Origin of the sequence: Pseudarthrobacter phenanthrenivorans (assembly GCF_036455295.1) — a bacterium.
Lineage (GTDB): Bacteria > Actinomycetota > Actinomycetes > Actinomycetales > Micrococcaceae > Arthrobacter > Arthrobacter phenanthrenivorans_C.
Genome location: NZ_JAYXNX010000001.1, coordinates 450,296 through 506,318, shown reverse-complemented (window position 1 = coordinate 506,318; position 56,023 = coordinate 450,296). Strand labels below are relative to the sequence as shown.

Annotated in this window: 53 protein-coding genes, 1 tRNA gene and 3 pseudogenes (1 of these 57 only partly in view); 26 read left to right on the top strand and 31 right to left on the bottom strand. The window is 66.0% G+C overall.

The window, feature by feature from the left end; genetic code table 11:
• Positions 1–31: 31 nt before the first annotated feature.
• Both rpoB and VXJ37_RS02395 read right to left on the bottom strand, forming a co-directional pair.
• Positions 32–3,541, bottom strand: a complete 3,510-nt coding sequence (gene rpoB / locus VXJ37_RS02400) for a DNA-directed RNA polymerase subunit beta (protein ID WP_236799115.1) — start codon at positions 3,539–3,541, stop codon at positions 32–34.
• A gap of 305 nt (positions 3,542–3,846) precedes the next feature.
• Positions 3,847–4,356: a hypothetical protein gene (locus VXJ37_RS02395; RefSeq protein ID WP_331321456.1), complete on the bottom strand. Its 510-nt coding sequence runs from the start codon at positions 4,354–4,356 to the stop codon at positions 3,847–3,849.
• A 216-nt stretch (positions 4,357–4,572) separates the two neighbouring features.
• On the opposite strand from VXJ37_RS02395, the gene VXJ37_RS02390 reads away from it, so the two are divergent.
• Both VXJ37_RS02390 and VXJ37_RS02385 read left to right on the top strand, forming a co-directional pair.
• Entirely contained in the window at positions 4,573–5,772 is a 1,200-nt protein-coding gene (locus tag VXJ37_RS02390; RefSeq protein ID WP_331321480.1) for an acetyl-CoA C-acetyltransferase, read from the top strand.
• A complete protein-coding gene (locus tag VXJ37_RS02385; protein WP_331321455.1) occupies positions 5,772–6,269 on the top strand; it encodes an aminoacyl-tRNA deacylase in 498 nt (165 codons plus the stop codon). The genes VXJ37_RS02390 and VXJ37_RS02385 overlap by 1 nt, the downstream gene beginning before the upstream one ends.
• Positions 6,270–6,342: 73 nt before the next feature.
• Here the strand turns inward: VXJ37_RS02385 and rplL are convergent, their stop codons facing one another.
• The 9 genes and pseudogenes from rplL to VXJ37_RS02340 all read right to left on the bottom strand — a co-directional run bounded on the left by rplL (position 6,343) and on the right by VXJ37_RS02340 (position 11,834).
• Positions 6,343–6,720 (bottom strand): 50S ribosomal protein L7/L12, encoded by a 378-nt coding sequence (gene rplL / locus VXJ37_RS02380; RefSeq protein ID WP_141942694.1) that lies wholly within the window; start codon positions 6,718–6,720, stop codon positions 6,343–6,345.
• A 78-nt stretch (positions 6,721–6,798) separates the two neighbouring features.
• On the bottom strand, positions 6,799–7,380 hold the full coding sequence (rplJ, locus tag VXJ37_RS02375) for a 50S ribosomal protein L10 (RefSeq protein WP_141942696.1): 582 nt from the start codon (positions 7,378–7,380) through the stop codon (positions 6,799–6,801).
• Between the two features lie 296 nt (positions 7,381–7,676).
• Positions 7,677–8,795, bottom strand: a complete 1,119-nt coding sequence (locus tag VXJ37_RS02370) for a GNAT family N-acetyltransferase (RefSeq protein ID WP_331321454.1) — start codon at positions 8,793–8,795, stop codon at positions 7,677–7,679.
• A 7-nt stretch (positions 8,796–8,802) separates the two neighbouring features.
• Positions 8,803–8,916: pseudogene (locus VXJ37_RS02365) on the bottom strand (GNAT family N-acetyltransferase); the annotation flags it as partial.
• A 105-nt stretch (positions 8,917–9,021) separates the two neighbouring features.
• Positions 9,022–9,729 (bottom strand): 50S ribosomal protein L1, encoded by a 708-nt coding sequence (gene rplA / locus VXJ37_RS02360; protein ID WP_043456064.1) that lies wholly within the window; start codon positions 9,727–9,729, stop codon positions 9,022–9,024.
• 179 nt (positions 9,730–9,908) lie between these two features.
• Positions 9,909–10,340: a 50S ribosomal protein L11 gene (rplK, locus tag VXJ37_RS02355; RefSeq protein ID WP_018760472.1), complete on the bottom strand. Its 432-nt coding sequence runs from the start codon at positions 10,338–10,340 to the stop codon at positions 9,909–9,911.
• A 128-nt stretch (positions 10,341–10,468) separates the two neighbouring features.
• Positions 10,469–11,281, bottom strand: coding sequence for a transcription termination/antitermination protein NusG (nusG, locus tag VXJ37_RS02350; RefSeq protein WP_141942700.1), 813 nt, complete (start codon positions 11,279–11,281; stop codon positions 10,469–10,471).
• Between the two features lie 113 nt (positions 11,282–11,394).
• The gene (gene secE / locus VXJ37_RS02345; RefSeq protein WP_141942702.1) at positions 11,395–11,679 is read right to left on the bottom strand and encodes a preprotein translocase subunit SecE; all 285 of its coding nucleotides are present in this window, start codon (positions 11,677–11,679) and stop codon (positions 11,395–11,397) included.
• Between the two features lie 82 nt (positions 11,680–11,761).
• Positions 11,762–11,834 (bottom strand) — tRNA-Trp (locus tag VXJ37_RS02340).
• Positions 11,835–12,111: 277 nt separating this feature from the next.
• Between VXJ37_RS02340 and VXJ37_RS02335 the strand changes: the two genes are divergently transcribed.
• Positions 12,112–13,329, top strand: a complete 1,218-nt coding sequence (locus VXJ37_RS02335; protein ID WP_331321453.1) for a pyridoxal phosphate-dependent aminotransferase — start codon at positions 12,112–12,114, stop codon at positions 13,327–13,329.
• Between the two features lie 81 nt (positions 13,330–13,410).
• Here VXJ37_RS02335 and VXJ37_RS02330 read toward each other — a convergent pair whose 3' ends face one another.
• Both VXJ37_RS02330 and VXJ37_RS02325 read right to left on the bottom strand, forming a co-directional pair.
• Positions 13,411–14,100, bottom strand: a complete 690-nt coding sequence (locus tag VXJ37_RS02330) for a response regulator transcription factor (protein ID WP_331321452.1) — start codon at positions 14,098–14,100, stop codon at positions 13,411–13,413.
• On the bottom strand, positions 14,097–15,482 hold the full coding sequence (locus VXJ37_RS02325; protein ID WP_331321451.1) for an ATP-binding protein: 1,386 nt from the start codon (positions 15,480–15,482) through the stop codon (positions 14,097–14,099). Before VXJ37_RS02325 ends, VXJ37_RS02330 begins: the two co-directional genes overlap by 4 nt.
• Positions 15,483–15,607: 125 nt before the next feature.
• On the opposite strand from VXJ37_RS02325, the gene VXJ37_RS02320 reads away from it, so the two are divergent.
• The 5 genes from VXJ37_RS02320 to VXJ37_RS02300 all read left to right on the top strand — a co-directional run bounded on the left by VXJ37_RS02320 (position 15,608) and on the right by VXJ37_RS02300 (position 19,640).
• Positions 15,608–17,149, top strand: a complete 1,542-nt coding sequence (locus VXJ37_RS02320; protein WP_331321450.1) for a PspC domain-containing protein — start codon at positions 15,608–15,610, stop codon at positions 17,147–17,149.
• Between the two features lies 1 nt (position 17,150).
• A complete protein-coding gene (locus VXJ37_RS02315) occupies positions 17,151–17,408 on the top strand; it encodes a hypothetical protein (RefSeq protein WP_331321449.1) in 258 nt (85 codons plus the stop codon).
• Positions 17,409–17,411: 3 nt separating this feature from the next.
• Positions 17,412–17,666: a PspC domain-containing protein gene (locus VXJ37_RS02310; RefSeq protein WP_307304398.1), complete on the top strand. Its 255-nt coding sequence runs from the start codon at positions 17,412–17,414 to the stop codon at positions 17,664–17,666.
• Between the two features lie 204 nt (positions 17,667–17,870).
• A complete protein-coding gene (locus VXJ37_RS02305) occupies positions 17,871–18,896 on the top strand; it encodes an ATP-dependent 6-phosphofructokinase (protein WP_141942714.1) in 1,026 nt (341 codons plus the stop codon).
• A gap of 27 nt (positions 18,897–18,923) precedes the next feature.
• Positions 18,924–19,640, top strand: coding sequence for a GNAT family N-acetyltransferase (locus VXJ37_RS02300; protein ID WP_331321448.1), 717 nt, complete (start codon positions 18,924–18,926; stop codon positions 19,638–19,640).
• On the opposite strand, the gene VXJ37_RS02295 is transcribed toward VXJ37_RS02300, so the two are convergent.
• From VXJ37_RS02295 to VXJ37_RS02270, 6 genes are all read right to left on the bottom strand, one after another.
• Positions 19,602–21,125 carry a DHA2 family efflux MFS transporter permease subunit gene (locus VXJ37_RS02295; protein ID WP_331321447.1) on the bottom strand — a complete coding sequence of 508 codons (1,524 nt, stop codon included), beginning with the start codon at positions 21,123–21,125 and terminating at the stop codon, positions 19,602–19,604. The two genes, VXJ37_RS02300 and VXJ37_RS02295, sit on opposite strands and share 39 nt — an antisense overlap.
• Before the next feature lie 51 nt (positions 21,126–21,176).
• On the bottom strand, positions 21,177–21,602 hold the full coding sequence (locus tag VXJ37_RS02290; protein ID WP_331321446.1) for an ankyrin repeat domain-containing protein: 426 nt from the start codon (positions 21,600–21,602) through the stop codon (positions 21,177–21,179).
• Positions 21,602–22,684, bottom strand: coding sequence for a CAF17-like 4Fe-4S cluster assembly/insertion protein YgfZ (gene ygfZ, locus VXJ37_RS02285; RefSeq protein ID WP_331321445.1), 1,083 nt, complete (start codon positions 22,682–22,684; stop codon positions 21,602–21,604). The genes VXJ37_RS02290 and ygfZ overlap by 1 nt, the downstream gene beginning before the upstream one ends.
• A gap of 22 nt (positions 22,685–22,706) precedes the next feature.
• On the bottom strand, positions 22,707–23,444 hold the full coding sequence (locus VXJ37_RS02280) for a flavodoxin family protein (RefSeq protein WP_331321444.1): 738 nt from the start codon (positions 23,442–23,444) through the stop codon (positions 22,707–22,709).
• A 44-nt stretch (positions 23,445–23,488) separates the two neighbouring features.
• On the bottom strand, positions 23,489–24,097 hold the full coding sequence (locus VXJ37_RS02275) for an FABP family protein (protein WP_141942722.1): 609 nt from the start codon (positions 24,095–24,097) through the stop codon (positions 23,489–23,491).
• Positions 24,098–24,270: 173 nt separating this feature from the next.
• Complete coding sequence (locus VXJ37_RS02270) at positions 24,271–25,038, bottom strand: permease (protein WP_331321443.1); 768 nt, start codon at positions 25,036–25,038, stop codon at positions 24,271–24,273.
• Between the two features lie 339 nt (positions 25,039–25,377).
• Here VXJ37_RS02270 and VXJ37_RS02265 point away from each other — a divergent pair, with 339 nt between their 5' ends.
• The 12 genes from VXJ37_RS02265 to asd all read left to right on the top strand — a co-directional run bounded on the left by VXJ37_RS02265 (position 25,378) and on the right by asd (position 36,160).
• Entirely contained in the window at positions 25,378–26,076 is a 699-nt protein-coding gene (locus tag VXJ37_RS02265) for a winged helix-turn-helix transcriptional regulator (protein ID WP_018769102.1), read from the top strand.
• Between the two features lie 37 nt (positions 26,077–26,113).
• The gene (mshD, locus tag VXJ37_RS02260) at positions 26,114–27,082 is read left to right on the top strand and encodes a mycothiol synthase (protein WP_331321442.1); all 969 of its coding nucleotides are present in this window, start codon (positions 26,114–26,116) and stop codon (positions 27,080–27,082) included.
• Between the two features lie 131 nt (positions 27,083–27,213).
• The gene (locus VXJ37_RS02255) at positions 27,214–29,463 is read left to right on the top strand and encodes an RNA degradosome polyphosphate kinase (RefSeq protein ID WP_331321441.1); all 2,250 of its coding nucleotides are present in this window, start codon (positions 27,214–27,216) and stop codon (positions 29,461–29,463) included.
• A gap of 9 nt (positions 29,464–29,472) precedes the next feature.
• Entirely contained in the window at positions 29,473–30,441 is a 969-nt protein-coding gene (locus VXJ37_RS02250; protein ID WP_331321440.1) for an NUDIX hydrolase, read from the top strand.
• A gap of 25 nt (positions 30,442–30,466) precedes the next feature.
• Complete coding sequence (locus tag VXJ37_RS02245) at positions 30,467–31,270, top strand: thymidylate synthase (protein ID WP_331321439.1); 804 nt, start codon at positions 30,467–30,469, stop codon at positions 31,268–31,270.
• Positions 31,267–31,851: a dihydrofolate reductase gene (locus tag VXJ37_RS02240; RefSeq protein ID WP_331321438.1), complete on the top strand. Its 585-nt coding sequence runs from the start codon at positions 31,267–31,269 to the stop codon at positions 31,849–31,851. The genes VXJ37_RS02245 and VXJ37_RS02240 overlap by 4 nt, the downstream gene beginning before the upstream one ends.
• Positions 31,852–31,855: 4 nt before the next feature.
• Positions 31,856–32,074 carry an NF038396 family protein gene (locus VXJ37_RS02235; RefSeq protein WP_141159734.1) on the top strand — a complete coding sequence of 73 codons (219 nt, stop codon included), beginning with the start codon at positions 31,856–31,858 and terminating at the stop codon, positions 32,072–32,074.
• A 119-nt stretch (positions 32,075–32,193) separates the two neighbouring features.
• On the top strand, positions 32,194–33,183 hold the full coding sequence (locus VXJ37_RS02230) for a hypothetical protein (protein WP_331321437.1): 990 nt from the start codon (positions 32,194–32,196) through the stop codon (positions 33,181–33,183).
• A 23-nt stretch (positions 33,184–33,206) separates the two neighbouring features.
• Entirely contained in the window at positions 33,207–33,851 is a 645-nt protein-coding gene (locus tag VXJ37_RS02225; protein ID WP_331321436.1) for a hypothetical protein, read from the top strand.
• A gap of 2 nt (positions 33,852–33,853) precedes the next feature.
• The gene (locus tag VXJ37_RS02220) at positions 33,854–34,270 is read left to right on the top strand and encodes a hypothetical protein (RefSeq protein WP_331321435.1); all 417 of its coding nucleotides are present in this window, start codon (positions 33,854–33,856) and stop codon (positions 34,268–34,270) included.
• Between the two features lie 231 nt (positions 34,271–34,501).
• Complete coding sequence (locus VXJ37_RS02215) at positions 34,502–34,915, top strand: hypothetical protein (RefSeq protein ID WP_331321434.1); 414 nt, start codon at positions 34,502–34,504, stop codon at positions 34,913–34,915.
• A 114-nt stretch (positions 34,916–35,029) separates the two neighbouring features.
• The gene (gene asd, locus VXJ37_RS02210; protein WP_331321433.1) at positions 35,030–36,160 is read left to right on the top strand and encodes an aspartate-semialdehyde dehydrogenase; all 1,131 of its coding nucleotides are present in this window, start codon (positions 35,030–35,032) and stop codon (positions 36,158–36,160) included.
• A 58-nt stretch (positions 36,161–36,218) separates the two neighbouring features.
• Here the strand turns inward: asd and VXJ37_RS02205 are convergent, their stop codons facing one another.
• The 11 genes and pseudogenes from VXJ37_RS02205 to VXJ37_RS02155 all read right to left on the bottom strand — a co-directional run bounded on the left by VXJ37_RS02205 (position 36,219) and on the right by VXJ37_RS02155 (position 46,803).
• The gene (locus tag VXJ37_RS02205) at positions 36,219–37,184 is read right to left on the bottom strand and encodes a type IV toxin-antitoxin system AbiEi family antitoxin domain-containing protein (RefSeq protein ID WP_331321432.1); all 966 of its coding nucleotides are present in this window, start codon (positions 37,182–37,184) and stop codon (positions 36,219–36,221) included.
• 155 nt (positions 37,185–37,339) lie between these two features.
• The gene (locus tag VXJ37_RS02200) at positions 37,340–38,443 is read right to left on the bottom strand and encodes a winged helix DNA-binding domain-containing protein (RefSeq protein ID WP_331321431.1); all 1,104 of its coding nucleotides are present in this window, start codon (positions 38,441–38,443) and stop codon (positions 37,340–37,342) included.
• Between the two features lie 35 nt (positions 38,444–38,478).
• Positions 38,479–39,546, bottom strand: coding sequence for a UDP-N-acetylmuramate dehydrogenase (locus VXJ37_RS02195; RefSeq protein WP_331321430.1), 1,068 nt, complete (start codon positions 39,544–39,546; stop codon positions 38,479–38,481).
• 51 nt (positions 39,547–39,597) lie between these two features.
• Positions 39,598–40,872, bottom strand: coding sequence for an MFS transporter (locus tag VXJ37_RS02190; RefSeq protein ID WP_331321429.1), 1,275 nt, complete (start codon positions 40,870–40,872; stop codon positions 39,598–39,600).
• A 10-nt stretch (positions 40,873–40,882) separates the two neighbouring features.
• Entirely contained in the window at positions 40,883–41,320 is a 438-nt protein-coding gene (locus VXJ37_RS02185) for a MaoC family dehydratase (RefSeq protein WP_331321428.1), read from the bottom strand.
• Positions 41,321–41,322: 2 nt separating this feature from the next.
• Entirely contained in the window at positions 41,323–41,784 is a 462-nt protein-coding gene (locus VXJ37_RS02180) for an FAS1-like dehydratase domain-containing protein (RefSeq protein ID WP_331321427.1), read from the bottom strand.
• 67 nt (positions 41,785–41,851) lie between these two features.
• On the bottom strand, positions 41,852–42,076 hold the full coding sequence (locus tag VXJ37_RS02175; RefSeq protein ID WP_331321426.1) for a DUF3188 domain-containing protein: 225 nt from the start codon (positions 42,074–42,076) through the stop codon (positions 41,852–41,854).
• Between the two features lie 42 nt (positions 42,077–42,118).
• The gene (locus VXJ37_RS02170) at positions 42,119–43,060 is read right to left on the bottom strand and encodes a DUF2797 domain-containing protein (RefSeq protein ID WP_331321425.1); all 942 of its coding nucleotides are present in this window, start codon (positions 43,058–43,060) and stop codon (positions 42,119–42,121) included.
• Between the two features lie 29 nt (positions 43,061–43,089).
• Positions 43,090–43,953 (bottom strand): HpcH/HpaI aldolase/citrate lyase family protein, encoded by an 864-nt coding sequence (locus VXJ37_RS02165; protein WP_141942759.1) that lies wholly within the window; start codon positions 43,951–43,953, stop codon positions 43,090–43,092.
• 165 nt (positions 43,954–44,118) lie between these two features.
• A pseudogene (locus VXJ37_RS02160) lies at positions 44,119–45,059 on the bottom strand (aldo/keto reductase).
• A 31-nt stretch (positions 45,060–45,090) separates the two neighbouring features.
• Positions 45,091–46,803: a glycoside hydrolase family 13 protein gene (locus VXJ37_RS02155; protein ID WP_331321424.1), complete on the bottom strand. Its 1,713-nt coding sequence runs from the start codon at positions 46,801–46,803 to the stop codon at positions 45,091–45,093.
• Between the two features lie 96 nt (positions 46,804–46,899).
• Here VXJ37_RS02155 and VXJ37_RS02150 point away from each other — a divergent pair, with 96 nt between their 5' ends.
• Positions 46,900–48,108 (top strand): ROK family protein, encoded by a 1,209-nt coding sequence (locus VXJ37_RS02150; RefSeq protein WP_331321423.1) that lies wholly within the window; start codon positions 46,900–46,902, stop codon positions 48,106–48,108.
• 21 nt (positions 48,109–48,129) lie between these two features.
• Here VXJ37_RS02150 and VXJ37_RS02145 read toward each other — a convergent pair whose 3' ends face one another.
• The gene (locus tag VXJ37_RS02145) at positions 48,130–48,780 is read right to left on the bottom strand and encodes an NAD(P)H-binding protein (RefSeq protein WP_331321422.1); all 651 of its coding nucleotides are present in this window, start codon (positions 48,778–48,780) and stop codon (positions 48,130–48,132) included.
• A gap of 104 nt (positions 48,781–48,884) precedes the next feature.
• On the opposite strand from VXJ37_RS02145, the gene VXJ37_RS02140 reads away from it, so the two are divergent.
• From VXJ37_RS02140 to VXJ37_RS02120, 5 genes and pseudogenes are all read left to right on the top strand, one after another.
• Complete coding sequence (locus tag VXJ37_RS02140; protein WP_331321421.1) at positions 48,885–52,595, top strand: nitrate reductase subunit alpha; 3,711 nt, start codon at positions 48,885–48,887, stop codon at positions 52,593–52,595.
• Complete coding sequence (gene narH / locus VXJ37_RS02135) at positions 52,595–54,304, top strand: nitrate reductase subunit beta (protein WP_331321420.1); 1,710 nt, start codon at positions 52,595–52,597, stop codon at positions 54,302–54,304. Before VXJ37_RS02140 ends, narH begins: the two co-directional genes overlap by 1 nt.
• Positions 54,301–54,951, top strand: a complete 651-nt coding sequence (narJ, locus tag VXJ37_RS02130) for a nitrate reductase molybdenum cofactor assembly chaperone (RefSeq protein WP_331321419.1) — start codon at positions 54,301–54,303, stop codon at positions 54,949–54,951. Before narH ends, narJ begins: the two co-directional genes overlap by 4 nt.
• A gap of 2 nt (positions 54,952–54,953) precedes the next feature.
• Positions 54,954–55,751: a respiratory nitrate reductase subunit gamma gene (narI, locus tag VXJ37_RS02125; protein WP_331321418.1), complete on the top strand. Its 798-nt coding sequence runs from the start codon at positions 54,954–54,956 to the stop codon at positions 55,749–55,751.
• Between the two features lie 38 nt (positions 55,752–55,789).
• Positions 55,790–56,023, top strand: a pseudogene (locus VXJ37_RS02120) (MFS transporter) (it continues 1,005 nt past the right edge of the window).

The following is a 56,023-nucleotide window of genomic DNA, read 5'->3' as shown; positions in this document are numbered from 1 at the left end:
GGGTGCGCACCCGCCGTCGAACGCTTACCTTCTAGACCTCTTCTACGGAGCTGGGCTCTGCACGAGACAGATCGATGCCCAGTTCCTCCGCAGCCGTGAAGACTGCGTCATCAGAGTCACGCATTTCAATCGTGGTTCCGTCCGTGGAAAGAACTTCCACGTTCAGGCACAGCGACTGCATTTCCTTGATCAAGACCTTGAAGGATTCGGGAACGCCCGGCTCGGGGATGTTCTCGCCCTTGACGATGGCTTCGTAGACCTTCACACGACCGTGGATGTCGTCAGACTTGATCGTGAGGAGTTCCTGGAGCGTGTAAGCGGCGCCGTAAGCTTCGAGCGCCCACACTTCCATTTCACCGAAGCGCTGGCCACCGAACTGTGCCTTACCACCCAGCGGCTGCTGCGTGATCATGGAGTACGGACCGGTGGAGCGTGCGTGGATCTTGTCGTCCACCAGGTGGTGGAGCTTCAGGATGTACATGTAGCCGACCGAGATCGGATCCGGGAACGGCTCGCCGGAGCGGCCGTCAAACAGGCGGGTCTTGCCGGAAGAGTTGATCAGGCGGTCACCGTCGCGGGTCACGTTGGTGGAATCCAGCAGGCCCGTGATTTCCTCTTCGCGGGCGCCGTCGAACACCGGCGTTGCAACAGTGGTGGGACCACTCTCGCGCGGCAGGTTGGGCAGCTGCTTGACCCATTCGGGCTCGCCTTCGATCTTCCAACCGGTCTTGGCAACCCAGCCAAGGTGGGTTTCGAGCACCTGGCCCACGTTCATACGGCCCGGAACACCCAGCGGGTTCAGGACGATGTCAACGGGGGTGCCGTCGGCAAGGAAGGGCATGTCCTCGATCGGGAGGATCTTGGAGATAACACCCTTGTTGCCGTGGCGGCCGGCGAGCTTGTCGCCGTCGGTGATCTTGCGCTTGGCGGCCACGTAGACGCGGACCAGCTGGTTGACGCCCGGGGGGAGCTCGTCGTCGTTGTCGCGGTCGAAGACGCGCACGCCGATGACGGTTCCGGACTCGCCGTGGGGAACCTTCAGGGATGTGTCGCGGACTTCGCGGGACTTCTCGCCGAAGATGGCGCGCAGCAGGCGCTCTTCCGGGGTCAGTTCGGTTTCACCCTTCGGGGTGACCTTTCCGACCAGGATGTCCCCTGCTTCAACCTCGGCACCGATGTGGATGATGCCGCGCTCGTCCAGCCCTGCGAGGACTTCCTCGGACACGTTGGGGATGTCACGAGTGATTTCCTCGGCACCAAGCTTGGTGTCGCGGGCATCGATCTCGTGCTCCTCGATGTGGATGGAGGAAAGGACGTCCTCGGCAACAATGCGCTGCGAGAGGATGATGGCGTCCTCGAAGTTGTGGCCTTCCCATGACATGAATGCCACGAGCAGGTTCTTACCGAGTGCCAGTTCACCCTGGTCCGTTGCCGGGCCGTCGGCGATGATGCCGCCGACTTCCAGGCGCTGACCTTCGTTCACCAGGACGCGGTGGTTGTAGCAGTTGCCCTGGTTGGAGCGGGCGAACTTGTTGATGCGGTAGTTGGTCTCCGTGCCGTCGTCGTTGAGCATGATGACGAGCTCGGCGGAAACCTCGGTGACCACACCGGCCTTCTTGGCGATGACAACGTCACCGGCGTCGACGGCTGCGGCGCGCTCCATGCCGGTGCCCACGACAGGGGCCTCGGAGCGGACCAGCGGCACAGCCTGGCGCTGCATGTTGGCACCCATGAGTGCGCGGTTGGCGTCGTCGTGCTCCAGGAACGGGATCAGGGCCGTAGCCACAGACACCATCTGGCGCGGGGAAACGTCCATGAACTCGACGTCCTCGGCGGGCACGAGCACGGGCTCGCCTCCACCACCACGGGCACGTACCAGGACGGTGTCCTCGGCGAACTTGTTGTTCTCGTCCAGCGGCGCGTTGGCCTGGGCGATCAGCACTTCAGCCTCGTCGTCGGCCGTGAGGTACTGGACGTCGTCGGACACGACGCCGTCCTTGACAAGGCGGTACGGGGTCTCGATGAAGCCGAACGGGTTGATGCGTCCGTAGGATGCCAGCGAACCGATCAGGCCAATGTTCGGGCCTTCAGGAGTTTCGATGGGGCACATACGTCCGTAGTGGGACGGGTGCACGTCACGGACTTCCATGCCGGCGCGGTCACGGGACAGACCACCGGGGCCAAGGGCCGACAGGCGGCGCTTGTGGGTCAGGCCCGACAGCGGGTTGTTCTGGTCCATGAACTGCGACAGCTGGGAGGTTCCGAAGAACTCCTTGATGGCTGCGACCACGGGGCGGATGTTGATCAGGGTCTGCGGCGTGATGGCCTCGACGTCCTGGGTGGTCATACGCTCGCGGACAACGCGCTCCATACGGGACAGGCCGGTGCGGACCTGGTTCTCGATGAGCTCGCCGACGGCGCGGATGCGGCGGTTGCCGAAGTGGTCGATGTCGTCGATTTCGACGCGCAGGTCCACTTCCTGGCCATCGCGGGTGCCCTTGATGGTCTTCTCGCCGGCATGCAGCGCGACGAGGAACTTGATCATGGCGACGATGTCTTCAACGTGCAGGACAGAGGCTTCCTTGTCGCCAAGGGAGCGGTCGATGCCAAGCTTGCGGTTGATCTTGTAGCGGCCAACCTTGGCCAGATCGTAGCGCTTGGAGTTGAAGTACAGGTTGTCCAGCAGGGACTGGGCAGCCTCGACGGTGGGCGGCTCGCCCGGACGCAGCTTGCGGTAGATGTCCAGCAGGGCGTCTTCGCGGGTTTCGGTGGCGTCCTTCTCCAAGGTTGCCCGCATGGAGTCGTACTGGCCGAACTCTTCGAGGATCTGGCCTTCGGTCCAGCCCAGGGCCTTCAGCAGGACCGTGACGGACTGCTTGCGCTTGCGGTCGAGGCGGACACCGACCTGGTCGCGCTTGTCGATCTCGAGCTCGAACCATGCACCGCGGGACGGGATGATCTTCGCGGTGAAGATGTCCTTGTCGCTGGTCTTGTCGGCGGCGCGCTCGAAGTAGGCGCCCGGCGAACGGACCAGCTGGGAGACGACGACACGCTCGGTGCCGTTGACGACGAAGGTGCCCTTCTCGGTCATCAGGGGGAAGTCACCCATGAACACGGTCTGCTGCTTGATTTCGCCCGTGTTGTTGTTCATGAACTCGGCCTTGACGTACAGCGGAGCCGAGTAGGTGGCGTCCCGGTCCTTGCACTCAGCCATGGTGTACTTGGGGTCAGCGAACTCCGGATCGGAGAAGCTCAGGGACATGGTGCCCTGGAAGTCCTCGATCGGGGAGATCTCTTCGAAGATGTCCGACAGGCCGGACGTGGTGGCGACGCTGAGATCGTTTTCTTCGACAGCCTTTGCCACGCGTGCCTGCCAGCGCTCATTGCCGACCAGCCAGTCAAAGCTGTCCGTCTGCAGGGCAAGCAGATTCGGAACGTCAAGGGGTTCGTGAATCTTTGCGAATGAGAGCCGGCGAGTGGCACCATCAGTGCTGTCGGCAGTGTTAGCGGTTTCGTTATTAGAGGTGCTCGAGGCGACCAAGAGGGATCCTTCCACAGACCTTCAGGCGTTTTCAGATCTCCCCCGCTGTGCACCCTGCGAAGTGACTCCGCAGCGCTACCATCCGGTTCCGCTATATGACCCGGGGCCCGGAACTGGCTATGCTGTGACCGTGGTTACGGCACGTTGATTGCCAGCTGCCGGGCAAAGCCCACCGCTATATGAAGGCTGAAGGTAAACAGGGAAGACGCAAATATCTACGATACGGCAAAATAACCTACGTGTCTACCCCACAACCGGCTGGATTGCAAGCACGTGATTTTGGGCCGCCAGTGACCCGCCGCACCCTAGAGCCGAAGCGTCACGCCCGCCGCTGTGCAGGCGCCGGCATTCGCGAACACCGCATCCCGGACCGCGTCCTGGGAGGCCTGTGCCGGCTTGCCCCCGGCCTCCGCCCCGGTGGAGCGGTCCAGGGCCAACAGGCCCAGCGAAGTGAACAGCCCCCGCAGGTCCCCGGACACAGTGTCCTTGGCGTCCTGGGCCTTCCGGTAGACCTCCTCATAGCCGTTGGAGTCGGCAGGCGGGACGGCTCCGTAGTCGGCCACCAGCTTGTTGAAGAGTTCGCAGGCCTCTTTGGTTCCGGCGGCCGCCACGGCACCTTGGCTCCCGGCATCCTGGCTCACGGTGCCCCCGGCTGCAGGGCTGCTGCTTTCCGCCTTGGGGGCCGGGGCGGAAGGGGACATGGTGGGCCGCCCGGAGTCTGCGGGTGCCGGCGTGGACACCGAGCAGCCTGACACGGCGCCGCACGCCAGAACCGTCATGGCGGCGATGACCGCCGCTGTGCGTACCTTCTCCACGATTGCCGCTCCGTCCCGGCCCGGACCTGGTTGTCCCCCTGCAAAGCCTCGCCGTCCACCCTACGCAGGCAGCCGCCGTCGTGCACAACCGCGGCGATGGGGAGCCCCCCCCTGGCCATGGAATGCACATAGCGGTTCCAGCGTTTGAATAGTTGGGTGACCAGGCTCACGATAGCCTTGGTGGCTTACAACGGAACCGGACTGAAAGTGGGAACCATGGCCAACTCTCCAGACAGCAATGACGTTGTCATCGTCGGGGCCGCGCGGACTCCGCAGGGCCGGATCAACGGCCAACTTTCCAGCCTCACAGCAGTGGACCTGGGGGCCCATGCCATCAAGGCCGCATTGTCGGCCAGCGGTGTGGACGCCGCCGACGTCGAGGCCGTGATCGTGGGCCAGGTGCTCCAGGCGGGTGCGGGTCAGAATCCCGCACGGCAAAGCGCCATCGGCGCAGGCATCGGCTGGAACGTCCCTGCGGTGACAGTCAACAAGGTGTGCCTTTCCGGCCTGACGGCGGTGATTGACGCCGCCCGGATGATCCGCGCCGGGGAGGCTTCGGTGGTGGTGGCGGGCGGCCAGGAATCGATGAGCCGCGCACCGCACCTGCTCCCCGGATCCCGCCAAGGGTGGACCTATGGGTCCATCCAGGCGCTGGACGCGGCGGCCCATGACGGCCTGACCGATGCCTTCGACGGACAGTCCATGGGCCTGTCAACGGAGACCCGGAACCTCACCCTGGGTATCGACCGCGCGTCCCAGGACAACGTTGCGGCCCAGTCCCACCAGCGGGCTGCGCTGGCGGCAAAGAACGGAACATTCGACGGCGAGATCGCACCCATCAGCGTCAAGCAGCGGAAGGGTGAGCCCCTGGTGGTCGACACCGACGAGGGGGTCCGTCCCAACACGTCAGTTGAATCGCTGGCAGGCCTGCGTGCAGCGTTCGTCACCGACGGCACCATCACGGCTGGCAACTCCTCTCCCCTGTCCGACGGTGCTGCCGCCCTGGTCCTCGCGTCACGCGGTTATGCGGAAGAGCACGGCCTGGAATACCTGGCCGTGGTGGGCAAGCCGGGGCAGGTTGCGGGACCGGACAACACCCTCCATTCGCAGCCGTCCAACGCGATCATGAATGCCCTCGGCAAAGCAGGCTGGAGCACGGCGGACCTTGACTTCATCGAGATCAACGAGGCTTTCGGGTCCGTTGCCGTGCAGTCCCTCAAGGACCTCGACTACCCCCTGGAGAAGTGCAACATCCACGGCGGCGCCATCGCCCTGGGGCATCCCATTGGAGCCTCGGGGGCACGCCTGGCCGCGCATGCCGCCCATGAGCTCAGGCGGCGGGGAACCGGTAAGGCGGCAGTATCCCTCTGCGGCGGGGGCGGGCAGGGCGAGGCCCTCCTGCTGTACCGCGACTGATGGCGGACTCAGCCGGAAATGGCATCGGCGGCGCCGGTCGGGAACGGTTCCTGGCCGACGCCCAGGCCCGCGGCCTGAAGGTGGAAGTGGTGGAGCGGCCTGCTGCGCGAAGCCTTGACGAGGCAGCGGAGATCCTGGGCATCAGGCCGGCGGACATCGTCAAGTCCCTCGTGGTCAAACACAAGGACGGGACCTTCCTGTTCGCCCTGATCCCAGGCGACCGCCAGATTTCCTGGCCAAAGCTCCGTGCCCTGGTGGGCGTGAACAAGCTCTCCCTCCCGCCCGCCGGGACCGCCCTGGAAGCGACAGGCTATGAGCGCGGCACCATCACCCCGCTCGGCAGTACCACGGATTGGCCGGTCTACGCCGACGCCACCATCACAGGGCGCCGCATCTCCATGGGCGCTGGCGCCCACGGCTACAGCGCCTTTGTTGACGCCGATGCTCTGACCGCAGCCCTGGACGCCGTGGTGGCGGACATCAGCGAACCGGTCTGAAACCCCAAAGTCCCTTAAAAGCAGGAAACCCCGCCCACCGAAGTGGACGGGGTTTCCTGAGGAAAAGGCGTTGTTACTTGAGGGTAACGGTGGCGCCTGCAGCCTCGAGCTGCTCCTTGGCCTTCTCGGCAGCTTCCTTGTTGGCGCCTTCGAGAACAGCCTTGGGGGCGCTGTCAACCAGGTCCTTGGCTTCCTTGAGGCCGAGGGAGGTGATGGCCCGAACTTCCTTGATGACCGCGATCTTCTTGTCGCCGGCAGATTCGAGGATGACATCGAAGTCAGTCTTCTCTTCAGCCTCTTCAGCAGCGCCACCGGCAGCGGGGCCGGCAACAGCTACAGCAGCAGCGGTAACTTCGAAGGTCTCTTCGAAGAGCTTGACGAACTCGGAGAGCTCGATGATGGTCAGTTCCTTGAAAGCTTCAATGAGCTCTTCGTTGCTGAGCTTCGCCATGGTAGGCGTCCTTCCTGTTGTTGGTGTCCGAACGGCGCGTGGCCGTTCCGGCACCGGAGTCTGGTGGGGGTAAGAGAATTAGTTCTCTTCGGCAGCCGGAGCCTCGGCGGGTGCCTCGGCTTCAGCGGCGGGAGCTTCTTCAGCGGCAGGCGCTTCGGCAGCTGCCGGTGCACCGTTCTCTTCTTCAAGCTTGAGGCGCAGTGCGTCGATGATGCGGGCAGCTGCGGCGGCGGGCGCCTTGAGGACACCTGCAACCTTGGCGAGCTGCAGCTCACGGGACTCGAGGGCAGCCAGGGCTGCAACCTCGGTGGCGTCCAGCGCCTTGCCCTCGAAGTAACCGGTCTTGATGACCAGCTGCTTGTTGGCCTTGGCAAAATCCGTCAGGCTCTTGGCAGCGGCAACTGCGTCACCCTTGATGAACGCGATTGCAGTGGGGCCGGCAAGCTGGCCGTCGAATGCTTCGACGCCGGCTTCCTTGGCTGCAATGGCGGTCAGGGTGTTCTTGACGACCGCGAACTTGGTGTCCTGGCCGAGAGAAACACGCAGCTGCTTGAGCTGTGCAACGGTGAGCCCGCGGTATTCGGTCAGGACAGCGGCGTTCGATTCCTTGAAATCGTTAGTGATCTCAGCTACTGCTGAAACCTTGGTAGGCGTTGCCATAACCCTCCTTCCGGGGATAGTGCCGGTATTCGACGGTCCCCGCTCAAGAGAGCTAAAACTAAAAACGCCCCGCGCAGATGCACGGGGCTTGGCTCAACACGGCTTTACCGTGGAGCTTTGCTTCGTTCACCTGCGCCGGCCGCCCTGCGTTGAGGGTCCTTCGTCCGGAAAACCACTGGAATCCCCCGCGCATATCTGCAGAGTTGAGCCATGCTCAGGAGAGTGGATTTCCAACAACCGACGGTCTTTGGTACTCCCAGCTTACGCGAGGCGTTGCCGCTGCGCCAAATCGGGGCTCAGCTGGTGCTCGTGTGCAGTGTTGGGAGTTCCTTCTGCCAGATGCCCGTCACCCCGGCTGTCTGGAACCCAAGCTGCCTGTTGACGGTCAGGAGGTAACGGTTTTCAGGGGCGTTCCAGGTGTAGATGATGCGGGCGTCCGGGAACTGTTCGCTGAGCCGCACCATGTTCGCCACCTTGATCAGCAGCCCCAGCTTGTTGCCGCGGTGCTCCTGCAGCACCAGGGTGTCGTCCTGGAAGACTACATCGGCCCGGTGCGCCAGCACCGTGATCGTGGTCAGTCCCACCAGGGACCCTGTGGCAATGTGCTCGACGGCGGTGACCACCGTTCTCCTGCCCTGCGCAATGGCGACGTCCTCTGCCTCCCGCAGGATGCCGCCGTCGAACACCATGTCCTGCTCAACCGGCACATCCAGGGACGGATCCACGTCAGCCCCCGCCTGGTTCTCCAGGACGGCCACGGCTTCCAGCCACCGGTCGGGGCACCTGTCGGTCCAGTGGTGGAGCCGGTACCGGCCGTTGTTCGCTTCCTCCGCTTCGGCCTGGAGGTCGGCCACCAGCTTGGTGTCCAGCGGCAGGAGGCATGAACTGAACTGCTCAATGTGCTGAAGTGTGTATCCGGTCTTCTGTGCGAACTCCACCTCGCGGCTTTCCAGCGGCACAAACCCCTGTCCCGAGCCAGGAACCAGCTGGGCCTGTTCAAACTCGTGCAGCGAGGCGCCCGGATGGTTGGTGTCCACCAGGATCATGGTCCGGCCTTCGCCCCTGGCCAGCTGCTCGGCGGCCTCGAGCAAGCGCCGCCCCACTCCCTGCCGCTGGAACTCGGGCAGGATGTCCAGGGTCAGCTCAGCGAGGTCCAGGTGATCAGTGAGGGGCAACGCGATGTCGACAGTACCCACGATGGCGCCGTCCACCCTGGCGACCAGGATCAGCTGCCGCTCATACGGGTCCTCAAACTCCAGGAGCTTTTCCATGGGACCGTAAGCGAGGTCGTCACTCCCCCAGGTCTGCATCCGCACTTTCCGGCCCACCTCGACGGCAGCCAGGAAGTCCGCAGCGTCCGGGGTGTCCAGTGAGTCGGGAATCCAGAGCTGCTCGATCTTCACGTCTATTGCCATTCGGGCATCATCCCAGCTGTTTCTGCCGCTCACCTTCAAAGCCGGCGGGCCTGAATCCGAGTGCGGTATTTAGGGCCAGCATATGCTGGTTTCCGCTGGCATTCCATGTCAAAACCGAGCGCGGCGGCGCCTGTGGGACCAAAAGAAGACCGCCCCGGCGCGGTGGCGCAGGGACGGTCTTCGGGTGCTCCGGGAATCAATTCCGGGGCAGGGACTTCAGTGAGGACTACGCCTCGGTGAGCACCTTGGTGACGTTGGGGTCAACGGAGATGCCCGGGCCGAACGTGGTGGCAACGGTGGCCTTCTGGATGTAGCGGCCCTTGGCTGCGGACGGCTTGAGGCGAAGGACCTCTTCCAGTGCTGCTGCGTAGTTCTCGGCCAGCTTCACGGCGTCGAAGGAAACCTTGCCGATGATGAAGTGCAGGTTGGAGTGCTTGTCGACGCGGAAGTCGATCTTGCCACCCTTGATGTCGTTGACGGCCTTGGTGACGTCGGGGGTCACGGTGCCCGTCTTCGGGTTCGGCATCAGGTTACGCGGACCCAGGACCTTACCGAGGCGGCCAACCTTGCCCATGAGGTCAGGGGTGGCAACGGCGGCGTCGAAGTCGGTCCAGCCGCCGGCGATCTTTTCGATCAGGTCGTCGGAACCAACGAAGTCGGCGCCGGCTGCGATTGCAGCCTCAGCCTTGTCACCCGTGGCGAAGACCAGGACGCGGGCGGTCTTACCGGTGCCGTGGGGCAGGTTGACCGTGCCGCGGACCATCTGGTCAGCCTTGCGGGGGTCCACGCCGAGGCGGAAAGCAACCTCAACGGTGGCGTCGAACTTGGACGGGTTGGTGTCCTTGGCCAGCGTTACTGCCTCGAACGGTGCGTAGTGCTTGGTCGCATCGATCTTGGCGGCTGCTGCCTCATATGCTTTGCTGCGCTTTGCCATGCTGCTTATTTCTCCTTGTGCAGTTGTGGTCTGCGGACCGCGCTGGGCCCTGCCACAGTCGGTGATCCGGTTCGTTATCCGGGCCGGATGACCAACATTTCAATTATTTTGGTGCCGGTGTCCCGGCGGTGCCGCCCGTCGTCGTCAATTGCACTGACGCTGGACAGCGGTAAGGGCTATTAGCCCTCGACGGTGATGCCCATGGAGCGGGCGGTGCCGGCGATGATCTTCGCTGCGCCTTCGAGGCTGGTGGCGTTGAGGTCTTCCATCTTGGTGGAGGCGATCTCGTTGACCTGGGCCTGGGTCAGCTTGGCAACCTTGACGGTGTGCGGGGTGGATGAACCCTTGGCAACGCCTGCAGCCTTCTTGATGAGCTCTGCAGCCGGCGGGGTCTTGGTGATGAACGTGAAGGAACGGTCCTCGTAGACCGTGATTTCCACGGGGATGACGTTTCCGCGCTGGGCTTCCGTCGCAGCGTTGTACGCCTTGCAGAATTCCATGATGTTGACACCGTGCTGGCCAAGCGCAGGACCGATCGGCGGAGCCGGGTTGGCGGCACCTGCCTGGATCTGCAGCTTGATGAGGCCGGTGACCTTCTTCTTGGGAGCCAATGTAGGGTCCTTCTCTCAATAACGTCCTGGGGCACAGGAGCGTGCCTCAGGTTTTTGGCCGCCATGGCAAGGCGGCCGGCCGTTCCGGTGCAGCTAAGCGGGCGGCGCCGGAACGAATTCTAGGAATCTCAGATCTTGGTGACCTGGTTGAACGCCAGGGTGACAGGCGTTTCGCGCTCGAAGATGGAGACCAGCACCACGAGGGTCTGGGACTCGGGCTTGATCTCGGAGATCGTGGCGGGAAGGGTCTCGAACGGGCCTTCCTTGACGATGACGGACTCGCCCACCTCGAAGTCGACAGCCACGGGAACCTGGTTCTGCTTGTTGACCGGCTTGCCCTTCTCGGCCTGCTCCTCTTCGAAGACGGGGGCGAGCATGGAGAAGACCTCGTCCAGGCGCAGCGGGACCGGGTTGTGGGCATTGCCCACGAATCCGGTGACGCCGGGGGTGTGGCGGACGGCGCCCCAGGAGGCGTCGGTCAGGTCCATGCGGACCAGGACGTAGCCGGGGATGCGGACGCGGTTGATCACCTTGCGCTGGGCGTTCTTGATCTCCACGACTTCTTCCATGGGCACCTGGATTTCGAAGATGTAATCTTCCATGTCCAGGGTCTGGATGCGGGTCTCAAGGTTGGCCTTCACGCGGTTCTCGTAACCGGCGTAGGAGTGGATGACGTACCAGTCACCCTCCTGGCGGCGCAGTTTGGCCTTGAACTCCTCTGCGGGGTCCGCGGCTGCCGTGGCTGCCGCTGCGGCAAGGGCGTCGGTCTCTTCGCCATCGACATCCGCTGAGTCGGCTTCGGATGCCTCTGCATCGTCGGAGGCGGCGTCATCGGACTCGGGCGCGGAGGACTCAACCTCGGACTCTTCACCGGCTTCCGCCGTGACGTCCTGGGATTCTTCCAACCCAGTCTCGGTTACCTCGAGCTCCTGCTCAGACACTTGGTCTCCTGCTTCCTCATTGCCTAACATGCCTATTTAAATGGCTCAATTCCGCACACCGGCGCTTCCTTCCGGTTTCCCGGGGAAACACGCGGCCTGCGGACCGTCCAGCCCTAGTGGTCCGTGGGGCCGGTACCGCCGAAGACCCAGCCGACAGCGGTTCCGAAACCAATGTCCAGCAGGCTGACGATGACCATCATGATGGCCACGAACACCAGCACCACGAGCGTGTAGTTGATCAGTTCCTTGCGGGTGGGGGCAACAACCTTCTTCAGTTCGCCAATGATCTGGCGGACAAAGAGTGCAATGCGGGCGAAGAAGTTTGCCTTGGCTTCCTTCTTAGCTGGGCGGCCCTTGGAGCTGCTGGCAGCTGTTTCGGTCACCTGGTCCTCGCTCATCTTTGCAATGGTGGATTACCCGGCCCTGATCAGAACCATGGTTGCTGCGCCTGCCCCGGGCTTTCGCCCGGAGCAGCTTGCGCAGGGCAGACAGGACTCGAACCTGCAACCTGCGGTTTTGGAGACCGCTGCGCTACCAATTGCGCCACTACCCTATGGAGTGAAATCCACTCTTTGACGGCCCAACACCCAGCTTGAACTGGGGCGCACGCCATCATCCGTGTTTCAACACCGGTGAACCAGTCTACGCAAGAAGTCCGCGTAGGTAAAACCGGCCCGGCCGGCCCATCTGGAGTCCGGCCTGAAACCTGCTGCGCTGGGCAGTCATAAATCAAAACCGGCATCCCGGAGGGTCCGGTGAACAGCATAGAGTAGAACTCGTCGAATCCCACATTCCAGCCATCCCGGCTGCAAGCGAAGAACGGACCTGCCATGTCTGCCGCCCGCGTTTCCCAACGCATTTCCGCAATTGCCGAATCCGCAACCCTGGCCGTTGATGCCAAGGCCAAGGCGCTCAAGGCAGCTGGCCGGCCGGTTATTGGCTTTGGCGCGGGCGAACCCGACTTTCCCACGCCGGACTACATCGTCAAGGCCGCCATCGAGGCTGCAGGCCAGCCCAAGTACCACCGCTACTCCCCTGCGGGCGGGCTGCCTGAGCTGAAGAAGGCCATTGCCGAGAAAACCCTGCGCGATTCCGGCTACACCGTGGACCCGTCCCAGGTGCTGGTCACCAACGGCGGCAAGCAGGCGGTTTACAACACCTTCGCCACCCTTGTGGATCCGGGCGACGAAGTCATCGTGCCTGCTCCGTTCTGGACCACCTACCCGGAGGCCATCCGGCTGGCGGGCGGCGTCCCCGTGGAGGTCTTCGCCGGGCCCGAACAGGACTACCTGGTCACGGTGGAACAGCTCGAAGCAGCCGTCACCGACCGCACCAAGATCCTGCTGTTCGTCTCGCCGTCGAACCCCACCGGCGCTGTCTACTCCCCTGAACAGGTGGCGGAGATTGGCAAGTGGGCCGCGGCCAAGGGCCTGTGGGTGGTGACGGACGAAATCTACGAGCACCTGACCTACGACGGTGTCCCCTTCACCTCCATCGCAACGGCGGCCCCCGAGCTGGGCGACAAGGTGGTCATCCTCAACGGCGTAGCCAAGACCTACGCCATGACCGGCTGGCGCGTGGGCTGGATGATCGGCCCGGCCGACGTCATCAAGGCCGCCACCAACCTGCAGTCCCACGCCACCTCCAACGTGTCCAACATCATGCAGATCGCGGCCCTCGCGGCGGTCTCCGGCCCGCTGACCGCCGTCGACGAGATGAAGGTTGCGTTCGACCGCCGCCGCAAGGCCATCGTCGCGGGCCTGAACGCGATCGAGGGCGTGGAATGCCCGACGCCGAAGGGCGCCTTCTACGTGTACGCGGACGTGCGGGCGCTGCTGGGCAAGGAATTCCCGACTGCGTCCGGCACCGCCACCCCGCAAACCTCCGCTGAGCTGGCCTCGCTGATCCTCGACGAGGTTGAGGTGGCAGTGGTTCCCGGCGAGGCTTTCGGCCCCTCCGGCTACCTGCGCCTCTCCTACGCCCTGGGCGATGAGGACCTGGCCACCGGCGTCCAGCGCCTGCAGGATTTCCTGGGCAAGGCCCAGTAACGCCCCATCACAAGATGCTCCATCACTTTTGGTTCCTAAAGAGGGGTTATAGGAACCAAAAGTGATGGAGCATCTTTGGGTTTAGAGGAGGCGGCGCTCCGCGGCCCATTTGGTGAGCTCATGCCGGCTGGAGAGCTGGAGCTTGCGCAGCACGGCCGATACGTGCGTTTCCACGGTCTTGATGCTGATAAAGAGTTCCTTGGCCACCTCCTTGTAGCTGTACCCCCGGGCGATGAGCCGCATAACCTCCAGTTCCCGGGCCGAGAGCTTGTCCAGCTCGTCGTCGGCAATATCTGCGGGGGCCGTGCCGAAGGCGTCGAGGACGAAGCCGGCAAGGCGGGGCGAGAAGACCGCGTCGCCACCGGCCACGCGGTGCACGGCATCAGTGATCTCGGCGCCGGAAATGGTCTTGGTGACGTAGCCGCGCGCCCCGGCGCGGATCACTGCCACAACGTCCTCCGCCGCGTCCGAGACGCTCAGCGCCAGGAAACGCGTGGTGGACAGCAGGGCCGTGGACCCTGCGATGACCTCGCGGCCGCCGCCGCCCAGACCGCCGGGCAGATGCACATCCAGGAGGACGACGTCGGGGCGCTGTTCCGCAATCACGGCGATGGCCTGCTCCACCGTTGCCGCCTCCCCCACCACGTGGATGCTGGTGTCGAGGTCCGCCTTAAGCCCGGACCTGAAGATGGCGTGGTCGTCCACGATGACCACCCGCACGGAATTGGCCGGCCGGGTGCTTCCGGGGCCTGTCCCCTGGGTCATGTTCATGATTTCCCTTCCGCATGTTCCGCTGCTGCAGGCAGCCTTAGCCGGACTTCCGTACCGTCCCCGGTGCTGAGGATTGCCGCGGAGCCCCCGTGCCGTTTCATCCTGCCGATGATCGATTCGCGCACGCCCAGCCGGTCCGGCGGCACGTCGCCCAGCTCGAAACCGGGTCCCCTGTCCTTGATGAAGATTTCCGCCTGCCCGTTCGATGCCTCAAGGTAGACCGAAACCGTCCCGCCCCCGTGCCGTGAGGCATTGAGCATGGCTTCCCGGGCCGCCTGGACCAGGGCTTCGCTGGCCTCATTCATGGCGGCGTCGCCAACGGTGACAACCTCCACGGCATTGCCGAGCAGGTCCTCCACTTCGGCGGCAACTGCCTTGACGCGGTCGGAAAGCTGCCCGCATTCCCGGCCCGGATCCTGGAACAGCCAGCCGCGCAGCTCGCGTTCCTGGGCACGGGCCAGGCGGACGACGTCGTGCTCGTTGCCGGCGCGCCGCTGGATCAAGGCAAGCGTCTGCAGCACGGAATCGTGCAGGTGGGCGGCGATCTCCGCCCGCTCCGTCTCCCGGATCCGCCCCGCGCGCTCGGCCTCCAGGTCCCGCCAAAATTTCAGCGCCCATGGCAACAGGACCAGCACCACACCACCCAGCACGGCAACCGATGCCAGCAGCGCAAGCCAGGTCTGTTCCCACGATCCGGAACCGGACACCATCACCAGGACACCGGCCACTACCAGGGCCAGGCCGGCGGCAAGCCGACCCCATCCGCCGGCCTGGTCAGCCTTGGTCTTATCCACCAGCCCGGCACGCCGGGTTTCATCCAGCTGCATCCAGGCGATCGAGGCCCCGCTCAGCACCGCGGCCGCGGGGATCAGTGTCCCCAGCGAGACATCAACACCCAGCATCTGCGCCACCATGATGCCGGCCACCAGCAGCAGCCCGCAGCCCAGGAGGATCTCCTTGCCATAGCGCATCCCGCTGGCCCGGAACCAAGGTGGATGGGCCGCCTCCGCGCCCGGATCCTGGTCGTTGCCGGCGTCGGGCGCCGGACCGTTGGCACCTGCGGGGATGCCGGGGTCGGGCGCCGTCCGCTGAGGCGACGGGGCCTGAACGGCCTGGCCCTGCCCCGGCTGGCTCACAGCGGGGGCAATGGGCGACGCCGGCCGGCGGGCATTGCGACGTGCTGCCTCGTCGGCGGTAGGCACCATAATCCAGAGCCACGCGTAGAAGACCAGGCCTGCCCCTCCCGCGAAGGCGGCGAGGACCATGGCCAACCGGACGTTCCTTACCGGCCAGCCCAGGTGCGCGGCCAGCCCGGAGCAGACGCCCGCAATGATACGGTCGCTGCTCCTCGCCAGGGGCGGGCGTACCGGGAGGGTGGTCATGGATCAATCCAAACATGGATCAGGGTTGACCGGGCCGGATCCAGGCCCTTCCCGGGGACGGCTCAGGGACCGTTCAGGGTTTCCCCCAATAGAGGGCCCGGTGGGGGTGGACGGAGGATCGAGGTATGAACTCGCAGATCCCTCCCTCCGACGACGAACCGTCCGGCCCGCTGCCCGCTCCGGGAAGCCAGCCTCCCACTGAGCCGCTCCGGCCCTCCGGCCAGCTCCCCTCCTCCGCCCCGGAACACCCCGCCCCCGGACCGGAGGCAGCCGGACCGGAGGCAGCACCTGGCGGCCAGGAAGCCGGTCCCGGCGCGAATCACGGCTTCCAGGACGGCCCGGCGCCTGCGGCCTCCACCGATTTCTTCGGCTGGGTCCGCAGCCACGGCATTCACCGGGGAAACGACCGGTGGATCGGCGGCGTTTGCAGCGGCATCGCCCACCGGCTCAACGTTGATCCGGTCATCATCCGCGGCGCCGCGATCGTCCTGACCCTCCTTGCCGGCATCGGCGTACTCCTGTACGGCCTTGCATGGGCCCTCCTGCCGGAACCCGACGGCCGGATCCACGTCCAGGAGGCCGGCGCGGGCCGCTGGTCGAGCGGCATGACTGGAGCCCTTATCGCCACAGTCCTGGGCCTCACCGGCCTGGGCGGGGGCTATTGGGGCTGGAGCAATAACGGCCTGAGCGGCCTGCTGTGGACCGTCTTCTGGGTGGGCGGCGCCATCTACCTCATCTACTACCTGACGCAGCGAAACAAGGCACATCCCACCATGGCAGGCCATTCGGTTCCACCCCGGGCCACCTATCCTGCGGGACGCCCGGGAACAGGAGCCGCCTCGGCATTTTCCACCGGCACGGCTTCCGCACCGGCCCCCGGGCGTCCAGCATCGCCTCCGTACGGAGCGCCCGGCAGCGGAGCGGGCACAGACGGCGGCTATGGGCCTCCCGCCGGCGCCGGGTTTGGCGGCCCGGGCAACGGGGCGCCTGACGTGAGCAGCTACCCCGCTCCATGGGTCCCGCCCCGGCAGCCGAAGCCGCGGCCGGCTGGTCCGGGCGCACCCGCCGCGGCCATCGCAACCGGCGCTGCCCTGGTGGTGGGTGGCGGACTGAAGGCACTGGACGCCGCAAACATCATCAACCTGGGCGGCTCGGCCAACGCCATTGTGTGGGCCAGCGGGGCCGCAGTCCTTGGCCTGGGCATCCTGGTGGCAGGTTTCCGCGGACGGACCGCCGGCATCCTGAGCCTGTTCGCAGTGATAGCACTGGTCACCGGCGGTATCTACAACACCCTGAACGACGGCCGGATGCGGTTCCAGCAGGTGGACTGGAGCCCGGCCGGAATTGAGGAGGCGCGCGGAGGTATGGACATCACCGCCGGGCGGGGAACCGTGAACCTCACGGACCTCTCCCCGAGCGCCCCCCTGAGCTCCGACGTCGTGGTGCCGCTGGACATCACAGCCAGCAACGTAACGGTGGTAATCCCCCGAAACGTGCCCGTGGACATCAAGGCGGACATGACCATGGGCAACCTGAACGAGCCAAGCGGCCAACGCGGCGGCACCACCACCCGCGAGAGCACCTACAACACGGACAAACCGGGCAACCACTTGGTAGTGCAGATCGACGGAACCTTCAGCAACGTCACCATCCAGGAAGGCAACTGACATGGACCGCAGCAACATTCCGACGACGGCGGACCAGGACCTTGGGGGCAGGGCACCTGCCAGGGTGGGGACGGTGGTGTGGGGACTGATCGTCCTGGCGCTGGCGGTGCTGATCATCGTGGCGCAGTTGGGCATCGTCACCCTTAACGGCACCTACGTCCTGATCGGATTGATGATTGGGGCGGGCCTGGCCCTGGTGGTGGGCGGCCTGCTCTCAGCCCGGAAACGTGACAACCAACCGACGACAGGGAAGTCTTGAACCATGGATAAGTTCTTCAGCATTGTCAGGGGCCTTGGCCTGAAGCGCGGCCCGGAGCGGTGGCTTGGCGGGGTCTGCGGCGGCATCGCTGCCAAGCTCAACGTGGACGTAGCTTTTGTCCGTATCGCCTTCCTGCTCTTCGCCCTGCTTCCGGGGCCGGCCTTCGTCTTCTACGTCCTGGCGTGGGTGATCCTCCCGGACCAGCGCAACGAGATCCCGCTGCAGACGTTCCTGGACCGCCGCTCACTCGGTCGCTGACCCGTCCGGCTCCCGCCGGCAGCCCAAAGCCCCCGCCCGTGAATCCGTTCATCCGGTGGGGGCTTTTGGCTGCCCTGATTCCGTTTCCTGCCGGGGGCCGCATGTAACCGGTTTGTGTCGTACCCCACACACCCCATTACACTTCTAGGTGAGCTCAGCGTGGCGCTCTGCCTGTAAACCTTCTTCCCAGGATTTGAGCCGAACATGAAAATTGGAATCCTCACCAGCGGTGGCGACTGCCCCGGCCTGAACGCCGTTATCCGAGGCGCAGTATTGAAGGGCATCGCCGTCCATGGCCAGGAATTCGTCGGATTCCGTGACGGCTGGCGCGGCGTGGTGGAGGGCGACATCATCGAGATCCCCCGCACCATGGTCCGCGGCATTGCCAAGCAGGGCGGCACCATCCTGGGCACGTCCCGCACCAACCCGTTCGAAAACGGCGGCGGACCCGAGGCCATCAAAGCCCACATGGACCGGCTGGGCATCGATGCCATCATCGCCATCGGCGGTGAGGGGACCCTGGCAGCGGCCAAGCGCCTGACCGACGCCGGCCTCAAGATCGTGGGCGTCCCCAAGACGGTGGACAACGACCTTGACGCCACCGACTACACCTTCGGTTTCGACACCGCCGTGCAGATCGCCACCGAAGCAATCGACCGGCTCCGTACCACTGGCGAGTCCCACCACCGCTGCATGATCGCTGAAGTCATGGGCCGCCACGTGGGCTGGATTGCCCTGCACGCGGGCATGGCCGCCGGCGCTCACGCCATCCTCATTCCGGAGCAAAAGGTCAGCATCGAGCAGATCACCGACTGGGTCAAGGAAGCCCACGCCCGCGGCCGCGCGCCGTTGGTGGTGGTGGCCGAAGGCTTCGTGCCGGAGCACATGGAAAGCCCGCACTCCGAGCGCGGCCTGGACACGTTCGGCCGGCCGCGCCTGGGCGGCATCGCCGACCAGTTGGCCCCCGAGCTGGAGGCAAGGACCGGCATCGAAACGCGTGCCACCATCCTGGGCCACATCCAGCGCGGCGGCGTCCCCTCCGCCTTCGACCGGGTTCTGGCTACCCGGCTTGGCATGGCCGCCATCGACTCAGTGGTTGAAGGCTACTGGGGCACCATGGTGGCGCTGAAGGGCACCGACATCCGGCACGTGGCTTTCGAGGAAGCCCTGGGCCAGCTGAAGACCGTCCCGCAGAACCGCTATGACGAGGCCGCGGTCCTGTTCGGCTGAGCCACCGGGCCGCCCTAGGCTGGGAGCATGACACTCGATCCCGGCTCCGCCGCCATCATCCAGCTTGCGTGGGCCCGCCGTCTTGGCCTTGACGACGATGCTTTCGGAGACGCCTTGGCTTCCGGCGAACGGATTGTCCGTGCCGACGAATCATGCCGCACAGTCGAGTTCGTGCGGATATTCGGAAGTTCCGCGCTGGTGGGCCCGCAGAGCGTGATCGATGCCGCGGCCGGCATCCCGGATGAGGAAATGGCCCAGCATGTGACCCTCCTGAAGCTCACCAGGGAACGCGGCGGCCACGGACTGGGGGCTTCCGCCCTGTTCTTCGCCGACGACCTGCCGCTCCAGCAGCCGTCCGAGGAGCTGACCGTTTCGCACGGGAATCCCGAGGCCATTGAGCTGGAGGGCCGTTGCCCGCCGGATGATGTCAACGAAGTGGGGCTCTCCGACCTGGAAAACCGCTACACCATCGTGCACGAACTGGACGGCAGGCGTGTTCCCCTGGCCTGCGGGGCCTACGGGGAATGGGAGGGTCTGTTGGGCAACATGGGTGTGCTGGTGGATCCTGAGTGGCGGCGGCGCGGCCTGGGCTCACTGGCCGGCTCCATCGCGGCGCACGAGGCACTCGCCGCCGGGCTGACCCTGCAGTGGCGTGCCGACGTCAGCAACACCGGCTGCCTGGCCCTGGCCCGGAAACTGGGCCTTTCAGCCGGCGGAATCCAGACCAGCGTCCACCTTCGCTGAGGCACCTGTACCGGCAGCGGCGCTCCAGTCCTGGACCGGTTTGGGCTTGGCGAAGAACAGGGCCACCGCCGCGCCGGCCAGCACCACAGCAGCGGGCATCAGGATGGACTGCGCCATCGCCGTTGAGAACCCTGCCTTCAGGAACTCCGGCAGCGTGCCGCCCATCGCCATTCCCCCACCGGCCGATGCCGCCGGGCCGCCGGACGGAAGTTCGGCGGCGAGCCGGGACTGGATGAGGACGGCAATTGCGGCGCTGCCCAGGACGGCCCCGATCTGGCGCGTGGTGTTGTAGACGCCCGAACCGGCCCCTGCCTGGCGCGGCGGCAGGTTCCTGGTCGCGGTGGTGCTTAGGGGCGCCCAGATGCCGGCGTTGGCGAAGCCCAGGACGGCGCTGGGCAGCAGGAACAGCAGGATGGGCGTGTCCGGCTGCATCAGCAGGCCGTTCCAGACCAGGGCGACGGCCATCAATACCAGGCCGGAGGCGGCGAGGTATTTCGGGTTGACCCGGTCCACGATCTTTCCCACCACGGGTGCCATGCCGCCCGAGATCAGGGCCATGGGGACCATCAGTAGTGCGGACTGGGTGGGCGTGAGGCCGCGGACCAGCTGGTAGTAGAAGATCAGCGGCAGGCCGAAGGACGTCACGGTGAACCCCACCATGGTGATGCCCAGGTTGGCGAGGGAGAAGTTCCGGTCCCGGAACAGCCCCAGCGGCAGCAGCGGTTCACCCTTGTTGAACCGCTGCCAGGCCACGAAAGCGGCGAGGACAACAAGGCCGGCGACAATCAGGCCCCACACGCTGATGGGTCCGGTGATGGTGCCCCAGTTGTACGTCTCGCCTTCCTGGATGCCGAAGACCAGCAGGAACAGCCCGACGGCGCTCAGCAGCACGCCGGGGATATCGAACCGGTGCGGGTGGGTGCTCAACGCCGGGACGTTACGCAGCGCCATGACGAAGCCAACAACGCCCACGGGAACGTTGATGAAGAAGATCCACTCCCAGCCGAGTCCGTCCACCAGGACACCGCCCAGGATGGGGCCCACCAGGGTGGCCATGCCGGCAGTGGCACCCCAGATTGCCATGGCGGAGCCGCGTCGGTCCGGCGGGAAGATGCGGGTAATGACCGCCATGGTCTGGGGCGTCATGACGGCCGCGCCGAGCCCCTGGACCACGCGGGCCGTGATGAGGGTTTCGACGTTTTGGGCAAGGCCGCACCAGAGGGACGCTAGCGTGAACACCACCAGGCCCAGGAGATAAAGCCTCCTCGGTCCGAACCTGTCTCCAAGGCGTCCGGTTATGAGCAGCGGAACGGCGTAGGCCAGCAGGTACGCACTGGTCACCCAGATCACCGAGTTGATGTCAGCGTGCAGGCCTTCCATGATCCGGGGATTCGCCACCGAAACGATGGTGCTGTCGATCAGGATCATGAAGAACCCGATCACCAGGGACCACAGTGCCGGCCACGGCTTTTCTACGTTTTCCACTCTGCCATCCTTCTGGAGTTGTGTTGGTGCCGGGGCGGAGCCCGGGCAGCGCTAGCCCAGCAGGTCCAGGATCTCCGCGCGGGCGAACATTTGCGCCGCAGCCCGTGCGGAGGGCGCACCGGCGTCGGGGTCCGCCCCAGCATCCAACAGGACCCGGGCCACATCCGTGTAACCCTTGAATGCCGCTCCGGCGAGCGGGGTCTGGCCCCGGTCGTTGGCGGTGTTTGCGTCGGCGCCGTGCTGCAGGAGCAGCTCAGCGGTACCGGCGTGGCCGTGGTATGCAGCCAGCATGAGCAGGGAGTCCCCGGCGGCGTTCGTCATGGTGGCCGGAGCGCCGGCGTCCAGGTACGCACCCAGCAGTGCGCTGTTTCCTTCGCGCGCAGCCTGGAAGAGCGCGTGCGCCAAAGCCAGCGCGTCGTCGTCGTGCGCTTCCACGGGCTGCGCGCCAGCGTGGACGGGCGTGGTGTTCTCGGTCATCAGCGTGGCCCCCTCAGGAATCCGGTCTGGCGCCCCACTACCTGGCCGGCGTCGGGGGCGACAATGAGTTCCTGGGCAGCGGGGTACGGCTCGTCGCCGTCCAGGACGGTCAGTATTTCATCCGGGGCAACGGAACGCTTTATGACCGCCAGCGCGACGGGTCCCATCTCGTAGTGCTGCGCCACGGATGTCACCGTGCCCGCCTTCCGCTCCCCCACCATCACCGGGCTGCCGGCGGCCGGGAGCGTGTGCTGGGAGCCGTCCAGCTGCAGGAACACCAGCCGGCGCGGCGGGTGGCCGAGGTTGTGCACCCGGGCAATGGTTTCCTGCCCCTTGTAGCAGCCCTTGGCCAGGTGCACGGCGGTGCGCAGCAGGTCCAGTTCGTGCGGGATCGTCTTGTCGTCCGTTTCGGCGCCGATGCGCGGACGCCAGGCGGCGACGCGAAGGGCTTCGGCCGCGAGCACGCCGGCCAGTGTGTGGCCGGCAACGGCGTCCTCCAGCTCTCCGGCGGGGATGAGGTACTCGAACCAGGGCCGTTCAAGTCCTGGATGGTTTTCCTCCGGGACGGTGGCGTAGGAATATCCGCCCGCCGAAACGTGGGGCCACGGATCCTGCCAGGCAAGGTGGCCGGACCATTCGGGAACCGCGCGGGTGCTGCCCACCACGGCCCAGTCCGCGGAGACGTCGGCGATTTCCACCCGAAGCATGAACTTCATCCGGTTCAGGTACTCTGCCAGCGGCGCGGCTTCGGCGGCCTCCACGATCAGCCAGGTGGTCCCGCCGTCGTCAACCACCCGGGCATCAAAGTCGATGCGGCCCTGGACGCTCAGGAGCAGCAGTTCACTGGACTCGGCCGGCTTCAACCCAGCCACCTGCTGGGACGACAAAGTGTTGAGCCAGCTCAGCCGGTCCGGCCCGGTGACGGTGACCACGCCGCGGTGGGAAAGATCTACGACGGCGGTTCCGGCAGCGAGTGCGCGCTGCTCACGCAGCGGCTCGCCGTAGTGGGCGGCGACACCGGCGTCAGGGCCGGCGGCCTCGACGGCGCCGGGGCGCGACAACAAAGGGCTGGGCGTAGTCATATGAAGTAGAAGTCCTTGAAGGTCAGCGGTATTCCGGATTTTCGAAATCGAAGCGGGTTCCTGCCGACCACTCCTTGGGCAGGTTTCCGTAGGACGGGTAGCCGCCGGCGTTCTTGAGGATCCTGGCCAGGTGCAGGAGGTTCCACGTCATGAACGTCGTGTTCCGGTTGGTGAAGTCGCTCTCCGGCCCGCCGGAGCCTTCGTCCAGGTAACTCGGGCCCGGGCCGACCGGGCCGATCCACCCGGCGTCGGCCTGCGGGGGAATGCTGAAGCCGATGTGCTGCAGGCTGTACAGGACGTTCATGGCACAGTGCTTGATCCCGTCCTCGTTCCCGGTGATCAGGCAACCGCCGACCTTGGGGTAGAACGCCCACTGGCCTTTGCTGTTGAGCTCACCGGAATGTGCATAGAGGCGTTCGATCAGCTTCTTGGTCTGGGAAGAGTTGTCACCCAGCCAGATGGGCCCGGCAACCACCACAATGTCGGCTTCCTGCACCGCGGGGTAAAGCCGCGGCCATTCGTCGGTGGCCCAGCCGTACTGTGTCATGTCCGGGTAGACGCCACTGGCGATGTCGTGGTCCACCGTGCGGATCACAGTGGTGGTGACGCCCTGCTTTTCCATGATCTGGCGGCTGATGCGGATCAGCCCGTCCGTGTTGGAAGTCTGGGGCGACTTCTTCAGGGTGCCGTTAAAGAAGACAGCCTTGAGGTCGCTGTAACCACCCGGCGCTGCTGCCGATTCCCCGGTGCCGTCTTCCACGTTGCCGCTCCCCTTTTGTGTGGGTCAGGAAACCCTCGTTTTGGTCAGGAAACCCGGTGCAGGAAGGCGGACGCGTGGGCTTCGAGGCCTTTGCCGGCTTCTCCTCCCGTGGCCACGTCCCACCGCCACAAGAGGTTGCCGTCCACCAGGCCGAAGATCCGGGTGGCTGCGCTGTACTCCTTGGAGTGGCTGCCGCGCATCACCATGTCGGTGGTCAGCTGGATCTGCGGGCCCTTGATCTGGCCGTAGTACAGCTCGGTGATTCCGCCGGGGTGCGCGATGGACACCGAGATATCGAAGCCGCCGTCCTTGTTGCGCAGCGCCTCAACCTCGTCGGCGCTCTTCAACACCGGCACGATGTCCGCAGGCACCAGGCCTGGCCCGCCGTCGGCGTCCAACTGCTTGCGCTCCAGCGCCCAGAAGCCCGTCTCAACCGTGAGCGGGCGCAGGCGGACACCTTGGTCGTCAGTCAGCCAACTTTCGGCGCGGTACTGGAGGTACGGCAGGCCGTTATGGGTGAAGGACACGTGCTGCAGGAAGTGTTCCGAGTCCTCGTCGCCGCTGCCCAGCCGGCCGCGGCCCTCCCACTCACCGATGAGCCACGAGAGGGGGACGAGTTCGGGGGTCAGATCTGTTGGAATCTCAATGGGCATTGCCATTACCTCCAGATACGGCTGGTCCTGGAATAGGGCTGGTTACTTCTGGCCCTTGAAGAGGCGGTAAACCACGAACCCGGCGAACCAGGCCATGGATACGCTCGCGATGCCGAGCAGGACAAGGAAGAAGATTTCAAAAGCAAGTACGGACATGGTGCCATCCTAACCCGTTAGTAGATGAGTAGTTTGTCTATGAAGTACGCGAGGGATCCCACGGCCGAAACCGGGGCAAGGCCCATGCTAAGGGCGGCAAGAATGTTCAGCGGCGCCCCGCGGAGCGTGGCAAGCCTGCGGAAGCTCGCCAGTACCGCGCCCACCACGATGCCAAAGACGGCGGCCGGAAGGACAGCGATGTCCGACAGGACCAGCCCGGCAAGTGGACCGGCCAGGCCGGCAAGCACAACTCCCAGCGGCGCAACGATGCTGTCCGGCCAGCGGATAAGCCCGGCGAGCACGGCGACCGCGGCGCTGATCGCAGCCACCAGCAGCATCTCGCGCACACCGTTGAACCGCGCACCGGCAATCCAGCCCGCGCCGAGGCAGGACAGCAATACGCCGGCGCAGCAGCCAAGGGTGGACTCCAGCCGCTGCGCCTGGCCTGTTCCGCGGATCAGCTGCACCACGAAGACAGCCATCATTCCCAGGGCAACAAACGCCGGCGTCCAGTCCAGGTATCCCGGCGCGGGCACCACGGCTGCGGCAACCGCCGCGGCGGCACCCGGCAGGGCAATGACGGCGGCAAGGGTTTTCTTGGCCGGGATGCGCAGGAAATGCGGCCAGCCGATCCCCACGGCGGCGGCAATGGCGATGCCCACCGCGGCCAGGGCCACCGGCGACGCATAGACACCGGCGACAATGGCAATGAGGCCTGCTATTCCCACGACGCCGATGGTCCAGGAACCGAGCGAACGCACGGGTGCCTGCAGTTCCGCGGTCATGCGGGGTCCGGCCTGTGCTTCGTCGGTGCACTCACTGCGCTGTTTTCCCATCCTGGCATCGGCCGGAAGGCTGGTCCGCCCCCTCATGGCAGGGCTGGTCCGCCCTGGTTCAATCCTGCCTTATGTGACCCGGATATGTCGCAAAACGTGCCTTCCGATGGCGCGGATCTGTGGTCCCAAGGGGCCCTCCGGGTATACTCAAGGTTCAGCTACGCTCCCTGCTGAGGTGGCTGGCCGGCGGCGTGCTGACGGACCGAAACCTCCTGCAGGAAGCCCGTACCGGCCGGTGAGAATCCGGTTCAGTCGCCCAATGATGCGCGGACGGCCCTTGGAGGAACAATGTCGCACATCCTGTTACTGACCAACAGCACCGGTTCTTCGGTGGACATCCTGCCTGCCCTCGAATTGCTGAACCACCGCGTCCATATCCTCCCCGCTGAACCCACGGCCCTCCTGGAAACGGACCCGTGCGACATCGTCCTCCTGGATGCCCGCAAGGACCTGGTGGGTGCCCGCTCCCTCACCCAGCTCCTGAAAGCCACGGGCCTCAGCGCCCCGCTTGTCCTGATCCTGACCGAAGGCGGCATGGCTGCGGTTTCCTCGGCCTGGGCCGTTGACGACATCGTCCTTGATTCCGCCGGACCGGCCGAGGTGGAGGCCCGCATCCGGCTGTCTGTTGCCCGCGCGGTACCCGAACAGGAGGACGCACCCAGCGAGATCCGTGCCGCGGGCGTCATCATCGACGAAGCAAGCTATACCGCCCGGGTCAACGGAGCGCCCCTGAACCTGACGTTCAAGGAGTTCGAGCTCCTGAAGTACCTGGCCCAGCACCCCGGCCGGGTCTTCACCCGCCAGCAGCTGCTGACCGAAGTGTGGGGCTACGACTACTACGGCGGCACGCGCACAGTGGATGTCCATGTGCGGCGGTTGCGCGCCAAGCTCGGCGCGGACCACGAAAACCTCATCAGCACAGTCAGGAACGTGGGCTACCGGCTCACCCTGGTCCGGCAGCAGGAAGACGAACTTACCGAGGCCTGAAGGCCGGCCTGCCCCCGGCGACGTATAGCCTTGGCACATGACTCCAGCGCATCCGCAGAAGTGGCCCGTCCATGCCGTCCGGGGCGGAGTTGACCAACAACTCCTGACGGACTGCCGCGTGCTCCTGGCCGCGGCAGAGGAATCGGACGGCAACCCGTCAATTTCCGAACAGACCCTGGTGACCATGCGTTCCGGGGACTCCGCGGAGCACAGCCTGCTGACCCTGGCCCTGTACGCGCCGGACGAGGACTCCGATCCCGCCACCGGCCAGGATCTGGCGGGTTTCGCCGTGGTGGTTGAGGAGCCGGACGGCAACGGCGTCCTCGAAATCGCCGTCCACCCCTCCTACCGGAACCAGGGCGTCGCCGACCGCCTGGTGGGCGCGCTCAAGGAAATCCGGGGCTTTGATGGGCTGAAGGCCTGGTCCCATGGAAACCACGAGGCAGCCGCTGACCTGGCCGCCCGCTACGGGTACAAGCCGGTGCGTGAGCTATGGAAGATGAGGATGACGACGGCGGGCGCGGACCTGCCCGACGCCGGCCTTCCGGACGGCGTGGCCATCCGCACCTTCGTGCCCGGCAGGGATGAGGATGCCTGGCTGGCTGCCAACCGGGAGGCGTTCGCGCACCACCCGGAGCAGGGACACCTGACACGGGCGGACCTCGAGGCGCGCATGGCCGAGGACTGGTTTGATCCTGCCGGGTTCTTCCTGGCGGAAGACCGGGGCGGCCGCCTTCTGGGCTACCACTGGACCAAGGTCCATCCGGGGCATGGCGCCCATCCGCCCATCGGCGAGGTGTACGTGGTGGGGGTAACGCCGGCCGCGCAGGGCATGGGGCTCGGCAAGGCACTGACGCTCGCCGGCATCAGGCACCTCCGCGACTCCGGGTTGACCGCCGTCATGCTCTACGTCGATGCCGACAACAGCGCTGCGGTGGCCCTGTACCGGCGGCTGGGCTTCACCCGTTGGGACATGGACGTCATGTACGGCCCTGCAGCAGGGTGAACAGGACGGCCTCAACAAACGCTGCCACCACGTAAATCGAGGGCTGTGGCCCCACTGATTGCTTGTAAGGTTGAAAGGGAACCGCGCGGGGCGGAAGCGCCGGCACCAAAGCGCCAGCAAAAGGAGTTGCCATGAACCCGGAACCGTCCGGAACAGCCACGTCCCAGGATGTTGCGGTGCCCGTGCGGGCGCGCTTCGGCTCCTCCGAAGTACCGGCATCCAGGGCTACGCAGGACCGCATCGACATTCCCGAGTTCGCCCCCAACCTGCAGCCGGAAGGGGACATCAGGCCGGACCGGTTCCTGGACCGCGAGCTGAGCTGGCTCGCCTTCAACTCCCGCGTGCTGGAGCTGGCCGAGGACCCCACCCTGCACCTGCTGGAACGCGTCAACTTCCTGTCCATCTTCGCGTCCAACCTTGACGAGTTCTTCATGGTCCGTGTAGCGGGCCTCAAGCGCCGCATCGCCACAGGACTCGCCGTCCCCTCGCCGGCCGGGCTGAGCCCTGTTGAGGTCCTTGAAAGCATCAGCGAGGAAGCCCACCAGCTTCAGGAGCGGCACGCGCAGGTCTATGCCGACCAGATCCGCCCGGCCCTGGCCTACGAGCACATCCACCTCATGCAGTGGGATGAACTGGACGACACCGCCCAGCAGCAGCTGAGCGCGATGTTCGCCGAAAAAGTCTTCCCCATCCTCACTCCCCTTGCTGTTGACCCGGCCCACCCCTTCCCGTACATCTCGGGCCTGTCCCTGAACCTCGCCGTGGTGGTCCGCAACCCTGTCAGCGACAAGGAACTCTTTGCCCGTGTCAAGGTCCCGGACCAGCTTCCACGGCTGATCTCCATCGACGGGCCCCGCGCCGGTGCAGTGCCGGGCCGCGTGGCCCGGTTCATCGCGCTCGAGGAAGTCATCGCCGTCCACCTGGACAAGCTGTTCCCGGGCATGGAGGTCCTGGAGCACCACACGTTCCGCGTCACCCGCAACGAGGACGTGGAGGTGGAGGAGGACGACGCCGAAAACCTCCTGCAGGCCCTCGAGAAGGAACTGCTGCGCCGCCGGTTCGGGCCGCCGGTCCGGCTCGAAGTCACCAACGACATCAACCCCAACATCCGGGCCCTGCTGATCCGCGAGCTGGGAGTGGAGGAATCCGAGGTGTACTCGGTTCCGGCCCCGCTCGACCTCCGGGGCCTGTCGGTCATCGCGGGCATCGACCGGGCGGACCTGCACTACCCCAAGCACGTCCCGCACACCTCCCGGTACCTGAACGAGTCCGAGACCGCCAAGGCCGCGAACGTCTTCGCCGCGATGCGCCGCCGCGACATCCTGCTGCACCACCCGTATGACTCGTTCTCCACGTCGGTGCAGGCGTTCCTGGAACAGGCCGCCGCGGACCCCAAGGTCCAGGCCATCAAGCAGACCCTGTACCGCACCTCCGGTGACTCCCCCATCGTTGACGCGCTGATCGACGCTGCGGAGGCCGGCAAGCAGGTCCTGGCGCTGGTGGAAATCAAGGCACGGTTCGACGAGCAGGCCAACATCTCCTGGGCCCGCAAGCTGGAGCAGGCCGGCGTGCACGTGGTCTACGGCATCGTGGGCCTGAAGACACACTGCAAGCTCTCACTGGTGGTCCGCCAGGAAGTGGACGGCCTGCGCCGCTACTGCCACATCGGCACCGGCAACTACCACCCGCGCACGGCCCGGTACTACGAGGACCTGGGCCTGCTGACCGCCAACGAGCAGGTGGGCGAGGATCTCTCCAAGCTGTTCAACCAGCTTTCCGGCTACGCCCCCAAGTCCACGTTCAAGCGGCTGCTGGTGGCGCCACGTTCCGTCCGGTCGGGGCTCATTGACAGGATCGAGACGGAGATCCGCAATGCCCGGGCCGGAGTCCCTGGGCACGTGCAGATCAAGGTCAACTCAATGGTGGACGAGGCCATTATCGACTCCCTGTACCGCGCGTCCCAGGCCGGGGTGAGGGTGGATGTTGTGGTCCGCGGCATCTGCTCGCTGCGCCCCGGAGTTCCCGGCCTCAGCGACAACATCACGGTCCGCTCCATTCTTGGGCGCTTCCTGGAGCACTCACGTGTTTTTGCCTTCGCCAACGGCGGGGATCCAGTGGTGTATATCGGCTCCGCAGACATGATGCACCGTAACCTGGACCGCCGGGTGGAGGCCCTGGTCCAGCTGGCCAGTGCTGACGACATCACGTACGTCCTGGACCTCATGCGCCGCTACATGGACCCGGAAACTTCCAGCTGGCACCTGGACAACGAGGGCCACTGGACGCGGCACCACCTGTCCGAGGACGGAAAACCGCTTGAAGACGTCCAGTCCTGGCTGTTGGCATCCCGGCCGCGGCAGCGCAGCCTGAGCCGGCGATAGGCAGCCGCGTTGTCGAGCGATGCACTCGTAGCCGACCAGACTGACCATCCGGGGGAACCCGTAGCGGTTACCGCTGCGGGAGCCATCCCCTGGCGGGTCAACAAGGACCGTCTCGAAGTCCTGCTGATCCACCGGCCCCGCTATGACGACTGGTCATGGCCCAAGGGAAAGATCGACGCCGGCGAGACGGTTCCTGAATGCGCCGTCCGTGAGGTGCGGGAGGAAATAGGGCTAACCGCGCCGCTGGGCATACCACTGCCGCCCATCCATTACCACGTGGCCTCGGGCCTGAAGAAGGTCCACTATTGGGCCGTCAAGGTCAATGGCAACGGCCTGGTGCCCGATGGCAAGGAAGTTGACAGCGTCATGTGGTGCGCCCCCGAGAAGGCTGCCCGCCTGCTGTCCAACCCCTCCGACGTCGCACCCCTTGAATACCTGCGCGACGCGCACGAACGGGGAACGCTGGACACGTGGCCCCTGCTGGTGCTGCGCCACGCCAAGGCCAAGCCGCGGGCCTCCTGGAGCAAGGCCGAGGGCGAGCGTCCACTCGCGGCCACCGGGACCCGGCAGGCTCAGGCCGTCGGCCGGCTGCTGCAGGTCTGGCAGCCCATGCGAGTGGTCACCAGCCCGTGGCTGCGCTGTGTTGCCACCGTTGCCCCCTACGCACGGTCCACCGGAGCCAAAGTCAAGCTGGCGGAGGGCCTGACCGAACACAAACACCAGCGCAGCCCCAAAAAGACAGCTGCCGTGATCGAGGCCCTCTTCGACAAGCAGCGGGCCGTGGTGGTCTGCACGCACCGGCCCGCCCTGCCCACCGTGCTCAAGCAAGTGGGCACCCACATGCCGTCCCAGCTGGCGAAGCTGCTGCCTGCGCACGAGCCGTTTTTGTCGCCGGGCGAAGTGGTGGTCTGCCACGTGGCCAACAGCGGGAGCAGGCGCGTGGTCGCCGTGGAACAGCTCAAGCCTTTCGATGACTAAGGAGCGGTCCCAGTAGACTTGAGGCGTGAGCACCCCAACGCCTTATGAAGACCTCCTGCGCGATGTCCTGGCCAACGGCACCCATAAATCGGACCGCACGGGCACCGGAACCACCAGTGTTTTCGGCCGCCAGATCCGCTTTGACCTCTCCAGTAGCTTCCCGCTGATCACCACCAAGCGGGTCCACTTCAAGTCCGTGGCGGTTGAACTCCTGTGGTTCCTGCGCGGGGAGACCAACATCAAGTGGATGACGGACCAGGGCGTCACCATTTGGAACGAATGGGCGGATGAGGACGGCGACCTGGGGCCGGTCTACGGCGTGCAGTGGCGCAGCTGGCCCACCCCCGACGGCGGCCACATCGACCAGATCGCCGAGCTCATCGAGAACTTGAGGTCGAACCCGGACTCGCGCCGGCACATCGTATCCGCGTGGAATGTCTCTGAGCTCAACGACATGGCGCTGCCGCCCTGCCACGCGTTCTTCCAGTTCTACGTGGCCAACGGCAAGCTGTCCTGCCAGCTCTACCAGCGTTCCGCGGACATGTTCCTCGGTGTCCCCTTCAACATCGCTTCCTACGCGCTGCTCACCTGCATGGTTGCGCAGCAGGTGGGGCTTGAGCCCGGCGAGTTCGTCTGGACGGGCGGTGACGTGCACATCTACGAGAACCACATGGACCAGGTGCTCAAGCAGCTGGAGCGTGAGCCGTATGAGTACCCGCAGCTGAAGATCACCCGCAAGCCGGCGTCGATCTTCGACTACACGCTGGAGGACTTCGAAGTGATCGGCTACCAGCACCACCCTACGATTAAGGCACCGATCGCCGTATGAGCACCGGAAACTTCACTGACCCGCAGTCCTTCACCGAGGAACTGGCCGCCTCGATCACCGGCGTGGGGCTGGTGTGGGCGCAGACCTCCGATGGTGTGATCGGCAAGGACGGGGACATGCCGTGGCACCTGCCTGAGGACCTCAAGCACTTCACCCGCCTCACCACCGGGCACCCCGTCATCATGGGCCGCAAGACCTGGCTTTCGTTCCCGGACATGTACCGCCCGCTGCCCGGGCGCACAAATATCGTCATCACCCGGCAAGCAGGCTGGGCCAGCACGCCTGAGGCGGAGGGCGCCGTCGTGGTTCCTTCCCTGGATGACGCGCTCCTTGAGTCGCAGTTTGTCGACGGCGGCGAAACCGTCTGGATCCTGGGCGGCGGTGAGGTCTTCCGACAGTCCACCGAGCTCGCCAACGTTGCGGTGGTCACCACCATCGACGTGAAGGCCGACGGCGACACGTTCGCTCCCGAGCTCGGCCCCAGCTGGGAGGCATCCGCCTCCGTCCCGCCTGACGGGTGGCTGACGGCCGCCAACGGCACGCGCTACCGCTTCACCAAATGGTCACGGACCGAGGGCTAGGAACATGCTGAAGAAACCGGAAACCCTGTTCGTCCTGGGCTACATGCTGCTGCCCCTGCTCGCGCTGCTCTCCGCAATCGTGGGGCTCACCATGATCCTGGGCGGCAACAAGATCGCCGGAGCCATCGTGCTCGTAGTGGTCACGCAGGTGTTCACCTTCGGGGCGTTCTTCGCGCTCCGCGCGCGGAAGGCAGCGGTGCTGGAGCAGTCGGACCAGGGTTAGCTGCGGCCCGCTGACGGGTCGCATGGGGAGGCCACCCCATCGCGGGCGGCCCGGTCCTGGCCTAGGCTGGGGCACGCAGCACTCTGGGGGCTGCTGGATGAATATTGGGGGGAATCCTGGTGGCAGGAACTTTGTGGGGCGCCGACGTCGAGCAACTGCGGACCCTCGCGCAGCAGTTCAGCAAGACGGCGGACCTGCTGCAGCAGCAGTCGACGCAGCTGAGCAGCCAGATCAACAACAACCCGGCTTGGAAGGGCGCAGACGCCCAGCGGTTCCGCTCTGACTGGAACACCAGCCACCGCACGCTCCTGCAACAGACTGTCTCGCGGCTGCAGCAGGAATCGAAAGTACTGCTCAAAAACGCCGATGAGCAGGAGAAGGCGAGTACCAGCGGCTCGGGCTCCGGTGGCGGACCCGGCGCCGGTTCACCCGCCGGCAACAACGGCCCCCGCCAGCCGCTAACGGGGCAGGACGGCAGCGGTCCCTGGGGACCGGACTGGCTCACTAATCCGGATTCGCCGTTCCGCGACGGCTGGGACATTTATGGTCTGACCAAAGCCCTGCCGAACCTGCGTGCAGGGTTGTTCGATCTCCCCCATTTCATCAGCAAGGCAGACAGCGTGGCCGAGTTCTTGTTTTCCAAGGACTTCCGAAATGTGGCGAAGGCATTCCAGGACTCAAACATGCTGAGCCAGTATTTCAACACCTCTTCCGAGTTGTTCGACGGCAGGTGGGACACGGCCCTGAACCTCGCCGAGGGCGGCAAGGCGGCCAAATTCTTCGAGTTCGGCGGTAAGGCCTTGGGCGGAATAGGGGCTGGCCTTGATGCCCTCGACGCTGTTAACAACTTCGCCAACGGAAACCCCGACGACAACGGCGAAGCCTGGTATTCGTTGGTCAAGGCGGGTCTCGGCGCGGCCGGCTTCATCCCACCACCCGTTGGGACCGTCGCAATGGTTGCATCCGGAGCGTTGGCTATTTATGACAACGTGCCGATAGTCAAGGAAACCGTCAATGCCATCGGCGGGTCCATCGCTGACGGTGCCAAGGAAGTCTGGGAAGGCGCTGGGGACGCCGCCGAAAAAGTCGGTGACTTCTTTGGATTTTGAGCCCACAACGAGAGGTATCGACGATGACTGAGATAACGACGGAAGCCGCCACCATCCCCGATGCGATCGGATATGGCTTTGCCGAGATGGTTACCCTTGCAAGCCTCCAGCGCGGGGACGCCTCGGTCCACAGCGCTGAAGCACTGAGGGTGGACGGCTATCTGAACAATACGGACATGGTGAGCGCGGGCGCGTCGTCACTGGTGGCACGAGGCCTGGCCAAAGCCGAAAATGACGGGCTCCTGTCCGTATCAGGCCCCACTGCCGCCGTCGCTGCCCTGCTCTCGTCCGCCATCCGTCGCATTGAGATTTCGCTACTGACGGCCGAAGGGGGCGACAGCGTGGTCTTCATGGAAAATGATGACATCCATCTGCTGTTCCAGCCCCGCGCCTACTTCACGTGGTGGGCAATGGCTCAGCGACCGGACGTTACCGGAGCCGAGGCCAACCTCATGGTCATCAAGCAACACCTGGAAAGCAACCCAGAGGGCGGCGCCACTATTCGCCGCCGGGAGGATCCCACCGGACAGACCCTTTACGTGAAGAAGGGTGGCCACGGAACATGGACAACCGGCACGGCCGACCCCAGGCAAGAGAACATTGCCGAAACCAAGGACGTCAATGAGGCTTTCCTTCTTGATCAGATCCGCGCCATTCGTAAGGACTGACTGTGACCTTCGACCGAGACCGTGAACGCCGCAACGACGAAGTATATGCCGAGCACAAGGCAGCGCTCGCACGGGGTGAGAAGCGCGTTCTGCGCAGGACAAGTACGGGTGAACTGCACAGCTATCCCGGGGACGAGATCGGTTTTTCTCCGGGCCGGGGCCAGGCCCAGGTCCGAAGTTGGTGGGGTATGGGAATTGTGTCCGCCTTTCTGGGGCTCATTTTCGTTGGCTCGATGGTGCTGTTCCTCGCCTCGTTCAGGCAGGGCACGACCCCCGAATGGGGCGCGCTGTTCGCAATCGGCTTGGGTGGCTTCGGGGCTTGGTTCACCTTTGGCTTGGCAAGGGACGAGTACCGAGCCAAGAAGCTGCGCAAGGAACGCAATGCACCGGAACCTGGAGCAGGACATGTCAATCAGTGATTCTCCGCACAGGCTCCGACCGCTCACGGCTTCCCGATGAAGCGCGAGTCACCTAGGGAGATCGATCCTGCCGTACAGAAGCTACATTCTCATCACCCGCGAAAACTTCCCTGATAGCACTCGTCCGTTTCCTGGGGACGCGCCAGCCACTTAGCAGTCCGGGCTCCCTGGCGCCCAACCAGGGACCGCCCGGCTGCTCACCCAAACGACTAAGAACGGAAGTGGAAATTAATGGACGACGCCGTTCCTGGACCAACAGAACCGGGCCGCCGGAAGGGTTACTACGGGCAGCAGGTGGAGCTGGAGGCCGCTAAGCAGGGACTGACCACCGAAGAGTACGGCGTTTACAAGGGCTCAACCGGCAGTGCCGTCAAGCCCGTCAACTCTGCCGGCGGCTTGCTTTTCCTCAGCATCCTGATCACAGTGATCATCGCAGTAGTGGCTGCGCTCCTCGTTAAACTGTTTTTGGACGGCACAGAGGAACCCAATTGGGGCCAAATCGTGTTCGCCATCGCCTTCGGGCTTTGGATTGTGCCGACGTCATGGGCTTACTACTTCAAGGAGCGCAAGGCTGCACGCCTCCGGAAGGCGGCCGGGAAAACCCTTGAGCCTCCTACCCGCCGCTCAAGCAGGCCGGACTGGTAGCGGCAGCTGTTAGCGAAAACTTGCCTGACGCCGTCGTACTTTGTAACGGGACCCCGGCGCCCGGCGTGACGTAACCGACTGCGCCCTACCGGACGCGAAGTCTAAACTGGACCAATGACTACAGCAGCTACCCCTTCCGTCGGCCTGGTCGGATGGCGCGGCATGGTCGGTTCCGTCCTGATGCAGCGCATGCAGGACGAGGGCGACTTCGCCAACATCAACCCGGTGTTCTTCTCCACCTCCAACGCGGGAGGTGCCGCGCCGTCGTTCGCTGACGGCGCCGGCAAGCTCGAGAACGCGTTCGACCTCGACACCCTGGCCAAGCTGCCCATTATCGTCACGGCGCAGGGCGGCGACTACACCAAGCAGGTCCACGGCGAGCTGCGCAGCCGCGGCTGGGACGGCCTCTGGATCGACGCCGCGTCCACCCTGCGCATGAACGATGATTCCATCATCGTGCTGGACCCCATCAACCGCGATGTCATCGACAAGGGCCTGGTCAACGGCACCAAGGACTTCATCGGCGGCAACTGCACCGTCTCCTGCATGCTCATGGGCCTCGGCGGCCTGTTCAAGAACGGCCTGGTCGAGTGGGGAACCTCCATGACCTACCAGGCAGCCTCCGGCGGCGGTGCCCGGCACATGCGCGAGCTGCTCAGCCAGTTCGGCACGCTCAACGCCGAGGTCAGCACGGAACTGGACGACCCCGCGTCGGCCATCCTGGACATCGACCGCAAGGTCCTGGCCCACCAGCGCACCGACATCGACGCCACCCAGTTCGGCGTGCCCCTGGCCGGCTCCCTCATCCCCTGGATCGACGCGGACCTGGGCAACGGGCAGTCCAAGGAAGAGTGGAAGGCCGGGGTTGAAACCAACAAGATCCTGGGCACCTCCGAGGAAAACCATGTGGTCATGGACGGCCTGTGCGTCCGAATCGGCGCCATGCGTTCCCATTCCCAGGCCCTGACGCTCAAGCTGCGCGAGGACCTCTCCGTCGCCGAGATCGAGAAGCTCCTGGACGGGGACAACCAGTGGGCCAAGGTTGTTCCCAACACCAAGGAAGCCTCGATGGCGGAGCTGACTCCGGTGGCCGCCTCCGGCACCCTGGACATCCCGGTGGGCCGCATCCGCAAGATGGAAATGGGCCCGCAGTACATCAGCGCCTTCACCGTGGGCGACCAGCTCCTCTGGGGCGCCGCCGAGCCGCTGCGCCGCATGCTCAACATCGCCACCGGCAACCTGTAGCCCCCGCAGCTGCCTGACAGGCGGCCCCGCCCGCATAACCGCTGCTGCCCTGCACCGGTCATGCGGGTCGGGGCCGCTTTTGTGTGTCCAGAAATGCGACCAGCCTGTAGCGGAGCTCGCCCGGCCGATCGAGCTGCTGCCAGTTGATCCGGAATACCGCCCAGCCCAGCTCCTGCAGCGCGTTCTCACGCCGGCGCTCGGCGAGCAACACGTCCCGCGTGGGCTTGTAGTCCGTGTACTTGGCATCGCCGTCGAATTCTACGATCACGCGGGACTCAGGATCGGCGAAGTCTGCCCTGAAAAGGCCCCGGGACGTCATGATTTCAACCTGCGGCTGGAAGGCGCCCAAGCCGAAGGAGCGGAGCAGCAACCTGGTCCGGGTCTCACCTGCGGACTCAGACCGTGCATCCAGGACATTGAGCAGGTCCGCGGCACGCCTGCCACCGCGAACCGTAGGGCTTTCGTCCAGCAACCGCCGCATGCTGGCCACGGACGCGCCTTTGCGGAGCGCGCGGTCACCGATAATGGCTGCCTTGTCGAGGGGCAGGATCCGGGCGCAGTCCAGGACTGTTCTTTCCATCGAGGTGGTCAGGATCTCCCGGCCGTCAGGTGTCCACAAGGAAGCCAGCTCGCTTCCGGTGAGCGGGAACCGGTGGGCCCGGACGTCGTTGCCCGCGCTGGATCTCGAGTTGGAATACTGCGTTGTCACGTGGACCAGCGACCCACTCCCCCAGACGGGGCAGCCGTGCAGGACAGCCGCACTCACGTGGCTGTAGCGGGCACCGCCGCCGGTCGACTCGAAGTGCGCCATGACGCGCAACTGGTCCCTGTCCCACGGCTTGAGGGCATTCCACTGCGCACTGCGGACATAGGCTCCCCGCCGCAACCGGAGCAGGTCACCGCTCCTGACAGCCGCCGTCACCACTCGGTCTTCCAACCCGGCCGCCGCCAACTGACGGGTGGACGCAACAGCTCCTTCAGGCCAGCGGTCGTAAACCAAGGCACGCGCGGCAACGGATCTCATCGCTCAAGGGTCGCTTCCGGCCATGCGCGGCGAAACTGCCGGGCACCGCTATGTGGACGGCCAACGGCAGGAGCGGCCCGTTCCCGCATAAGCGTTGTTGCCCGGCACCGGTCGTGCGGGGCAGGGCCGGTCGTGCGGGGCAGGGCCGGTTGAGGTCAATTGGCCAGGAACGTCGTGTAGCGCTGGCCCGCCTTGGCAAGAGCTGCCTGGGCCTCTGCGTTCAAGGGCCTCACATCGCCAAAGAGTTCGGGTACGACGCCGGCGCCCGGCCCCGTGCCATGCAGCGCCCAGGTGCCAATTACCTGCCCCGCCGCAACCACCGTCTTCTTGAAGACGCCGTTCCCGCCGGGCACGATCAGGTCGGAGTGCCCAGGATCCAGGACGAGCGTCCGGTCCGTATAGCCGAGGATGAATTCGTCGAAACCGGGCAGCAGGTGGACAGACCGTGCACCTGGCACGCCGGAGTCCAGAAGGGCCGCCACCTGCGGGGACAGCCAGTAGCTGGCGCCCTCCAACTCCAGCTCCACAAGCTCGTGGCGGATGTTCTCCAACGCTGCACGCACCTCGGTCAGCGGCAGCCGTGTCCACCAGGCAAAGTCGTGGAGCGTGGCAGGCCCGTGGCTCCGGACATAGCGCAGCAGGAACTCGGCAACCGCCTCCCCACGCTTCATGGCCCGGGATGCCGGAATCCAGTTGTCGAAAGCAGCGATCAGCTGCTGGTTGCCGGCCAGCGGCCCCAGCACCAGCCACCCGTGCCGGCACAGCGCACCAAGGAGATGGATGCCCCGCTGGCCCTGCGTCGGCTGGCCACCGGCGTCGAACACTTTGAACAGTGCGGCGCGGCTAATGGGGCCGTCCGCGAGAATGCGGTCCAGGGCCAGGTCGCGGGCCTTCTCGATGTCCGCCCAGGTGATCTCAAGCTGCCGGTGGCGCCCCGCGATGCTCTTGGTAAGCCGCTCCGCGGTGAGGTCCAGCATCCAGCGCAAGTCCCCGGGAGCCACCAAATGCAGTGTTCCGCGCATAGGCCAGGACCGCACCACCGTCCCGGCATTGATGGCGGCCCGCACATCGGTAATTCCCGTACCCGGTACGCGGGCACCCACTGCCCACAGTGCGGCGGGCAGGTCCTGTGCCTGCATGGCGGTCATCCACCGCACCAGCTCCGGCACCGAGGTGCCGGCAGTCCCGGCGAGCCGCTGGGAGGCGAGCCTCAGCCGCCCCATCACCCTTCGGTCGCGCAGAACAGCTTGTGCAGCCATGCGCCCATCCTAGGCCGGGTTACAGCCGGGAGCGGCTAGAGTCCGAGGCCGATGAGCAGCGGCTCCGGGTGCAGCGAAATGCCGAACTGGCGTTCGACGCCGGCACGCACCTCCCGAGCGACAGCAACCATGTCGGCGGCGCTGGCTGAGCCGCGGTTGGTAATGGCCAGCGTGTGCTTGGTGGACAGCGACGCCCGGCCGCCGGCGACTCCGTCCTGGTCCAGCCCGAATCCCTTGCCGAAGCCTGCCTGGTCGATGAGCCACGCTGCCGAAAGCTTCACCAGGCCGTCCTGGCCAGCGGGATAGCGGGGCGCGGTTTCGGGCAGCTTGTCCGCCACCTCAGCCGTCACGATGGGGTTGGTGAAGAACGATCCCGTGGAATAGGTATCCCGGTCGGAAGAATCCCACACCATTCCCTTGGACGCGCGCAGCCGGAGCACTTCGCGCCGCACGTCGTTGGCGTAGGCACGCTTGCCCACTTCCACGTTGAGGGCCCGTGCCAGCTCGGCGTAACGGATAGGGGCGCTCATCCGGCCCAGCGGCAACTGGAATTCCGCGGTGAGCACCACGTACCGCGGCGAGCCGTTGACGGTGGTCTGCTTGAGGATGGAGTCCCGGTAGCCGAACTTCAGCTCCGAGTTGGTGAAGGTCTGCACGGCGTTCCGCTCACGGTCCCACGTGCGGACCGCGGCGATGGTCTGCGAGACTTCCGAGCCGTAGGCACCCACGTTCTGGACCGGCGTCGCGCCCGTTGAACCGGGAATGCCGGACAATGCCTCGATACCGGACCAGGCGTGGCGTACCGCGTGCTCCACCAGCTTGTCCCAGTTGTGGCCGGCTTGCACCACCACAGCCACTCCCCCGCACGAGTCTTCGGCGTTGACCGTGAACCCTTCAGACGCGATCCTGATGACGGTCCCGGGGAACCCGTCGTCGGACACCAGGAGGTTGGATCCTCCACTGATGATCAGGACCTGTTCCCCGGCGGCATCCGCGGAGCGCACGGCGTCGATGATCTCAGCCTCGGTCCGGGCCTCGACGAACTTGCCGGCAGGGCCGCCGACGGCGGAGGTGGTCAGGGAGGAAAGCAGCGTGGAAGTCACCTGTCCACGTTACTTGAAAAGTTACTGTGGAGGCGCAGTACAGCCCAGTAACTAGGCCAGCTTCCGGGCCACCGGGGACAGCACGAAGCTCACCGCCAGCATCACCATGACGGCCAGCAGCGAATGCAGGATACCCACGTGCTCGGCCAGCAGGCCCAGCAGCGGCGGCCCGCACAGGAACGCCCCGTAGCCGATGGTGGACACCACCGAGACCCTGGCCGCGGCCTTGGCAGGATCGTCGGCTGCAGCGGACATGCCCACCGGGAAGCCGAGGGATGCTCCCAGGCCCCATAACGCGAGCCCCACGTACGCAAGCCATGGCACCGGTGCAAAGACGAAGACGCCCAGTCCCAGAACGGCCATGGCAGCGCACCAGCGCATCACCGGGACCCTGCCGAACCTGTCCAGCAGCACCGTCCCGGCAAAGCGCCCGATGGTCATGAAGGTGACAAAGAGGCCGTAACCAGCGGCACCCGCGGCATCACTTTGCCCGTGGCCGTCCGCCAGCGCCAAGGCCACCCAGTCCCCCGCCGCACCTTCAGCCAAGGCAAGGCCCAGCACCAGGACCCCCAGCAGCAGGGTCCTGCGGTCCCGCCAGGCCTGGGCGATCTTCCGCTTGTTGTCCAGTGGCGCCTCTGTTGTTGTCCCGGCAGCAATCACGGGGATGGGCCCGGTGGTGGGGTCCTCAAAGTTGTCCGGGGAGTAGCTGCGCTCCCCTGCCACCGGGGTCACGTCGGCACGGAACCAGGATGCCGCCGTCGCCACCGACACCGCCACCACCGCCCCTGCAGCTCCGAGGTGCCAGAACACAGGCAGGGACACGGCCGCGGCCAGCGCACCCAGCCCCGCGCCGGCCACGGTTCCCAGGCTGAAGGCGCCATGCAGCCGCGGCATGATGTGCCTGCCCACCGCGCGTTCAACTGCGGCGCCCTCCACATTGGAGGCCGTGTTCCAGCTACCTGTGCCAAGGCCGATGATGGCCAGGCCGGCCGCTGTTGCCACCGGGTTTGACAGCACGGTTGTGCCAAAACCCGCGGTCAGCAGGCCGACCCCCACCATGATGCTGCCGGCGCGGATGGTCTGCTTGGATCCGAGCCGCAGCACGATCAGTCCGGAGACGGAGACGGAGGCAAAGGACCCCAGCGTCATGCAGAGCAGGATGGCGCCGACGGTGCCCGGGGTAAGGCCCAGCGAGTCCCGGATGGCCGGCAGCCGGGATACCCAGGAGGCAAAGGCAAGGCCGCTGGCGCCGTAGGCCACCACGACGGCGTTGCGCCAGGCGGTGACCTGGGCGGCGGTTGCGGTGGTTCCTGCAGGAGTGGTCAAAAGGTGCAGCTTAGGACAGCTTGATGAGGGCCTGGGCCTTCATCAGGACCTTTTGGCCTCCGGACACGACAGTGAGGTCGATGCGCGCCGTGTTGGCTTCGGCGTCGAGCTTTCCGATGATTCCGCTGACTTCGATGGTGGCGCCGGGTGCGTCGGTCCCGGTGGTGTCGGCCACCAGGACCGGCTTGGTGAAGCGGGTCTGGAAGTCCACGATGGCGCCCGGGTCACCGGCCCAGTCGGTCACGAGCTGCACGGCTGAGCCCATGGTGAACATGCCGTGCGCGATCACGCCCGGCAGTTCCACGCTGGTGGCGAAGGCCTCGTTCCAGTGGATGGGGTTGAAGTCCCCGGAAGCGCCGGCGTATTTGACCAAATCGGTACGGGTGACCTCAATGGTGCGGCTGCCGATCTCCTGGCCGGGGCTGAGTTCGTGAATGCTAAGGCTCATGGCTACTGTCCCTCTCCCCGGACCAGGATGGATGACGTGGTGGTGGTGACGGGCTCGCGTGAGTCCCCGGAGCCGAGGGCGAGGATCTCCGAGCGGGTGGTGATCATGGCGCCGCCGCCCATGGCCCGGACGCCGTCCACATGGAGCTCGGCAACCAGCCGGTCGCCGGCGACGATGGGCCGGTGGTGGGTGAAGCGCTGGTCTGCGTGGACCACGCGGGAGAAGTCGATCCCGGCGTCCGGATCCTCGATGAGCTGGGCGTCGGCCCGCTGGGCGATGATGATGGCAAAGGTGGGCGGCGCCACCAGGTCGGTGTGGCCCAGGGCCTTGGCTGCCTCCACGTCAAAGTGTGCAGGGTGGGTGGCCTTCACGGCGCGGGCAAACTCGCGGATTTTTTCGCGGCCAACGTCGTACACCTCTGCGGCAGGGTAGCTTCGGCCCTGCAGATCCGGATTGATAGTCATGGATTCCAGCCTATCGCCCGCATGTTGGCGGGCAGAAAAAGCCCCGCCGCAGCCTTTACTGCGGTGGCTACCGGCGGAGGTGCCTGCGGATGGCCTGGCCGCGGACCACGATGCCCACGACGTGCAGGACCAGGCCCAGCCCGATCAGCGGCAGGGAAGCCATGGCCAGGCCCTGGTTGCCACCGGTGTTGCCTATGAGGTTGAGGACGATGCCGACGGCAATCAGTCCCATGGCGCTGAAGACAAGGACTTTGTAACGGGTTGGCGCGGTGGCCCAGAATTCGTTCAGCACCGTCCAAGTCTACCGGCCCCGGCCGGACGGCCCGGGGCAGGGTCAGAAGAGCGCTTCCTGCACGGCGGGCACCTCGGAGGAGAAGCCGCCCAGCACGACGGTCCGGGCAGCCAGTTGGGACAGGTTCACCACGAACTCGGCGTCCGTGCCGTCCAGCCGTGCCAGTGCGTTTGCCCCGCTCACCGCAGCGATGCCAAACCCATGCCGGCCGCCATCCAGGGCATGCGGATAGGCGTGGCGGGGCCTGCCGCCGTACAGGCCGTCAGCAGGCGCCGGCCTGTTCCACCTTTCCTCCACAGACTCGAAACCGTCGACGGCGGTGCGGGCCAGCAGGGAGAGAACGTCGGCGGCGGCACGGGCGTTGACGGCATCCATCGCCCTGGCCGTGAGCGGTTGGAGGAGCGCTTCCGCTTTGGCGGCCGAGCGCACCTGCTGGGTCAGGCCTACGTCGGCCGTCACCAGGTCCTCGAGGATCCGCACCACCCGGCCATCCCGGGCCCTGGCAACATACCTCGCTACGGCCGCTCCCTGTTCCGCGAGCCGGGTCCACTTGCGGGGGCCGGACGCCGTGCCCACCTTGGTGGCCCCGCCGGCGAAGGTGGCCACGTAGAGCCAGTGCTCCTGCATCAGGTACTCACGCAAGCCAGGAGTGACCCTGCCGCCGCGGTGGAAATCGTGCATCAGGCGGGACTCGTCCAGCACAAAGCACCGCTCACACTGCTTTCCCCGTACAGCAGGGGCCGCGGAGCTGCAGAGCACGTGGGTGCGCGAGCCGGCGGACTGGACCGTGACATGGCCCAGGCAAAACCTGCCGGGCTCCACCACTTCGAAGCCAAGGCGCTGACCCGGGCTGAGGCCCACTTGGCGGAATTCCCCCTCAGGCGACTGGAGCCGCAGGACCGGGCTGCCGGCGTCGTCCGTTTCTGGGGCAGGGTCCGCTGCATGCCAAAAGACCCCGTGGACCAGATAGCGGGTATCGGTCACGGGGTCTCCTGAAGTGGCGGTTTTTGGCGCTACAGCGCGGGCTGCACCCCAAAGGCTACCGCGAGCTTCATGATCTTCTCGGCGCGGCCCAGGCGGGGCAGGTCCGAGCCGTCACGGATGACGCGGCCGTTGGCTTCGAAATCGTTCATGAAGTCGGTGGCCCAGGCGACGTCCGACGGCGTGGGGCTGATGACCTCGTTGATGACCGGGGTCTGGTCGATGGCCAGGCAGAGCTTGCCGGTCATGCCCATCATCACCGTGATGCCGGTCTGCTCGCGCAGGATGGGGTGGTTGGTGCCAACAGTGGGGCCGTCGATGGGGCCGGGCAGGTTGCCGACGCGGCTGGCGACCACGAGCTTGGCGCGGGGGTAAGCCATGGCCTCCGGGGTGGCTGCCATGCCGGTGTCGCGGCGGAAATCACCGGAACCGAACGCCAGGCGGAACGCGCCCTGGGCCTTGGCGATGTGGTTGGCTTCTTCGATGCCGAGGGCGGATTCCACCAGCGGAATGACGGGCGTCTTGCCGTCCATGCGGTGGTAGCTCTCGGTGACCTGGTCTGCCGATTCGGTCTTGGCCAGCATGACGCCCAGCAGGCCGGGCGTGCCGCGCAGGCCGGCGAGGTCGTCGGCCCAGAAGGGGCTGGTGGCGTCGTTGATCCGGACCCAGGCCTTGCCGCCGGCGGTCAGCCAGTCGATGACGTTGTTGCGGGCCTGGTCCTTCTGCGAAGGGTCCACGGCGTCTTCGATATCCAGGATGATCGAGTCGGCGCGGGACACAGCCGACTGGTCAAAGAGCTCGGGCTTCATGGCATTGACCAGCAGCCAGGAGCGGGCGATCTCGGCGGGGATATTCCGTTCCGGCCTAACGGTTTCGGCGGCGATGGTAGACGTCATGCCTTCTACAGTATCCGCCCCGCCAGCGGCACGGCGAAGAAAACGGCCCGCTTGTGAGGATCAATACGAACTAAACGGGTTGTGACCGGCCTGGCGGGGAAAGCAGCTGGCAGCAGTTGTCGTTGCGGAGCTTCACAACGGCAACTGCTGCCAGCCAGTTGGCGCTTACGGGATGTTGCTTCCCCGCGCCGTGACCCAGAGTTCGTACCAGTGGGCGCGGGTCATGGCCCGGGCTACCCGTTCAGCGTCGCCGCACGCACGGATCCGGTCCGGATTGGCCGTGCCGATAACCGGCGCGATCCCTGCCGGATGCTTCATCAGCCACCCCAACAGGATGGCCTCTCCGGAGGTGCCGTACTCCCGTGCAAGCTCCGACACCAGTTCCGCGGTGGCCGCTTCCGCGGACGTGGGACTCTCCGGCTCGGCACCGGTGTAGATGCCCTTGGCCAGCGATCCGTAGGCCTGCAGGGTGATGCCGTTGCGGGTGCAGTACTCCAGCGTGCCGTGGGGAAGCTGTAGTCCAGGTGTTCCGCGTGGTTGACCAGGACCTGGCTTTCCAGCCACGCCCGCTTGAGCAGGCTCATCTCCAGCTGGTTGGCCACCACCGGCGCCTCCAGCCGGTCCTGCAGCACTTCAATCTGGGCGGCGGACATGTTGGAGACGCCCAGGTGCCGCACCTTGCCTTCAGCCATGAGCTGTCCGACGGTGGAAGCCACCTCCGCCGGGTTTGCCAGGGGATCCGGGCGGTGCAGCAGGAGGATGTCCACGTAGTCCGTTTGCAGCCGTTTGAGGCTGCCGTCGACCCGCTCCAGGATGGCCTCCCGGCTGAGGTCGTAGTGGGTCTTCAGGCCGCGCTCGTTCAGCCGGATGCCGCACTTGGTCTGCAGCCGGATCCGCTCCCGCAGGCCTGGAGTGGCAGCCAGCACCTCGCCGAACACCGCTTCGGCCTTGCCGCTGCGGTAGATGTCCGCGTGGTCGAACAAGGTGATGCCGGCATCCAGCGCGGCCTGCACGGCAGCAGCGGCCTGGTCCACATGGGCAGCATTATGCGGCTCATCGGACCAGCTGCCGCCCAGGCCCATGCAGCCGTAAATGACTTCCTGCATCAGGACGCCCCGCCCGGCTGTGCCTTGGCCATCAGCGCAGCCACGCGGTGGTGTTGGCCGGCAGCTTGCCGTCTTCCAGCGGCTCGCTGCTGACAAGGACTTCCCCGGCAGGGAGCTCGACGGCGGTGTTCCCGAAGTTGGTCACTGACTGCCAGCCGTTGGGGCGCTTGAAGTGCAGGACATCCGGGTTGGTGGTACCGACCCACTCCAGCTCTTCACCCGTGAGCAGTTCGCGGCGCAGCTTCAGTGCCTTGCGGTACAGCTCCAGGGTGGAACCTTCCGTTCCGTCCTGGGCCTCGACCGCGTACTTGCTGAACCAGTCCGGCTGCGGCAGGTGGGACCCGCCGTCGCCGAAGCCGAAGGAAGTGCCTTCAACCTTCCACGGCAGCGGCACGCGGCAGCCGTCACGGCCGATCTCCACGCCCTTGTTGCGGAAGAAGGACGGGTCCTGTCGCTCCGATTCGGGAATCTCGGCCACTTCCTGCAGGCCCAGTTCCTCGCCCTGGTACAGGTAGGCGGACCCGGGCACGGCGAGCATCAGCAGCGTTGCGGCGCGGGCGCGGCGTTCGCCGAGCTCAACGTCCAGCTGGTCCTTGGGGCCGCCGGCGAGGAGCCAGTCCTTGCCGTCCTGCCCCTTGGCGCCGGCCTTTGCCTTGGCAATCTGCGGCAGGCCGTAGCGGGTGGCGTGCCGGACCACGTCATGGTTGGAGAACACCCAGGTGGATGAGGCCCCGGTGGCAGCTGCCTCGGCGAGGTTGCGGGTGATGATCTCCTTGTACTCGGCGGCGTCAAAGTCAGCCTGCAGCAGGTCGAAGTTGAACGCCTGGCCCAGGCCCTGCGGGCTGGCGTAGCGGGCGCGGCGGGTGGCGTGCACCCAGGCCTCGGCGACGGCGGTGCGCGGCGGGTTGTATTCATTGAACACTTCGCGCCACTCGGCGTAGATCTCGTGGACTTCGTCGCGGTCCCAGAACGGGTGCGATCCGTCGTCGAATCCGTCCACGCCGGTGTTGGCGGCGCTCAGTTCCAGCTTGGACAGCAGCGGCTCGGTGAGGTCCTTGGTGAGGGCGTGGGCCACGTCAACGCGGAAGCCGTCCACGCCGCGGTCCGACCAGAAGCGCAGGGTCTTCAGGAAATCGTCGCGGATTTCGCGGTTGGACCAGTTGAGGTCCGGCTGCTCCTTGGCGAAGATGTGCATGTACCACTGGCCGGGGGTGCCGTCCGGCTCGGTGATGCGCTCCCACGCCGGGCCGCCGAATACGGAGTCCCAGTCCGACGGCGGGAACTCGCCGTTGGCGCCTTTGCCGTCGCGGAAGATGTAGCGGTCGCGCTCGGGCGAGCCCTTGGGGGAAGCCAGGGCCTCCTGGAACCACTTGTGCCGGTTGGAGGAGTGGTTGGGGACGATGTCGGCAATGAGCTTGATGCCGGCGTCGTGCAGGGCCTTGGCCATCTCGTCGAAGTCCGCCAGCGTGCCCAGCTTGGGGTCCACGTCGCGGTAGTCGTCCACGTCATAGCCGCCGTCGGCAAGCGCAGAAGGGTAGAACGGGCTGAGCCACACAGCGTCAATACCCAGCGTCTTCAGGTAGGGGACCTTGGCGGTGATGCCCTTGAGGTCGCCGATGCCGTCGCCGTTGGAGTCCGCGAAGCTGCGCGGATAGATCTGGTAGACGGAGGCCTGGCGCCACCAGTTGGGGTCGGCCAGGCGGTCGGAATCGGACAGGGTTGCCAGTGTGGCGGTGGTGGACAAGGACTGACCCTTTTCTTCAGTGCGGTTATATTTATATTGAGTCTAAATTTACTTCCCTAAGTATTATCTGGTGATCCGGACAGGAAGGTCAACAGCATGCCCGAGCCGGTTCCGGCAACTCCTCAACTGCTGCGCAGGGTCAGCGCCGGTGCAGTCCTGGAGTTCATGCGCGCTTCGGCGGCTGTGACGGTCACGGACGTCATGGCTGCAACGGGCCTGACGCGCGCCACCACCATCGCCGTCTGCGAGGACCTGGTCCGCCGGGGGTGGCTCCTGGAACTGGAGAACCAGCGCGAGTTCGGCGGCTACCGGAAGGGGCGCCCTGCCCGGCGGTTTGAGCTCAACGAGCGGGCAGGCGTAGTCCTTGGCGTGGACATTGGGTACTCGAAGGTCACTGTAGTGGTGTCCGATCTCCGGGGCATGACCCTGGGCCGCTCCAGCCGCCCCTTCCAGGCGGGAGAGGTCGGCTCGGCCCAACGCACGGCGTTCATCGACGCGGTGGCCATGGCGGCCCTTGGCTCCGCTGACGCCAAGCCGGGCCAGGTGCTGGCCGTTTGCGCCGGGGTGGCCGCGCCCGTGGACCGGCACGGGGAGGTGGTGGCCACGCAGAAGTTCTGGGGACTGTTTGACCTTGGCCTGCGGCCGGCCCTCAAGGCGACCCACGGGTGGACGGTGCTGCTGGAAAACGACGCCAACCTTGCTGCCCTCGGTGACCGGTGGCAGGGGGCCGCAGCCGGCGTCGACGACGTGGTGGTGATCCTGGCCAGTGAGCGCCTGGGTTCCGGCATCGTGGAAGGCGGCCGGCTGGTCCATGGAACGCGCGGGAGCGCCGGCGAGCTTGCGTACCTGAACCTGGTGGAGGGCGTGGGTGACACCTACGGCATCGCCTACCTTGCCCGGACGTGGGCGGCCGAAGCCCTGGCAGGATCCGCCCCCACGGCCCTCCGTGACTGCCGGCCAGGGCGGGTGGAGGCCGAACAGGTCTTCGCCGCAGCAGCCCAGGGGGATGCCGTGGCGCTGGACATCCTGGACCGGTTGGCGGAGAGGATGGCCCGGGTGGTGGGTACCGTGGCCACCATGCTAAACCCCGAACTGGTGGTCATAGGAGGCGGCGTGGCCGGTTCCGCGGACGTGCTCCTGGCGAACATCAGCGAGCGCCTGAAGAAGTTCACTGCCACGCCTGCACGCGTGGCAGTGTCCCCGCTGGGTGACTCCATAGTGACGGTCGGAGCCGTACGCTGCGCCCTGGATTACGTGGAAAGGAATTCCCTGGACCTGGAACTGGCTGCACCTTCCGGCAGTTAGGCGCCGGACCCCGGCTGGCCCCTAGTTCCCCAGGGCAGCAGCCACCGGCAGGGTGCCGTCGCGGAATTCGATGGTCCGGCCCGCGGTCTGGGGCAGGTCCAGCACCGCTGCTGCAACGATTGCCGTGTTGGCGCGGGACGTTTCCCGCTCCCCGTCCGGAGAGGGGTCCACGTCGATCCGTCCCGTTCCCGGATTGTCCGTGAGGGCGCCGGGGCCCAGGATGGTCCACGCCAGCCCGGTGCCGCGCAGGTACTCGTCCGCGGCAGCCTTGGCTTCGGCGTAGGCAAAGAAGCTGCTGTCTTCCGGCACCCCGTGGTCCTTGCCGGCGCCGAAGTAGGACACCATGATGTACCGGTTGACACCGGCCTGGACCGCAGCGTCCATGGAGCGGATGGCGGCGTCACGGTCAACCGCATATGTGCGCCCGGGGTTCCCGCCGCCCGCGCCGGCGGACCACACCACGGCGTCGTGGCCGGCGAGCGCCTGGGCTATGGCCTCCGTCGAGGAATTTTCCACGTCCAGGGCCGACGGCGTGGCGCCGGTGGCTGCGACGTCGTCCGCGTGGTCCGGGTTGCGGATGAACGAGGTCACCGAGTGGCCCTCGCCGGCGAGGAGTGCGGACAGGAGGAGGGCCACTTTGCCGTGGCCGCCGATGATGGCGATGCGTGTCATGCCCCCATTGTGCCTGCCCGGGCAGCTATTCGGGCAGCCCCACGCGCCTGAACAGGGCCTTTATGCCCTATACCGGCTTTCCCGTACACGCCTAGCTTGGGGGAATGGCTGCCGGACCCCAGGCGGGGTTGGATGGACCCGCATCAGAAGCACTGTTGAAACTGGGACGTTTCTTTACCAGGTGGGAACAGACAGAGGACGGCAGGGCGGTGTTCCGCGAGGGTGGCCGCAAAGGTGACGTCTTTTACCGGGACCGTTGGAGCCACGACAAGGTGGTCCGCTCCACCCATGGGGTGAACTGCACCGGGTCGTGTTCCTGGAAGGTGTACGTCAAGGACGGGATCATCACCTGGGAATCCCAGCAGACGGACTACCCCTCCGTGGGTGCCGACAGCCCGGAGTACGAACCCAGGGGCTGCCCGCGCGGGGCGGCCTTTTTCTGGTACACCTACTCCCCCACCAGGGTCCGGTTCCCCTATGCCCGGGGCGTGCTGGTGGAGATGTACCGGGAGGCCAAGGCCCGGCTCAAAGATCCCGTGCTGGCCTTTGCCGAGATTGCCGCGGACCCCGAACGGCGGCGCCGCTACCAGCAGGCCCGCGGCAAGGGCGGCCTGGTGCGGGTGTCCTGGCAGGAGGCCATCGAGATCGCCGCTGCCGCGCACGTGAACACCATCAAGACGTACGGCCCGGACCGGTGCGCCGGTTTCTCCCCCATCCCCGCGATGTCCATGGTGTCCCATGCGGTGGGCACGCGGTTCATCCAGCTCATTGGCGGGGTGATGACCTCGTTCTACGACTGGTATGCCGACCTTCCCGTGGCCAGCCCCCAGGTGTTCGGCGACCAGACCGACGTTCCCGAATCCGGGGACTGGTGGGACGCGCGCTACCTCATGATGTGGGGATCCAACGTTCCGGTGACACGGACGCCGGACGCCCACTGGATGACCGAGGTCCGGTACCGCGGCACCAAGGTGGTCACGGTCAGCCCGGACTATGCGGACAACACCAAGTTCGCGGACGAGTGGCTGCCCGCCCAGGCGGGAACGGACGCTGCACTGGCCATGGCCATGGGCCACGTGATGCTCAAGGAATTCTTCGTGGACCGGCAGGTTCCGTTCTTCACCGACTACGTGAAGCGGTACACCGACCTTCCCTTCCTGGTCAGGCTGGAGAAGAACGACGACGGCGCCCTCACGCCGTCGAAATTCCTCACCGCCCTTGACGTCCCGGCAGAGTCCACGGCCGAGGATGTAGCGTTCCGCACTGTCCTGTTCGACAAGGCGGCAGGCCGCCCTGCAGTCCCCAACGGGTCGATGGGCTTCCGCTATTCGGGCAGCGGCGAGGGCAAGTGGAACCTGGACCTTGAGGGGATCGAACCTGCGTTATCCCTCCGGGAGGTGTCCGCGGAGAGCACCGAAATCCTGCTTCCCTGTTTCGAGGATGCAGCCGGCGAAGGCAGCGTCCTGCGTCGCGGTGTCCCGGTCATGGAGGTGGGCGGGCACCTGGTGACCACGGTGTTCGACCTGATGCTGGCACAGTACGGTGTGGGCCGCGACGGCCTGCCCGGCGACTGGGCGGCGGGCTACGACGATGCCGCCACCCCGTACACGCCGGCCTGGCAGGAGGAGATCACCAGCGTTCCGGCCCAGGCCTGCATCCGCGTGGCACGCGAGTTTGCCCGCAACGCCGAGCAGTCCAGGGGCCGTTCCATGATCATCATGGGGGCAGGCATCTGCCAGTGGTTCCACGGCGACACCACCTACCGGGCGGTGCTGGCACTGGTGATGCTCACCGGCTGCATGGGCCGCAACGGCGGGGGCTGGGCGCATTACGTGGGCCAGGAAAAGACCCGGCCAATCACCGGCTGGGTGTCCCTGGCGAACGCCCTGGACTGGTCGCGGCCGCCGCGGACCATGACCGGCACCAGCTACTGGTACATGCACACGGACCAGTGGCGGCAGGACGGGTATTCAGCTGACGCACTGAAGTCCCCGCTGTCCACCGGGAAGCTGGACGGCATGCACACGGCGGACGCCATCGCCCAGTCCGCCCGGCTGGGCTGGATGCCGTTCTATCCCCAGTTCGACCGCAACCCGCTGGACGTCGCGGATGAGGCGGCGGCCGCCGTCGCTGCCGGCACTGCCGCTGATCCGGCGTCCTACATTGCCGAATCCCTCAAGAAGCGCTCCCTCAACCCCGCCATCGAGGATGTGGACGCCCCGGCCAACTGGCCGCGGACTTTGGTGCTGTGGCGGTCCAACCTGTTCGGCTCCTCGGCCAAGGGCAACGAATATTTCCTCCGCAACCTGCTGGGAACCCACCACAACGTCCTGGGCGGTGACAGCGCAGAAGAGCTCAAGCCCCGGGACGTCGCCTGGCACCAGGAGGCACCGGAGGGAAAACTGGACCTCCTGGTCTCCGCCGACTTCCGGATGACGTCCACCACGCTGCTGTCCGACGTCGTGTTCCCTGCCGCCACCTGGTACGAGAAGAACGATCTCTCCTCCACGGACATGCATCCGTTCGTGCACGCGTTCAGCCCGGCCATCGACCCGCCCTGGGAAACCAAGACGGACTTCGACACCTTCCACCTGCTGGCGCGGGAATTCTCCCGGCAGGCAAAGACCCACCTGGGCGTCCGCCGGGACCTCGTCAGCGTCCCGCTGCAGCACGATACCCGCGGCCAGCTCGCCCAGCCCGGCGGCCGGGTCCGCGACTGGCGGGAGCCGGACATCCCCGCGGTGCCGGGGCAGAACATGCCCGTCTTTTCCGTGGTGGAGCGGGACTACACAGCCATCGCGGACAAGCTCGCCGCCGTCGGGCCGCTGGCCGACAAACTGGGTTTCACCGTCAAGAACGTCACGTACACGATGGCCGAACCACTGGCACGGCTCAGCCACGCCAACGGGGTGATGCTGGGCGGGGCTGCGGACGGACGGCCGGCCATGGACACCGATTCGAAGATGGCCGAAGCAATCCTTGCGTTCTCCGGCACCACCAACGGCGCCCTGTCCGTGCAGGGCTTCAAGGACCTGGAGCTCCGCACCGGACAGAAACTGGCGGACCTCGCGGAGGGTTCGGAGGAAAAGTTCATCACCTTCGCCCAGACCCAAGCGGGTCCGGTCCCTGTGATCACCTCGCCGGAATGGTCCGGATCCGAGACCGGCGGGCGGCGGTACTCCCCGTTCACCATCAACATCGAACGGCTTAAGCCCTTCCACACCCTGACCGGAAGGATGCATTTCTTCCTGGACCACGACTGGATCACCGACATCGGCGAATCCCTGCCCATCTACCGGCCCCCGCTGGACATGCACCGGCTGTTCGGCGAGCCGCGGCTGGGCTCCGACGGCGCCATGGAGGTGACGGTCCGGTACCTGACGCCGCACTCCAAATGGTCCATCCACTCCGAGTACCAGGACTACCTGCTGATGCTCTCCCTGTCCCGCGGCGGCCCGACGGTCTGGATGAGCCCGGCGGACGCCGATGCCATCAAGGTCCGGGACAACGACTGGGTTGAATGCACCAACGTCAACGGCGTCCTGGTTGCCCGCGCGATCGTCAGCCACCGCATGCCTGCCGGTGTGGTGTACGTCCACCACGCCCAGGAGCGCACCATCGACGTGCCCAAATCCGAGGCCACAGGGCGGCGGGGCGGAATCCACAACTCGGTCACCCGGCTGCTGGTGAAACCCTCGCACCTGATAGGCGGCTACGCCCAGCTTGCCTACGCCTTCAACTATCTCGGTCCCACCGGAAACCAGCGCGACATGGTGGCCACTGTGCGCCGCCGCTCGCAGGAGGTGCAGTACTGATGCGCGTAATGGCCCAGATGGGCATGGTGATGAACCTGGACAAGTGCATCGGCTGCCACACCTGCTCCGTGACCTGCAAGCAGGCCTGGACCAACCGCGCAGGCACCGAGTACGTGTGGTTCAACAACGTGGAGACCCGGCCCGGGCAGGGCTACCCCCGCCGGTACGAGGACCAGGAGCGCTGGTACGGCGGGTGGTCCCTGAACCGGCGGGGCAGGTTGGTCCTCAAGGCCGGGGGCCGCGTCAAAAAACTGTTCGGCATCTTCGCCAGCCCCGTGCAGCCCGAGCTCAAGGACTACTACGAGCCCTGGACTTACGACTATAAGACCCTGGTGGACGCACCCCTGGGTGACGACTTCCCGGTGGCCCGGCCCAAGTCGCTCATCACCGGGGAGGACACCAAGATCACCTGGTCCGCCAACTGGGACGACAACCTTGGCGGGTCCCGCGACCACGGGTATCTGGATCCGATCGTGGAGAAGGTACGGCGCGAGTCCGAGGACAAGATCAAGTTTACCTACGAGCAGACGTTCATGTTCTACCTGCCCCGGATCTGCGAGCACTGCCTGAACCCGTCCTGCATGGCCTCCTGCCCGTCCGGTGCCATTTACAAGCGGGTGGAGGACGGGATCGTGCTGGTGGACCAGGACCGGTGCCGCGGCTGGCGGCAGTGCGTCACCGGCTGCCCCTACAAGAAGATCTACTTCAACCACAAGACCGGCAAGGCCGAGAAGTGCACCTTCTGCTACCCCCGCGTGGAGGTGGGCCTGCCCACCGTCTGTTCCGAGACCTGCGTGGGGCGGCTGCGGTACCTTGGGCTGTTTTTGTACGACGCCGACGCCGTCACCGCGGCAGCGTCCGTCACCGACCCCCAGGACCTTTACGACGCGCAGATGGACGTGCTGCTGGACCCCCATGATCGCCGCGTCCAGGCCGAAGCCCGGGCGCAGGGCATTCCGGAAGACTGGCTGGACGCGGCCCGGCGCTCCCCCGTCTACGCCCTTGCAAAGGTCTACAAGGTGGCCTTGCCGCTGCACCCCGAGTACCGCACCATGCCCATGGTCTGGTACGTGCCGCCCCTGTCACCCGTGGTGGACCTCCTGCTCGACCAGGGCCACGACGGCGAGGACGCAAGCAACCTGTTCGGTGCCATCGATGCCCTCCGGATCCCGGTGGAGTACCTGGCCGAACTCTTCACCGCCGGGGACACCGAACGGGTCGCCGGCGTGCTGCGGAAGCTCGCGGCCATGCGGTCCTTCATGCGCGGCATCAGCCTGGGCGAAGACCCGGACGAGGCCATCCCGGAATCCGTGGGCATGGACGGGCAAAGCATGTACGACATGTACCGGCTGATGGCCATCGCCAAATACAGCGAGCGCTACGTCATTCCCACGGCCCATCTGGAGCAGGCACACGACCTTGAGGAGCTGGGCTGTTCATTGGATTTCGACGGCGGACCGGGCATGCAGGACTCCGCACCGTTCGGCGAAGCGAGCGGCCGGCCCGTCCCGGTGGCCGTGGACACGTTCAACGCCCTGCGCGACCGGCAGAGCACCGACACGATCGCGGCGGGAACCAACCTGAAAGGCCGGGTGAACCTGCTGAACTGGGACGGCCGCGGCGCTCCGCCCGGTCTCTTCCCGGACAAGCCCTACCCGGATAGGGGCCCGGAGCCGGACACCCTGGCGGCCGCCGAGGACGAGACATGAAACGGCCAGCCATGAACGGGCCAGCCCGGAACCCCCGCGAGCAGGTGGTGTACCTGGCCGCGGCCTGGTGCCTGTCCTACCCGGACGAGGAACTGGTGGGGCGGGTTCCCCTCATCAGGACCGCGCTGTCCGAGTTTCCCGCGACGCTGCCGGACTTCGCCCCGGTCCTGGACCTCCTCGAAGCCACCCCGCCCCTGGAACTGCAGGCACAGTACGTCCGCGAGTTCGACCTCGGCAGGCGGCACGCCCTGCACCTGAGCTACTGGACGGACGGGGACACCCGGCGCCGCGGCGAGGTGCTGGCCTCCTTCAAGGCGGCCTACCGGGGCAGCGGCGTCCTGGTGGACCTGGACGGGGAACTTCCGGACTACCTGCCCATGGTGCTGGAATTCGCCGCCCGGGTTGACGGCAGGGCCGGGCGGGAACTGCTGCAGCGGTACCGGGCCAGCCTGGAGATGCTGCGGCTCGGCCTGCTGCGGGACACCCTGCCGCACGCCACGGTCCTGGCAGCCGTGTGCGCCACCTTGCCCGGAAAGTCGCCGCAGGACGAGCAGGAAGTGATGCGCATGGCCGGATGCGGTCCGCCCACCGAAAGCGTGGGCCTGGACCCCTACGACCCGCGGCTGCTGCCCGTCAGGAAAGGCTGACCATGCCGGCACACTGGATAGCGCTGGAGACGGAGCCCGCACCCGCCGTCGTCCTTAACGCCTGGGACATCGTCCTGTGGGGCGTCCTGCCGTATGTCATGGCGGTGGTTCTGGTGGGCGGCCTGGTGTGGCGCTACCGGTACGACCAGTTCGGCTGGACCACCAGGTCCTCCCAGCTGTACGAGTCCAGGCTCCTGCGGATCGCCTCCCCGCTGTTCCACTTCGGGTTGCTGGCTGTCATTGCCGGACACTTCTTTGGCCTGGTGATTCCGATGGCCTGGACGCAGGAGGTGGGCATGAGCCAGGAGCTCTACCACTTCAATGCGCTGTTGGTAGGCGGCATCGCGGGTGTCGCAACACTGGGCGGGATCGCTCTGCTCATCTACCGGCGCCGGACCACAGGGCCCGTCTTCATGGCCACGACGAAGAACGACAAGACCATGTACGTGGTGCTGACCGCGGCCATCGTGTTCGGCCTGTGGACCACGCTGGCCAGCGTTTTCGAGGGCGGGCACGGGCACAACTACCGCGAAACGGTGGCGCCGTGGTTCCGGTCATTGTTCATCTTCCAGCCGGACATCGCCGCCATGGCCGGCGCGCCGTTCACGTTCCACCTGCACACGCTGGTGGGGATGGCGCTCTTCGTCGTCTGGCCGTTCACCCGCCTGGTGCATGCGTTTACCGCGCCGCTGCACTACCTCTTCCGCCCCTACATCGTGTACCGCTCACGGGACGTGGGGACCAAAGGCAGGGGCTGGTCGGCGGTGGGCACACCGGACAGGGACACCCGCAACCGCTGACCGGCGGTGCGTTTTCGACACGTGGTGAGGAGCAGGCGATGGCCGGAACAATCCCAACACCAGGCAGCGGGACGGCACTGAACAGCGGCAGGGCACTGAACTTGGCGCTGGCGACGGTAGCGTCCGTGGCAGGTTTCTGGGCGTGGAACTCGGTGGCAACCCTGGGGGCCTTCTACACCTAGAACCTCGAACTGACGCCCGCCACCACGGCAGTCCTGGTGGCCATGCCGGTGTTCGTCGGATCGCTGGGACGGATCGTGGTGGGGACCCTC

Excerpts from the sequence above, each read along its gene's own strand:
- VXJ37_RS02390 (WP_331321480.1), top strand. The coding sequence starts at position 4,573 with ATGGCCAACTCTCCAGACAGCAATGACGTTGTCATCGTCGGGGCCGCG.
- VXJ37_RS02385 (WP_331321455.1), top strand. The coding sequence starts at position 5,772 with ATGGCGGACTCAGCCGGAAATGGCATCGGCGGCGCCGGTCGGGAACGG.
- rplL (WP_141942694.1), bottom strand. The coding sequence starts at position 6,720 with ATGGCGAAGCTCAGCAACGAAGAGCTCATTGAAGCTTTCAAGGAACTG.
- rplJ (WP_141942696.1), bottom strand. The coding sequence starts at position 7,380 with ATGGCAACGCCTACCAAGGTTTCAGCAGTAGCTGAGATCACTAACGAT.
- VXJ37_RS02370 (WP_331321454.1), bottom strand. The coding sequence starts at position 8,795 with ATGGCAATAGACGTGAAGATCGAGCAGCTCTGGATTCCCGACTCACTG.
- rplA (WP_043456064.1), bottom strand. The coding sequence starts at position 9,729 with ATGGCAAAGCGCAGCAAAGCATATGAGGCAGCAGCCGCCAAGATCGAT.
- secE (WP_141942702.1), bottom strand. The coding sequence starts at position 11,679 with ATGAGCGAGGACCAGGTGACCGAAACAGCTGCCAGCAGCTCCAAGGGC.
- VXJ37_RS02335 (WP_331321453.1), top strand. The coding sequence starts at position 12,112 with ATGTCTGCCGCCCGCGTTTCCCAACGCATTTCCGCAATTGCCGAATCC.
- VXJ37_RS02330 (WP_331321452.1), bottom strand. The coding sequence starts at position 14,100 with ATGAACATGACCCAGGGGACAGGCCCCGGAAGCACCCGGCCGGCCAAT.
- VXJ37_RS02325 (WP_331321451.1), bottom strand. The coding sequence starts at position 15,482 with ATGACCACCCTCCCGGTACGCCCGCCCCTGGCGAGGAGCAGCGACCGT.
- VXJ37_RS02320 (WP_331321450.1), top strand. The coding sequence starts at position 15,608 with ATGAACTCGCAGATCCCTCCCTCCGACGACGAACCGTCCGGCCCGCTG.
- VXJ37_RS02315 (WP_331321449.1), top strand. The coding sequence starts at position 17,151 with ATGGACCGCAGCAACATTCCGACGACGGCGGACCAGGACCTTGGGGGC.
- VXJ37_RS02310 (WP_307304398.1), top strand. The coding sequence starts at position 17,412 with ATGGATAAGTTCTTCAGCATTGTCAGGGGCCTTGGCCTGAAGCGCGGC.
- VXJ37_RS02305 (WP_141942714.1), top strand. The coding sequence starts at position 17,871 with ATGAAAATTGGAATCCTCACCAGCGGTGGCGACTGCCCCGGCCTGAAC.
- VXJ37_RS02300 (WP_331321448.1), top strand. The coding sequence starts at position 18,924 with ATGACACTCGATCCCGGCTCCGCCGCCATCATCCAGCTTGCGTGGGCC.
- VXJ37_RS02290 (WP_331321446.1), bottom strand. The coding sequence starts at position 21,602 with ATGACCGAGAACACCACGCCCGTCCACGCTGGCGCGCAGCCCGTGGAA.
- ygfZ (WP_331321445.1), bottom strand. The coding sequence starts at position 22,684 with ATGACTACGCCCAGCCCTTTGTTGTCGCGCCCCGGCGCCGTCGAGGCC.
- VXJ37_RS02275 (WP_141942722.1), bottom strand. The coding sequence starts at position 24,097 with ATGCCCATTGAGATTCCAACAGATCTGACCCCCGAACTCGTCCCCCTC.
- VXJ37_RS02270 (WP_331321443.1), bottom strand. The coding sequence starts at position 25,038 with ATGACCGCGGAACTGCAGGCACCCGTGCGTTCGCTCGGTTCCTGGACC.
- VXJ37_RS02265 (WP_018769102.1), top strand. The coding sequence starts at position 25,378 with ATGTCGCACATCCTGTTACTGACCAACAGCACCGGTTCTTCGGTGGAC.
- mshD (WP_331321442.1), top strand. The coding sequence starts at position 26,114 with ATGACTCCAGCGCATCCGCAGAAGTGGCCCGTCCATGCCGTCCGGGGC.
- VXJ37_RS02255 (WP_331321441.1), top strand. The coding sequence starts at position 27,214 with ATGAACCCGGAACCGTCCGGAACAGCCACGTCCCAGGATGTTGCGGTG.
- VXJ37_RS02240 (WP_331321438.1), top strand. The coding sequence starts at position 31,267 with ATGAGCACCGGAAACTTCACTGACCCGCAGTCCTTCACCGAGGAACTG.
- VXJ37_RS02235 (WP_141159734.1), top strand. The coding sequence starts at position 31,856 with ATGCTGAAGAAACCGGAAACCCTGTTCGTCCTGGGCTACATGCTGCTG.
- VXJ37_RS02225 (WP_331321436.1), top strand. The coding sequence starts at position 33,207 with ATGACTGAGATAACGACGGAAGCCGCCACCATCCCCGATGCGATCGGA.
- VXJ37_RS02215 (WP_331321434.1), top strand. The coding sequence starts at position 34,502 with ATGGACGACGCCGTTCCTGGACCAACAGAACCGGGCCGCCGGAAGGGT.
- asd (WP_331321433.1), top strand. The coding sequence starts at position 35,030 with ATGACTACAGCAGCTACCCCTTCCGTCGGCCTGGTCGGATGGCGCGGC.
- VXJ37_RS02205 (WP_331321432.1), bottom strand. The coding sequence starts at position 37,184 with ATGAGATCCGTTGCCGCGCGTGCCTTGGTTTACGACCGCTGGCCTGAA.
- VXJ37_RS02200 (WP_331321431.1), bottom strand. The coding sequence starts at position 38,443 with ATGGCTGCACAAGCTGTTCTGCGCGACCGAAGGGTGATGGGGCGGCTG.
- VXJ37_RS02185 (WP_331321428.1), bottom strand. The coding sequence starts at position 41,320 with ATGAGCCTTAGCATTCACGAACTCAGCCCCGGCCAGGAGATCGGCAGC.
- VXJ37_RS02180 (WP_331321427.1), bottom strand. The coding sequence starts at position 41,784 with ATGACTATCAATCCGGATCTGCAGGGCCGAAGCTACCCTGCCGCAGAG.
- VXJ37_RS02165 (WP_141942759.1), bottom strand. The coding sequence starts at position 43,953 with ATGACGTCTACCATCGCCGCCGAAACCGTTAGGCCGGAACGGAATATC.
- VXJ37_RS02150 (WP_331321423.1), top strand. The coding sequence starts at position 46,900 with ATGCCCGAGCCGGTTCCGGCAACTCCTCAACTGCTGCGCAGGGTCAGC.
- VXJ37_RS02145 (WP_331321422.1), bottom strand. The coding sequence starts at position 48,780 with ATGACACGCATCGCCATCATCGGCGGCCACGGCAAAGTGGCCCTCCTC.
- VXJ37_RS02140 (WP_331321421.1), top strand. The coding sequence starts at position 48,885 with ATGGCTGCCGGACCCCAGGCGGGGTTGGATGGACCCGCATCAGAAGCA.
- narH (WP_331321420.1), top strand. The coding sequence starts at position 52,595 with ATGCGCGTAATGGCCCAGATGGGCATGGTGATGAACCTGGACAAGTGC.
- narJ (WP_331321419.1), top strand. The coding sequence starts at position 54,301 with ATGAAACGGCCAGCCATGAACGGGCCAGCCCGGAACCCCCGCGAGCAG.
- narI (WP_331321418.1), top strand. The coding sequence starts at position 54,954 with ATGCCGGCACACTGGATAGCGCTGGAGACGGAGCCCGCACCCGCCGTC.